The following is a 57,132-nucleotide window of genomic DNA, read 5'->3' as shown; positions in this document are numbered from 1 at the left end:
GGCCGGGAGACGATGGAGACGTAGTCGTCGATCGTCCCGGCGACGCACAGCTTGGTCTCGTCGGCGTTCATCGCCATGCCGTGGTGCGCGGAGTTCTGCGGGTAGTCGTCCGGCTTCATCCCGGCGGCCTTGTCGCTGAACGGCATGGTCACCGTCCGGGTGGTCCTCCCGGCCGCCAGGTCGTACTCGATGAAGCCGTTGAGGTAGGACAGCTGCGCGTACATCGTCTTGTTGTCGCGGGTGAACACGGCCGGGCGGATCCCGTACTCGAAGGTGTAGGTGCGCAGCGGCTTGAACGTCGCCGCGTCCACCGCCGTGACCGCCCGCGACCCCTTGAGACCGTTCAGCAGCTTCGGCAGCGAGGTGATGCCGATGCTGGAGTTGTAGAGGATCGTCCCGTCGGGCGAGTAGTCGTTGGCGTGCGGGTAGGTGCCGGTCGCGAAGCTCGTCACGAGCCCGCCGGTCGCCGTGTCGATGACCTCGGCCTTGCTCGCGGTGGTGGCCGAGACGATGAACTGCCGCCCGTCCGCCGACAGCGCGGCGTGGTCGGCCTTGAAGCCCTCGGTCTTGTGCCGCCACAGCATCTTCTTGGTGGCGATGTCGAACGCGACGGCGTCCGACAGCACGCCCCGCGAGATGTAGAGGGTCCGGCCGTCCGGGGAGACGGCCATGTCGTCGACGAGCTTGCGGTAGCCCTGCGCGGCGTTGACGGCCTCGTAGCCGACGCGCTCCACGATGGACATCGAGTCCAGGCGTTCCTGCAGATCGGGGACGACGTTGATGGAACCGAGGTTCCGGTACGTGGCGGTGTCGATGAAGCTGACGGTGCCGCCCTGCCCGTTGCCGACGGCCATCACGTCGCGCAGCCCGGCGGCCTCGGCCGGCTGGGCGCTCGCGGGCAGTGCGCCGGACATCGCGGTCGCCGCCAGGACGGCGCAGCCGAGCAGCGCGGTTCGTCTTCGGAGACGTGGGGAAGGCATGGCGTCCTCCAGTGCGGGGTGGGTCTCCAGTTTGAAAACGGCCGTGGTCGAACTTGGCTACTGGACAGTAATCCAGGGTGGGGTGCGGCACAAGACCCGGATGCTGGAAAATGTCGTCCGGGCCGTGGGGAGGAACCAGTGGCGGGCAGGCGCGCGAGACCGACCGGCAGGTACGGGGGCAGGTCCGCGGACGAGCGGCGGGCCGAGCGGCGCCGCCGGTTCCTGGACGCGGGCCTGGAGATGTTCGGCCGCGGCCCCGGCTACCGGGGCACCACCGTCGCCGCGCTCAGCGAGGCCGCCGGCCTGTCCACCCGCCAGTTCTACGAGGAGTTCACCACCCTGGAGGACCTCCTCGCCGAACTGCACCTGGAGGTCAACGACATCGCCGAGCGCGAGGTCGTCGCCGCGCTCCCGTCCGTCGAAGGGCTCGGCCTCGCCGAGCGCACCGCCCGCCTCTTCCGCGCCTACGCCGCCGCCGTCACCGGCGACCGGGCCCGCATCCGCATCGCGTTCGTCGAGATCATCGGCGTCAGCCCCCGGATGGACCGCCAGCGCCTCACCCGCCGCGCCCGCTGGGTCGAGTTCCTCTGCGCCGAGGCGGCCGCCGCCGCCGAGCGCGGCGAGATCCCGGACCGGGACTACCGGATCGCCGCGACCGCCTTCATCGGCAGCATCAACGGCCTCCTGCACGACTGGAGCGCCGGCTGGGTCGACGCCACCCTCGACGAGGTCATCGACGAACTCGTCCTGATGCTCCTCGGCCGCCTCACCGCCCCCGACCGGGACCTCCCCGCCCGCTGACCCGCCGCCGGCCCGCGCGTCAGTGCCGTCTTGCCTTGACTGCCGCGCAGAAGTTCAGTTAGAAGCGAACGGGGACCTTTGCCACCACCGCGGCTCGGGGACGGAGGGCTGTCTTGACAAGGATCGTGTCCACGTCAGACGGTCGGGAAATCGGGGTCGAGGAGTGGGGCGTCCCCACCGGGTTCCCGGTCTTCCTCCTGCACGGCACTCCCGGCAGCAGGCTCGGGCCCGTCCCCCGCCAGATGGTGCTGTACCAGCACGGGATCCGGCTCATCACCTTCGACCGCCCGGGGTACGGCCGCTCCGACCGGATGACCGGGCGCGTCGTCGCCGACGTCGCCGACGACGTGCGGTTACTGGCCGACGAGCTGGAGCTGGAGGAGTTCTCCGTGCTCGGCCGCTCCGGCGGCGGCCCGCACGCGCTCGCCTGCGCGGCGCTGCTGCCCCGCCGCGCCACCCGCGTCGCCGCGCTGGTCGGGCTCGCGCCCGCGGAGGCGGAGGGCCTGGACTGGTTCGAGGGGATGGCGCCCGGCAACACCCGCGAGTACCTGGCCGTCCGCCGGCAGGGGCCGCTCGTGTCGGCGCGGCTGCGGTCCATCGCCGACCGGATCCGGGAGAACCCGGCGCAGCATGTCGCGAACCTGTACGCGGAGCTGACGCAGTCCGACCGCCGGGTCGTGCTGCGCGCGGGCATGCGCCGGATGCTGCTGGAGACGTTCCGGGAGGCGTTCCGGACGTCCGCCGACGGCTGGATCGACGACCTGCTCGCCTTCTGCGCGCCGTGGGGCTTCGACCTCGGCGACATCGTCGTCCCGACGATGCTGTGGCACGGCGCGAACGACACCTTCTCCCCCGCCGGGCACTCCCGCTGGCTCGCCGGCCGGATCCCGAACTCGACCGTCGTCGTCCAGTCGGGCTCGGCGCACTTCGGCGCGTTCGACGTGCTGCCCGACATGCTGGCGTGGCTCGCCCGGCCCGCCGTCCGGCCGTCAGATCGGCTGTAGTTCGAGGTCGCGGTCGACGCGGACGCCCTCCCGCACGTCCTGCAGCAGCGGATGCGGATGCTGCTCGGCGAGGACGCGCAGCCCCGCGGCGGCCTGCTCGCGCAGCTCCCGCGCCTCCGAGACGCGGCCCATGCCGTCCAGCGTGATCGCGAGGTCGGACCGGCAGACATGGGTGTCGGGGTGCTCGCCGCCGAGCACCCGCGCGAGCCGTGCCAGCGCGTCCCGCCCGAGCTCCTCCGCCTCGCCGAACCGTCCGGCGTCGCCGAGGGCGTTGGCGTGGTTGACGGCGGCGAGCGGGACGAACGGATGCTCCGCGCCCAGCATCGACTCCAGCCGGGCGGCGGCGCGGGCGGTGAGCGAGCACGCCTCCTCCAGCTCCCCGGTGCCGCGCAGATGGCAGCCGAGGTTGTTCTCGATCATCACGGTGAAGGGGTGCTCGGCGCCCATCTGCTCGCGGTGCCGGGCCAGCGCGGCGCGGGTGCGGTCGCGGGCCCCGACGACGTCCCCCTGCTCGCCCATGCAGGCCGCGACCTCCAGGTCGGCGGGCAGCGTGTCCGGCGAGTCGGGGAAGTGCCGCTGGTAGCGGGCGTAGATCTCCTCCGCCAGGGCGAGGGCCTCGTCCCGGAGCCCGGCCCTGCGCAGCGACACCGCGAGGCTCTTGCCGGTGCGCAGCGTGTCCAGGATCTGGTCGCCGAGGACCTCCAGGTAGCGCCGGTACACGTCGCGCAGCATGCGGACGGACTCGTCGAAGCGCCCGGCCTCCCGCAGGTCGCGGGCCAGGTTCGCCTCGGAGAACAGCGTGTAGGGATGGTCGTCGCCGAGCTGGACGCGGCGCTGCTCCAGCGTGTCCTTGTCGTAGCGGTAGGCGCTCTCCCAGTCGCCCGTCAGCCGGTAGTCGATCGCGAGGTTGTGCGCCACCATCAGCGTGCGCGGGTGGTCCTCGCCCCAGGGCACGGCCGACTGCTCGTAGGTGTGCAGGTCGAGCGCGAGGGCCTCCCGGTACTCCCCCATCGCCCGCATGTCGGCCGCGAAGTTGCCCGCCGTGATGAGCGTGTGCGGGTGCGTCGGGCCGATCGTCGGCGCGTTGCGCTGCCGCTCCAGCACGTCCCGGTCCAGGTCGTAGGCCTCCCGGAAGTCGCCCTGCGAGCGCAGCACGTTCGCGATCTGCGACTGGAGGAACAGCCACTGCCAGTGGTCCTGGCCGAGCTTGCCGCTCCACTCGGCGACCAGCTCGCGGCCGGCGGCCATCGCGCTGTCGAAGACGCCGCGCTTCCACTGGTACCGGACGAGGTCGGTGAGCATCTGCCGGACGTCCTCGTCGTCGCACTCGGCGGCGGCGGACGGCCGCACGTGCGGGAGGATCTCCTCCAGGTTCGGCCAGTTCGCCGGGTCGTCGGTGTCGCCGTGCTTGGGGCGGGCCCCGAGCAGGATCTTGTGCACGTCGTGGCAGGTCGTCCGCGTCAGCTCCGGGTCCAGCCCGTGCCGGATGACGGCCTGCACCAGCGGGTGCACCTGGATGGAGTTGTTGCCCTGGTCGACCTTGGCCAGCGCGAACCGGCTGATCTCGCGGACGTGCTTGCCCAGCACCAGCTTGTCGCGGAGCGTCTCGTCGTAGGGGGCGAGGATCCCGGCCGTCTCGTCGCTGTAGATCAGGTCGAGCGAGATCGGCTCGGAGGAGAAGAAGGCGAGCAGCTCCAGCAGCCGGGCCGCGGCCGGGGACGCCTCCCGCAGTTGGCGGAACGTGACCCGCCAGGTCATCGCCACCGACTGCGGGAAGCTCTGCGCGCTGCGCTCCAAGGTGGAGGCGGTCTCGTGCTCCAGCGCGTCCAGGTACTCGGCGGCCGGCATGAACGTGGAGGCCAGCCAGGCGGCGGCCTGCTCGATCGCGAGCGGCAGGTTGCCGAGCGCCTTGCCGATCTTGAAGGCGTTCTCCTCGGAGATCTCCGGGACGCGGCGCCGCAGGTGCTCGGCGGCCTCCTGCCGGGTGAAGACCTCCACGGGGAGCGGGTTGGCGAACTGGGTCCAGGCGGGGTCGCGGGAGGTGATGAGGACGTGCCCGTCGCCGCCCGGCAGGAAGGGCCCGAGCTCCACCGGGCTGTCGGCGTTGTCGAAGACCAGCAGCCAGCGTGAGGTGGGCTCGCCACGGCGCAGCGCCTCCAGCGCGGCCGCGGCGGCGTCGGCCTTGTTGTCGCCGACGCGCAGCCCCATCTGCTCGGCCAGGTTCGCCAGCCCGGCCCGGATCGAGTCAGGAGATTGGGCGCTAATCCACCATACGAGTGAATAGTCCGCTTTAAACCGGTGGACGTACTCCAGCGCGACCTGGGTCTTGCCGACGCCGCCGAGACCGTGCAGCGCCTGCGGCATGACGATCCGCTGCGTCGTGCCGAGCAGCTCGTCCCGCAGCCGCTCCAGGAGCCGCCCCCGGCCGGTGAACATCGCGTTGCGGCGGTCGGCGTTCCAGATCTCCGGCGCGGTCCGGGCGGCGCCGGGGAAGCGCGGCCCGACCCGCGAATGCTCGGCCGGCTGGTCGAAGGTGTACCCCGGACGGCCGAGGGCGCGGACGAGGGCCTCGGCGCCCGCGTGCTCGCCGAGCCCGGTCAGGTCCAGCGGCAGCAGGCCGCCGAACGCCGTCCGCAGGGAGGCGTCCTGGATCCGGACCGCGGTCAGCCGCCGGTGCGGCGCCGCGGTGCGGCTGGCCAGCGACTCCCAGGTCCCGAGCACCTCTGGCGAGCCGACCGAGTCGGGGGACAGCAGCACGATCGCGTGCCCGCCGGGCTCGCCCGGCTCCTCCTCGGGCTCCTCCGCCGGCGCGGCGTCCACGCTGCGGGCGACGACGCGGAAGCCCGCCCGGCCGAGGATCAGCGCCATCCAGTCGACCCAGGGCCGGTCCGCCGACACGTAGCTGATGACGACGTCGGAGATCTCGGTCGGCCCGCGCCGGGTGAACCGCTCGAGCGTCGCGAGCCGCACCTCCTCCTCGACGGCGACGTAGCCGCCGACGTCCCCGTCGGTGATCACCTTGGTGAGCCGCTCGAAGGCCGCGAGCATCGAGTTGGGCGAGCCGGGCGCGTCACCGAACGTCGCCAGCGTCTCCTCGAACGCGTAGTACGGCCGGTACGGGATCTCGACCGACAGCCAGTAGCCGCTCGCCTCCTGCCGGGACATCCCGCGCGGGAAGCGGTCGAAGCGCGCGCGGGCGTACGCCCGGCCCGCCTCCACCTTCGCGTTCTCGCCGAGGTCGATGCGCATCGGGACCGGCAGGATGCGGATCGGCCGCACGTGGTGGCGCCCGTCGATGTTCCCGGCGATGTCGGCGGCGCCGTCGATGCTCTGGTAGCTGAGCGTGAAGCAGTCGACCAGGACGTCCGGGAAGTGCAGGGTGCAGATGTCGGCGATGTCGCTGTAGCCGGTGCGGCTGTCGATCAGGACGTAGTCGTAGTTCGACCTCATGTCGTCGCGGAGCGCGTCGAAGAACTGCCCGCCGCCGAGCCGCCCGTAGAAGTGGTCGAAGTCCAGGGCCCGGGTGAGCGAGGAGTAGTTCCGGTTCTGCCGCCCGGCGGAGACGAAGTCGAGCGTCCCCTCGCCGGGGAACTCGTACTCCAGGGTCACCGCGTGCCGCAGGACCCGCGCGTACTCGCGGTGCCAGTCGTCCTCGTCGTCCGGGTGCTTGTTCGTCGTCGCCCACGAGTACTCGTCGAGCATGTCGATGACGCCGGGGGTCGAGGTCAGGATGTTCTGGTCCAGGAAGGGGTGGAAGTACTTGTGCAGCCCGGGCGACTCCAGGTCCCAGTCGATGGCGAGCACCTTCCGCCCGGCCGCTGCCATGATCCAGGCGACGTTGGCGAGCGCGCTCGTGCGCCCGGTGCCGCCCTTGTAGCTGTAGAAGGTGACGATGGTTCCGGGGTTCGCCATGGTTCCTCCTCGCCTCAGGCGTCCGGGTCCCGGAGCGTGGGCCGGTGGGTCGTGGACGGCGGCGTCCGCGGCGGATGCACGCTGGTCGTCCGCAGGTAGCGGCCGAACGCCTCGTTGACGGCCCTCGGCAGCGCGTCGCGGAACGCCCGCGGCGACGCGATGCCCACGGCCGAGCCGCGCAGCGCGGTCCCCTCCGGCAGGACCTCCACCAGGTCCTCGGTGAGGCCGGCGGCGGCCTCGGCGGTCTGCCGGTCGTCGGTGTTGAGCGGGGCCAGGACGTGGACGGGCTCCCGGTCGATCTGCCTGAGCCGCTTGCCGATGGCCTGGTCCCTGGCCGCCCACGGGTCGACCACCAGCACGCCGGGGCCGTCCACGGGATCGTCCAGGGGATCGTCCGCGGTGTCGACGATGGACCGGTGGCCGAGTTCGGTGAGCACGTGCTCGGCGAAGGCGCCGATCGGCAGCATGTGGTCCTCGCCGCGGAACGGCGTCCACTCGCGGGCCGTCCGGCCGTAGTAGTAGGCGTCCCGGTCGGGCGGCAGCTGGTCGAGCGCCTGCGCGGCGAGCGTGAGCCGGACGGCCGGGCGCCCGCCGCCCGGCTCGGCGCCCGCGAACGTGCTGCGCACCCGCGCGAGGTCGGGGACGGGCGCGTACGCGAGGTCGCACTCGGCGGCCCGCTGCCTGATGACCGAGGCCAGCCGCAGGACCGTCTCCTTGTAGTGCTCGCGGAACCGGCCCAGCTTCATGATCCCGTAGAGGCCCTCGGCGCGGTAGGCGCGGGGCAGCTCGGGGTGGGTGTTCTGCATGCCGTGCAGCGACTCCGGGATCTCGCTGAGGTGCATGGGCGTCCACATCGCCGGAATGATCGCCGGCGGCCGCTTCAGCTCGCCGACCAGATCGTGGTAGCGGGTCAGGAAGGCGGCCAGTTCCTTGCCGCAGTACTCGCTGGTGAAGTAGGCCGGGGAGAACAGCGCGACGAACACCCGGCAGTTGGCGAGCGCGTCCGCGAGCTGCTCCGACCAGTCGCTGCCGGGGGGAATCTGCCTGTCCATAAAACCGGGAATGCGCGCGCCCGTAGTCTGGCTTATGTCGTGGCAGAGATCATTGAAGAACTTGCCCACCCAGCGGTCGGAATCCTCGGGCCGGTAGTGTGACCTGGCATAACTTAAGAAGAAGTGCGGACGCTCTTCCTCCGTCTGCCTTCTGCCCGCCATGCCGCTCCCCCTCGGTCCCATCAATGTATAGCGGCCGGGACGAAGGGATTACAGCCCGTCAAATGTGTAGTTTTACCGATTCGGCGGAGGGGGCGGAACGTCCCAGGACTCCAGCGTCCGGCGCATCGAGGCGACGAACTGCTCGCCGAGCCCGGTGAGGGAGCCCGACTCCTGGAGCGTCCGGGTGGCGGTCAGGGTCTTCGGATACCAGTCGCCGAAGTGCCGCGCGGCCTCGGCCGCGGCGTCCGGCTCCGGGGACCGGGTGCGCCGGAGCCAGAAGTCGGCGACGGCGATGTGCGCGTACGTCCCTTGCAGGAGGCCCTCCAGGGGACGGGGGTCCTGCCGCCACGGGGCGTGGTAGAGGCGGTCGTCGCGCGTGTCGTAGAGATCGGCGAAATCGAGGATCGCGCCGAGCTTCACGTGCTGGAACTCGTGCAGGATCAGCAGGCACAGCATCGCGGGGCTGTCGGGAAGCGCGATCCCGACCGAGCCGTAGGCGTCCCGCGCCGCCGAGCTGACGCTCGCGCCGGAGGCGGGCGGGTCGAGCGGGACGATGGTCGTCAGCGCTTCGGCGATCGCCGGCGCGTACTCGGCGTACTCCTTCTCCAGCAGCGTCCACGCCTCGTCGAAGAAGCCCTGCCACCGCGCGAACCGCCGGGCGTCGAGGCGCCCCGCCGCCGGCCAGTCGTGGCAGTCGCGGAACGGGTCGAGATCGTCGAGCGCGACGGTGAAGGTGCCGGCGGTCAGCCGCCGCACCGGCTCCAGCGGCCCGGCGCCCGCCACATCCAGGCCGCCCGCGGACACCCGGACGGCGGTGTCGCGGCGTCCGGGAACGGGGTAGCGCCCGATGCCGGGGAAGTGGACGGCACCGCCGCGCACCGGCACGTCCAGGGTGAGGTCTTCGACCGCCTGCGCGGCGGTCAGGCACGCGACGGTCGCCAGGAGGCCGTCGTCCGACACCGCGCCGCCGCGCGGGCGGGGGGCGCGGAGGCGCTCGACCGCCCATGCGCGCACGTACGGGTGTGCCAGGGCCCGGTCGTAGGCGTCGGGATGCGCGGCGCCGAGGTGCTTGACCGCCTCCCAGGCCGCCGACGGGGCGCAGGCCGCACCGACCGCCGCGACCAGGGACCGGCGCCCGATCGCCTGCGCGGTGCCGACCCGCGCGATGGCGGCGCGGTCGCCGTGCCCGGTCGCCACCGACCGCACCACGGCCGGGGGCAGGTGCTGCGGGCTGCGGGCGATCCGCCGCTGGACGTGGTCGATCAGCGCGAAAAGGTCATCGCAATAGGCGCTCGGGTTGGCGAAGCCGGAGCCGTCACCGCGGTACCGGTGGGCGAACAGCCCGCCGCCGCAGGTGGCGACGACCGGGCACTCCCGGCAGGTGTCGCACAGCGCCGCGAGGCCGCCCTGCCTGGCTCCGATGCCCGCGTGCCGCGCGACCTCGTCGATCGAGTGGCGGAACACGTCCAGGCCCGTCTCGGGGGCCCCGTCGAACGCCGTTTTCAGGGAGTCGGCCTGCTCGTACTCGCCGTCGGTCTCCACGACCAGGAGGTCGCTCGCCTCCAGCCCGAGGGACTCGGTGAAGCTCGGGCCGCCGCGCGAGGTGCTGAGGATGGAGTCGAACATCCGCACCGGGACGGGGCGGCCGCCGTCGAGCCAGCGGTCCGCGATCGTCCGCAGCCAGTCGGCGTAGGCCGTGGGCGACGGCCTGGACGGCGGGCGGTCCCAGGTGTGGTGGGGCCAGAGGAAGTCGATCGCGGGCGGCTCGTGCGCGACGAGCGCCTCGTAGACGGCGATCGGGTCGTTCGCGATGTCGATGGTGCACAGGAGCCCGGAGTAGAGGTCCGGGTAGCCGGTGCGGAGCAGGTCGATCGCCCGGACGACCTTGTCGTAGCTGCTGCGGCCGTCGCGGTAGCGGCGGTGCCGGTCGTTCGCCGCGCGGTCGCCGTCCAGCGAGATCCCGACCTTGACGCCGTGCTCGCGGAAGAGGTCGCAGAACCGCCGGTCGAGCAGGACGCCGTTGGTGTGGATCCGCAGATCGGTGTCGCAGACGCCGCGCAGCGGCTCCCGTAACGCCGTCAGCAGGACGCCGAGGTGATCGGGACCGGCGAGCAGCGGCTCGCCGCCGTGCAGGACCAGGCAGACCTCCGCGAGGCCGTGCTCGCGCGCGTGCTCGGCGATGCGCCGCGCCGCGCGCTCCATCGTGCCCGCGGTCATCCGCGCGGTCCGCCCCCGCCAGCTCTGGTCGGCGTGCTCGTAGACATAGCAGTGGTCGCAGGCGAGATCGCATCTGCTGTGCACTTTGAGCACGAACTGCCGGAACAGAGTTGACGGAGGCATGACTTCGTTATGTGATGTCAGATGGATCAGATGAAGGAGTTGAACGCCGCGACGCGGACGGCCTCGGAACCGTCCCCGCTCACCTCGTCGGCCCGCACCAGCCTGGCAACGATGCCCGCCTTCTCGGCCTCCGGCGCCAGCTGCTCGGGAGTGAGATCCCGCAGGTCGGCGAGTTCCAGCGCGCCCGTCTCCATGAGAACAGTCATGTTCGTCCATCCCGGCGATTGTTACAGTGTGTAGCGACAGTATGCCCGCACGTGAGTTCGGAAGCGTGCAGATCGCTTTTCGGGGCGCGCCGTGACCGACTTTTTAGGCGGTCCCTGAAGCGTGTACAGGACGTTCCCACAACCTCTGGTCGTCCGCAATGCGTTCGGCGAACAAAGCATTGCAGTCCGATAGCCGTCCGACGTCCTATGAGATCGTCTCGTTCGCCTCAAACTTGGCCACATTTGGACAAAGTCGAAAAGTGCGCATTTCTGCACATAACACTTGACGGACGATCCGGCTCAGTTTGCACTCGAAGTGTGCAGGCGCTTGCCGAAACACACTATCCGGCACTGTTCCGGGCGGCGGACATGAACGCCGTCAGCGGGCAGCACCGGCTGCTCGTCGCCACCGGGCTGCGGCTGGTCGCACTGCTCGCGGCGGCCGTGTGCGGCACCTTCACCGTCCGGATGGGGCGGGTGGACGCGGCGGCGCTGCTGGCGGCGGCCGGGCTCGGGGCGGGGCTGGTCGTCGAGGTGTGGCTGCTCACCGAGCGTCCCGACCGGCAGTGGTACGAGTCGCGGGCGGCGGCGGAGTCGGCGAAGACGCTGGCATGGCGGTTCGCGGTGGGCGGGCAGCCGTTCGGCGCCGAGGACGTCGACGACCGCACCGCCGAGGCGCTGCTGCTGCACCGGTTCGCGGTGATCCGCGGCAACCTGCACGCGCTCGTCGTCGACGGCGAGAGCGGCGGGCTGCAGGTGACCGAGGGGATGCGCGAGCTGCGGGCGCGCAGCCTCACCGAGCGCAGGGACGCCTACCGGGCCGAGCGGATCGAGGACCAGCGGCAGTGGTACGCGCGGCGGTCGGCGGCGCACGGGCGCGGCGTCGTGCGCTGGTCGGTGCTGCTGGCCGCGCTGGAGGCGCTCGGCCTGGTCGCCGCCGTGCTGAACGCGGTGAGCCTGCTGAGCCTGGACCTGCCGGGCATCGCGGGGGCCGTCGCGGCGGGCGGGCTCGCCTGGGTGCAGACCCGCCAGCACCAGCAGCTCGCGACCGCCTACGGCATCGCGGCGCAGGAGCTCGCCGAGATCGCCTGCCGGATCGAGTGGCCCGAGACCGAGCCCGAGTGGGCGCACTTCGTCGACGAGGTCGAGGAGGCCATCTCGCGGGAACACACCCTCTGGTGGGCGTCCCATGTGTGAGCGGGGCGCCGGTGGGTGAGCACGCCGTGCGGAGGGCGCCGATGCGGGTGGCCGTGACCGGGCACCGGGACCTGGACGAGGAGACGAGCGCGCTGGTGGACGCCCGCATCCGCGAGATCCTCGCCGCCGGCGGGCGGGACATCGTGGGCGTGTCCTGCCTGGCCGCGGGCGCGGACCAGATCTTCGCGCGGGCCGTGCTGGCGCGCGGCGGGCGGCTGGAGGTCATCGTCCCCGCCGCCGGCTACGCGGCCGTGCTCGGCGCGCGGGCGCGGCGCGGGTTCGACGAGCTGACGGCGCGCGCGTCCCGGGTGCTGCCGCTGACCCACGCCGTCCCCGGCCCGGGACCGTACCTGGACGCGGGGCTGGCGATGCTGGAGCGCGCCGACCACCTCATCGCCGTGTGGGACGGCGCGCCGGCCCGCGGCCGCGGCGGCACCGCGGAGATCGTCGCGCGGGCCCGGCGGCTCGGCCGAATCGTGCACGTCGTCTGGCCGCACGGCGCCCGCCGCACCGGCGGGTAGCTCAGGGCCGGGCGCGGACGGCGGCGCGGTCGGGGGTCGCCGGGGTGAGCAGGGCGAGGCGGGCGCCGGCCGGGTCGGTGATGATGGAGAAGCGGCCCGGCTTGATGTCGGTCGGCGGGACGTGGATCCGGGCGCCCAGCTCGGCGGCCCGCGCGGCGGACTCGTCACAGTCCGCCACCCAGTAGTACGGGATCCAGTGGGCCGGGTAGCCGGGCGGCCAGTGCTCGTCCATCGACACCATGCCCGCCACGGACCAGTTGCCGACCTTCCAGTTGGTGTAGACGGAGCCGTAGTAGTCGCGGTCCACGGCCTTCCAGCCGAACACCGCGCCGTAGAAGCCGCGGGCGGCGCCGATGTCGCGGCAGGCCAGCTCCACCCAGCACAGCGTCGCAGGCTCGTCCATGACGCCCGCGCCCTGCAGGTGGTACGGGTACCAGAAGGCGAAGTCGGCGCCCTCCAGGTCGCTGCACAGCGACATCTGCCCGAGGTCGGCGACGTCGGTCGGCTCCACCAGGACCATGCCGCCCGCCGCGCGCACGGCGTCGACGGAGGCCGCCATGTCGGCCGTGCGGAAGTAGCACGTCCAGGACGAGTGCAGGGAGTCGTCGGCGAGGAACTGCATCCCGCCGATCTCCGGCCCCTGGACGCCGCCGAGGGTGAAGACCTCGTACTCGCCGATGTCGGAGGTCAGCGTGTAGGAGTACCAGCCGAACAGGTCGCAGTAGAACTCCCGCGACCGCTCCGGGTCCGGGCTGGCAAGCTCGGCCCAGGTCGGGTGGCCGGGCTCATAGGAGGTCACCTCGGGCATCGCCGGTCCCTGACAGCTCGCATGCCGTCCACGCTAGGGAGCCGTGCGCAATCCGACGTGACCGGAATGGCCAAGATCGCTCAAACGTTGGCGATTCCGGCGCTCTCGGCCGGCGGGCGGGTCAGCGGCGCGGACCGAACCTCTCGCGTGCCCCGGCGTCCGGCGTGTAGACGGCGAAGCGGGCGCCGGTCGGGTCCGTCAGGATCGCGAGGCGCCCCGCCTCCACGTCGCTCGGCGGGACGCGCACCTTGGCGCCGAGCTCCGCCGCCCGGGCGGCGGAGGCGTCGCAGTCGGGCATCTTGAAGTAGGGGATCCAGTGGGCCGGGTAGTCCGGCGGCCACCGCTCGTCCATCGGCACCATGCCCGCCGCCGCCCAGTCGCCCACCTTCCAGGTCGTGTAGACCGACCCCCGGTAGCGGCGGTCGACGGCCGTCCAGCCGAACACCTCGCCGTAGAAGCGGCGGCTCTCCCGGACGTCCCGGGAGGCCAGCTCCACCCAGCACATCGTCGCCGGCTCGTCGGCGACGGGGACCCGGCCCGGGTCGCGCGGCTCCCAGAGCGCGAACCCGGCGCCCTGGGTGTCGGCGCACAGCACCGCGCGGCCCAGGTCGGCGACGGTGGCCGGCTCCATCAGCTCCAGTCCGCCGGCGGCGCGGACGGCGCCGAGCGTGGCGTCCATGTCGTCCGTGTAGAAGTAGCACGTCCAGGAGGGCGGCTGGGTGTCGTCGGCCAGCGGCTGCATGCCGCCGACCTCCGGGCCCTGGACGTCGCCGAGGGTGAACACCGCGTAGTCGCCGTACTCCCCGATGGCCAGCGTGTAGCAGTACCAGCCGAACAGCTCGCCGTAGAAGCCGCGCGACGCCGCGACGTCGGGGGTGGCGATCTCCACCCAGAAGGGCGTCCCCAGGACGTGTCCTGTCATCTCGCGTCCCGCCGGCTGCTCGCTGCGTCCATGGGGGTCACCGTAGGGGCGGGCGCGCAATCTCCGTGATGTCGGCGGCAAGTGCGCGTGCCAAGGTGCGTCCATGGTTCGGCAAGTCCGGCCGCGCCCGCGTGCGGGCACGTGCTCACACGCTCGCGACCGTCTGCAGGAGGCCCCAGACGAAGTGGGCGACGTAGGTCTCACCGTCGGGCATGGTGATCGTCGCGTGCCAGCGGCTCGGCGCGTCCCCGTCCTGGTGGGCGACCGCGCCGAACCGCGCGTCGACGTCGCCGACCGTGCACGACCACGGGACGAGGTCGTCGGCGCACGCCAGCTCCGGGACGGGCACGCCGTCGTCGCGGACGAGCCACTCCTGCACGACCGAGCCGTCCGGCGCCATCATGATCTCGAAGCGCAGGCCCGGCCACAGCGGCAGCGGCCCCCACCACGCTGTCGCGCAGACGACGTCGCCGATCCGCCGGTCCGCGGCGCCGGCGGGCGGGCCGAGGACGGCCTCGTAGCGGCGCCGCCCGCGCGGGAACGTCCGGGACCGCAGGACGTGCTGCCAGCGGGCGTTCGCCTCCCGCATCTCGGTGCGGGACGCGCCGAGCGCGCGCATCGCGTCCTCCACGAGGCCCGGCTGGTAGTCGGCCATGCGGCGGAGCAGCACGAGCTGGAACTCGCGCCGCGCGAAACCCTTCATCGCGGGCCACGCTACCCCGCGCGGCCCGTGCCGAAGTCGCCGGTGGCGGGTTCCTCCAGGTCCCGTTCGGAGGGGCGCGGCGGCTCGGGGCCGTCCGGGCCGCAGCGCACCGTGTACTCGGCGCGGACCACCCGGAAGCGGCGGCCGAGCACCTCGACCTCGGCGCGGCGCACGCCGTCCCGCAGCAGGTCCGCGGCGTGCCGGTAGGCGGCCAGGTCGCGGGGCGACGGGCCGTGCGCCAGCGGCACGACGAGGTCGAAGTAGGCGGCCAGGTGGTCGCGGACGGCGGCGGGGCTGTGCAGGAACGGGCCGTGCACCGGCCACCGCCCGCCGTCGTCCTCGGCGACCGCGAACCGGGTCGGCAGCCGCGCGACCAGCGGATGCGTGGCGAGCGCGCGGCGGGCGTCGGCGGCCATCGCGGGCGGGACGGCGGGCCCGGCGGGGGCGTCCTCCCACCGCTCCCCCGGCGGCGCCGCGGCGCCCGGGATCCGCGCGGCCGGGAGCAGGCCGTGGTCGAACCGGCGGGCGTCGCGCCGGGTGCGGGGCTCGGGCAGGTCGTCGGGGTCGGCGGCGCGGGGCGGCTCGGGGCCGTCCGGGCCGGACCGGCAGAACCGGTCGGCGCGCACCACGCGGAACAGCCGGCCGGCGACGGACAGCTCGTCCGGCCGGTCGCGGTCGAGCCGCTCGGCGCCGCGCACGTACTCGGCGCGGACCGCCGCGGAGACGCCCCGGTCGCGGGCCCGGCTCCGCAGCCACCAGCCGAGGGAGTCGCGGGCGTCCTGCGGGGTCGTCCGCTCCATCCCGGACATCATCCAGCCGCCGGGGACCCGTTCCATCACGCCGTACGTCGCGCCGCACCAGCGCACCTCGGGATGCGTCAGCCGTGCACGCGCCTCACCGAGCCTCGGCGGCCCGGACGCCGGCGGCGGGAACGGGAGATCGCCGGCGAGGGCCGCACCATCACTACCCCTCATGCCCCCATGGTCACAGGGGACGCCCGCTCACCGCTCGTGTTTCACCGATTCCACCCGGTCAGGGCCCGCGGTCAGGACCTGGCCACCTGTTGGGACTTGCCGGCCTGCTGGGACTCGCCCCGGCCCGTTGGACTCGTCCGGCCCGTTGGGACCTCCCCGCCCGTCGAGCCTTACCGACCCGTTGGGCCTGCGGCAGGGCAGGGCTTGCGGACGGTCAGGACTTGCGGGCGCCGATGGACTTGGCGATGGCCGGCCAGCTGAGGGCCAGCTCCCGCTTCCAGTAGCTCCAGTTGTGCATGCCCGGCCCGTAGAGGTGCGCGGTGATCGGGACGCCCGCCCGCTTCGCGGCGGCGACGAAGTTCTCGTTCATCGTGCCGGCGAGCTGCTCGCCGACCCGGCCCCCGTGCGTCGGAGGGGTGGTCGGGTCGTCATAGGGGCCGGGCTGGCCGTTGCCGCACGAGACGTAGACGCCGATGCCCTTCAGCTTCGCCACGTTCACGGTCGCGTCATGCGCGCGCCAGTTGGAGCGGGCCAGGATGGGGTCGCCCCAGATGGCGGTGCCGGCTCCGCGGTTCATCGACGTCAGGATGACGGGCATGCCGGGGGCGGTGATGTTGAGGGGGCCGCTGTAGGACGCGGCGTACTTGAACATGCCCTGGTGCCGTTCGGCGTAGGTGATGGCGCCCTGCCCGCCGGACGACAGGCCGATCGCGGCCCGCGTCGTTCCGGCGCGGAAGTTGCGCTCCATCAGCTGGACGACCTCTTCGGTGTGGAAGGTCTCCCACTCGGGGATGCCGCCCTTACCGCCGTTGTACCAGTTCGAGTACGAGCCGTTGAAGCCGCCGTCGGGCATCACGACCATCGCGTTGTAGGGACCGATGATCTTAGCGACGTCGCCCTTCGCCGACCAGGACGTCCAGTAGTCGTTGCCGCCGTGGTAGGCGTACACGACCGGCCACGTCTTGGTGCTCTTGGTCGTCCAGCCCTTCGGGACCATCACCCGGGTCTTCACGGCCGCGCCGAGCGCCGGCGAGGCGATCGTGACGTCGAACATCCGCGAGTTGACCTTCTTCAACTCGGTGATCGCGGCGCCGTCCTTGGCCGGGAGGTACTTGCCGGACCCGGCGCCGGCCGGCAGGTGCGGTTTCTTGCCGCGGTTGCCGCGGTTCGCGTCGGGGTTGTTCGCGTTCGGCGAGCCGTTGCCCGATGTGAACGGGTTGGTTCCGAGCGGGACGCTCGGCAGCTTCGTGTTCTTCGGGGAGGCGCTCGCGGACGCCGACGCCTGCGGCGACGGCTGCGTCGCCGGGCCGAACGAGGGGATCGGCTGGGAGTTGCCGGACGCCTCCGACTTGCCGGTCGGCACGCCGATGCCGGCCTGCGCGAGGCCGACCATGACGGTGGGCAGCAGTACGGCCGCCGCCGCGGTGCCCGCGATGGCGATCTTCCTGTCGGTACGCTTCTTCATGGACTCCCCAGCCGCTCAGGCCGCCCCGGGCCCGACGCTCTGCTCGTCCGAAGAAACTACTGTCCCGGCAGTCACAGCCGCAAGTATTGGCAAAGAATGCAATAAACGCGAGACAAGACGGGCGGCCGCGCCATGTGACCGGGGCCACTCCCCGTCTCGCGGCCCGTCTCGCCGCGCGTCTCTTCTCTCAGGGGCGGATCGACTGGGCGTGGCGGAACACGCCGCACGGGTCCCAGTGGCGCTTGACCTCCTGGAGTTTCGGGTAGGCGTCCTTGTAGTAGAGCGTCTCCCACGACTGGCCCGACCCGTTCCACTCGGGATCGGCCAGATCGCCGTCCGGATACCCGATGTAACAGCCGTCCGTGGTCTCGCCGTCCGCCACGGGCACGCCCCCGGTCTCCGCGAACGTCGCCTTGTAGGCGTCGCGTATCCACGCGATGTGGGCGTCCTCGGCGGGATCGTTCTTCGTCCAGTAGGACTGGTATTGCACTTTCAGAATGGAGTCGCGCTGCCGCACCGCGGTCTGGTGCAGCGGCATGTTGACCGCGCTGCCGTACGAATCGACCTGAATGAGCGCCTGCCGGTTGGTGTAATCGGTGTACTGCTCGTTGCCGAGATAAGCCCACATCGCGTCGATCTGCCGATCGGTGAACGGCTTCCGAAGATACGCGGACTTGTATTTCCCGCAGCGGTTCTGGCAGCCGGAGTCCAGCATCTGGGTCGCCGTCAGCCACGGCATCGCCCGCGGAACGTCCAGGTGGACGAAGTGCTCCCCCATCACCGACCGCATCCGCGTCGCCTTCGGCCCGATCGGCCCGTCGAGCGCCGCGATGAAATCGGTCATCGCCCGCTCCCCGTCCGGATCGTCGACGTCCACCTGGGCCAGCAGCCCGATCTGACCGTTGCTCCTATGGTTGAGCTTCAGCATCGCGAACAGCTTCCCGGCCGCCGTCGACGGATTCTGCTGGTCGCGGAAGTACTCTCCGAACGCGGTCACCAGTGCGGCGAAGTCGTCCTTGGCGACGTCCTCCCAGTCCCATGCGAGCGCCGTCAGCAGCACCTGCCTCGGCGGCTGCGGAAGCCCCCGGAACCAGAACCGGGTGGCCACTCCGAAGTTCCCGCCGCCACCGCCGGTGTGCGCCCACCACAACTCGCACAGCCTGGAATCCCCGTCGTCGCGCCTGGCCACGACGAGCCTGACGTTCTTGTCCTCGTCCACCACGGCCACCTCCACCGCGTAGAGGTAGTCGACGGTGAGGCCGTGCTGCCGCGACAGCAGCCCGAAACCGCCCGCCGGGATGTGCCCGCCCAGCCCCACCGAGAAGCACGACCCGCCCGGCAGCACCTTCCCGCTGACCGGGTAGAGGCGGCCGTACACATGCCCGTTCGTCGCCCCGGCCTCGACGCAGTACGCCTTCATCGAACTGTCGTAGGACACTCCGCACATCGGGCTGACGTCCAGGATCACCCGGACGTCCTCGCCGCAGACGAAGTCCTCGTAGCAGTGCCCGCCGGCCCGCACCGCGATCCGCGCCCGCGCCGGGTCCGCCGGCTCCTCGGCGACCGCCTCGGCGAGCGCAGCCCGCGCCTCCTCGGGCGTCCGCACCAGCCGCACGTACTCCGGCGCGGCGATCCACCGCTGGTTGAACCCCCGGCTGAGCGCCGGATACCGCCTGTCCCCGGGCCGGACGACCGTACTCGGCAGCGTCGACAGCTCGCTCATGACCCCGCGCCCCCACACCCTCGAAGAAAGGACGCGGAGAACCCTTCCCCACCCACCTCCCGCGTAGTCGATCAGTGACACATGGTTAACGCTCCGGAGAGGTCCCCGAGCAGCACCTCGGCGACCCTCTCCTCCAGGACGGCGGCCCCGTGCTCTCTCATGTGCCGCGCCAGTTCGGCGTCCCATGGGGCCTCGCTGACCCGGCCGGGCGCTCGGAAGGCCGTGTGCGCCCCGTCCAGGGCGGCGAGGTAGTCGAGCGACGACATGCGCCACGGCCCGGCCCCCGTCTTGGCCATGACGTGCGCGGCGATCCGCAGTCCGTCGCCGTCGAAGTCGCCGTGGTAGTGCAGCGCGGCCCCGGACCCACCGAGCGCGCGCAGCAGCCGGAGGACGGCACTATTCGGCCAGCCGGACGAGCAGACCAGCGGCGGGCACCGGTCCCCGAACCGCTGGACGGCCAGCGCGAGGATGGTCGGGTTCTCCGTCACCCAGACATCGGACGCCTCCACGCGGAGATCGGACGCATCGCGCAACTGCTCCAGGGTGACCGCGGCGGCGTGGCCGGCGTCCGCCCACATCCGGAGCGTCCGGGCGAGGACGCCACCGCCCGCCGGCCGCAGCCCCGCGACGAGTACGGTCGTGGACAGCGCGTCGCATTCCACGCCCGAGCGCTCCCACAGGGCCCGGCGCTCCGGCGCGTCCCCCGGCGGCTCGATGCCGTACCGAAGTGCCTGAGCACGCAGGACGAGCCGGGACAGTCGCCCGCCGTCGTCCAACGCGTGCGAGTCGCCGAACAGATCGGTCGCGAAGGACTGCAGGGGCCGGCCGTCGGACGGCAGCGCCGTGAGCACCGTCAACGCCCGTTCCAGGAGAGCGCGCGTGTCCGGCACGGAGCCCATGACGATTCCTTGGCGGCGGACGTCCTCGACCCAGTCGGCCAGCGCGGGCTCGCACCTGACCAGGGGGTGCGCCGCGAACCATTCCCAGAGGGCGTCGCGTTCCCGCTGCTTTTCCCTCCGGTCGCGGGCCCGGTCACCGATCGGCCCGCGGATCACCTCGGTGACCGTCCTCGTGTCGGCACCGGCGAGTTCGAGAAGTATCCCGTCCAGGCGCGCCACGTTGATGGTCAAGGTGGACGCCGGATAACGGTCCATGCCGAGCAGGTCGGCGAGCGCTGCGCGTTGGTCGCCGTCGAGATTCTTCAGCGTGACCCTGCTGACGGCGGCCCCCGTCGAGAAGCGCTTGTGCAGTTCCGTCCACAGCGGCCGGAGGTCGGCGTCCCGCAACCGGTTGGGGATGCTCATTCCGCGACGCTCTCCTCGACGGCCTCGGTGCGGTGGCCGTCCCAGATGAACCGCGCCGTCGTGACGGCATTGTCGCCGTCGCCGTCGGCGCCGGTGATGAGCTGGTGGATGGCGATACCGTCCAGCTCCCGGTAGTCGCACCACTCGTGGTCGGAGGTGAGCACCATGTCGAGTTCCAGGTTCACCAGCAGGTCGAAGACCTGGCCGCGGTTGGCGGTGTCCACGCCGACGAACACCTCGTCCAGCAGGATGAAGCGCGGGCAGTGCGGGTCGGTCTGGTAGTGCGCGGCGACGGCGGCGAACAGCGGCAGGTGCAGCGCGATCGCCTTCTCGCCGCCGGACAGCGCGCCGTGCAGCTTCCGGGTGAGGTCCTGCCAGCCCTTCCCGTCCTCGCGTTCGAGACGGACGGTGAACCGGTGCCAGGCGGTGTAGTCGAGCACCTCCATGAGCTGCTCCTCCCAGCTCGCCGCCGTGTTCGCGGCCCGCGCCTCCTCCACGCGGTCGCGGAAGAACCGGTAGAGCGCCTCCCGGTCGGCGCCGCTCAGCCGCGCGGGGTCGCGGAGCAGCAGGTCGCGGGTCGCCCGTATGCCGGCGCTCTGCTGCGGATCGACCTGCCACACCAACCGGACGGCCACCCGGGAGGCCGTCCGGACCCGTTCCAGGCGGCGGTTCATGCCGTCCACGAGCTCGGTGGCCTGCCGGATGCGGTCCGCCAGGTGCCTGCGCGTGTCACCGGCGAGCGTCCGGTCGAACAGGTCGCGTTCCTTGTCGGTGATGTCCTGGCGCCGCTGGTCGCGTTCCGCGCGAAGCGCGGTGCTCAGCTCCGCCGCGCCGACCCGCACTCCGTTCATCGTGGCCGTGAGGATCTGCACGTCCTCGTCCTGGACGAGTTCCAGATCGGCCTGCTCGGCCAAGACGTCTCGCGCGTGGTGAACCGCCTCGGAGAGTGAGCCCTCCGCGTCCCGGACGTTCTTCGGCTCGTGCGGCGTCCGCGTCCGGTCCAGGGACGCGGCGACCGTGCGGGCGTTCTCCAGGGTCGCCTGCACGCCTCCGTCCGGCGTGAGCGTCGTATCGAGCCCGGCGTCGGCGGTCAGGTGGCCCGTGACGAGATGCCGGAACCGGTCCGCCGCACGGTCGCGCACTCCGACGGCGTCGTCGCGTGCCCGCTCGGCAGCGGCAACGTTCGCCTTCAGCGTTCCCAGCCGTCCCTGCAAATCGAGCAGTTCGTTGCCGAGCTTCTGGCGCCGCGTGCGGGACTGTTCGGATTCGGTCTTGGCCTGCTGCAGGTCTTCCAGCACCTGCCGGTGTTCGGCACCGATCACCGCGTCGATCGTCCGCAGCTTCTCCGCGAGTTCGGCGGCCGTGCTCGCCGCTTCGCTCGCGCGTTCACCGGCGTCGGTCGCGGTGCGCTCGTAGTCGGCGGCCGTCGCCTCCTCGCTGAGCGCACGCGTCTCGGCCGCGAGCAGCTTGGTGCAGTGGTCGAGCCAGACGATGCCGGTGTCGTGCATGTCCCCGACCGCTTCCGCCAGCCTTGCGAGGGCGGGCTCGCTGACGGGCAGGCCGTGCTCGGCGCCCAGCGCGGTGAGGGCGCGCAGTTCGGCGGTCACGGCCTTCTCGCACCCGGCCACCCGCGTCTCGGCACGCGCGGCTTCATCGGCACGCGCGGCGACGTCCCGTTCCGCATCGTGAACGGCGCGCGCCGCCGAGATGACGGGAGCGTGCGGCGGACGGTCGGCGAGTTCGGCGGCCAGCGCGGCCCGGTCCGCCGCCAGGGCCTCCAGATCGCGGTCGCAAGCGGCCAGGTCGCCCGCCAGTTCCTCGATCTCCGCGTCGAGTTCGGCGATGCGGCGCAGGCGGGCGCGTTCCCGGGCGGTCGCGCCGATGAACGCCGGTTCCGGTTTCGTCCAGGCACCGGTCGCGACGCCGAGTCGCCAGGACCCGTCCGCCCCCACCGAGGCGGGATGGTCGGTGTCGAGCGCGTTCCCACCGAACGCCACGCCGCCGAGGACGGCCCGCACCACGTCCGGCGGCACCCCACCCCCGGGCTCGGGAACGAGGACGTCGGCGAGGCTGGCCCCGGCGGACGGCGGGCGGGCGAAGAGCGCGGGCGCGAACGCGTCATGCGCTTCGCGGAGGAGGCTGCCGTCCGGCAGGACCCACACGTCCAGCAGGCCGGCGGCTTCGAGCGCGGCCTCGATACCCGCCTGGACGCCGAGGGCCACGCCGTCCGCGAACGCGACGAGCCGCCAAAGTGGCGCACCCGGACGCTGCGCACGGTCGGCGGGCCGCGTGTGCGGGCGTTCCGGCTCGATCACCTTCTGCCGGGCCAGTTCCGCGCGCCGCACCTTGGCCTCTTCCAGGCTCTCCGCGACGGCAGAGCGGCGGCCGTCCAGCTCGGACCGGGCCGTCGCGAGACGTGCGGTCGCCTCGACTCGCGCGTCGGCCACGAGAGCATCGCATTCACGCTCGTCCTCGACGGCCTGGGCGAGCGCCTCCGGGTCAAGAAACGTCAGGTGCGCGCAGCGCCGTGCCCAGCGGGCCAGATCGCCGGCAAGGGTCTCGCGGGCTTCGGCGAACGCCCTCAGAGCTTCGTCGCGCTTCCCGGTCGCCTCGTCCAGGCGGGTACGGGCCGCGTCGCGGTCCTCCTCCGCATCGGTCCGGCGCTTGACCGCCGCCGCATGCCGCCCGATCGCGGCCCGCAGGTCGGCGATCTGCCGTTCGCGGCTGCGCAGCGCGGCCCGCAGCAGCTCACGCGCACGCCCGATGCCACTCTCCGCAGGCGTCCCGCCGGTCTCTGCGGCTTCCTCGCTCGGGACGGCGGTGCGGGCGGCCTCCTCGTGGACGGCGGCCAGCCCCGCGCGGTGGGCGGCGCGCGCGGCCTCCTGCCGGGCGTGGCGGGTGAGGTCTCGTCGCATGGACGCGTCGGCGCGCGCCTGTTCGGCGTCCGCCCGCTTGCGCGCCGCCTCGTCGGCGTGGCGTTCGGCTTCCCGGCGAGCCTGGGCGGCGGCGGTCTCGGCCTTGCGGGTGTCGTCTCTCAGCTTGTCGAGTTCCCGTCCCTGCCGGTAGGCGTCGCTCTCCTTGAGGGCCTCGATGCGTGCGCCGAGCAGTTCTCCCCGATGCTCCTCCCCCGCCAGGGCTTCGGCTGTCCTGTCGCGTTCGGCGTTCGCCTGCTCGTGGTCTTCCCGGCCCTTGCGGGCCTCGGCGGTCAACCTGTCCATGGTGCTCTTGGCTGAGATGAGGCGAGCGGCGGCGGCACGGAGGACGCGCTGGGCGTAGGTGCGCTGGCGGGCGGCGAGGCGGTCGGCTTCCTGGACGTGTTCGTCCAGCCTGCGCAGTTCCTCGCGCTGCCGGTCGAGCCTCTCGAACCCCTCGGCGATCTCATGGATCTCGCCCTCGCCGAGCGGTGGCAGCGCGCTGGACAGCAGGTCGGAGAGCAGGCCGGGGTCGAGCCGTTCCGACAGCTTCGGCGTGCGGAGCTGCCGGAGCGCGGTGAGCAGCGAGTCGTAGCGCTGCTCGGTCAGCCCGCCGTAGAGGGTCCGCCGGACGGTGGTGCGGTAGGCGTCCGCCGAGTCGTGGACGTGGCCGTGCTCCCCGATGGCCTCGGCGAGGTGCGCGCGGGTGAGCGGCTGGCCGCCCTCGCCGGTCAGGCTCAGCCCGCCGGCGACGCCGACGCGCTGCGCGGTCGTGAAGTAGGCGACCGTGACGTTCTTGGTGTTGGACGTGGCCTGGAGGCGGGCGCCGCAGGTGAACCAGCGGGGCCCATCCGCGAATTCGAGCCACACGTACCCGACGCGGGTCTTGCCGGTGTGGCCGTCCCCCATCAGGTTCCAGTGCATGGTGCGTTCGCTGCCGCCGAACGTCGACAGGCGGCTCGGCTTGAGGCTGGCGTCCAGCAGATAGGGCAGCAGCAGTTCCAGGACCTTGCTCTTGCCGCTGCCGTTGGGGCCGCGCAGCAGGAGCCGTCCCTTATGGAACTCGAACACCTCGTCGTAGTACCGCCAGATGTTGAGGATGCCCGCGCGGGTCGGCCGCCAGCGCGGTGCTGTCTCCTCTTGCGTCCCCGCCGGGACGAGTTCGGTGACGGTCACGGCGACTCCTCCTCGCGGACGCTGTATCGGTGGGCGGCGGGCATCGCACGCACGAGGCCGTCCCGCGTTCTCGCGAGCCCGAACCCGTGCAGGACGGTGAGGGCGTCAGCGGCCAGACGCCCCGCACCCCCTTCGGACTGGTAGGCCATCGCCCAGCGCGGACGGCGTGCCAGGAGCCGCGCGGCCTCGTCCTCAAGCGCCGCCTCCGACGACTCCCCGTCCTTGACCAGGCGGTCGAGGAGCAGGAGGGCCGCCACCTTCGCGTGGCTGCCGTCGTCGGGGAACTTGGAGTCGGTGGCGAGGGCTTCGGTGTCCACCAGCAGGTAGCCCTCGGCGCGTTCCTCGAGTTCCAGCCCGGCCTCCTCCGCGGCACGCCGGAGGATCTGCCGTCCGGTGAGGGAGCCCGCGTAGGCGGTCTCGGCCTGCGACAGGTCCGCCCGGTAGACGACCGGGTCGTCGAGCAGTTTCCGCAGCAGCGAGTGCCTGGCCCACAGGTTCCGCTGCGTCTCCGTCGGTTCGTCGGCCCCGTATCTGCGCTCGACGGTCAGCTCGGCCAGGTCGGGCCAGTCGGTCTCCGGCAGCCGCGAAGGCGCGACCGGCGCGGACAGCAGCCGCATGACGCGGGTCGTGTCCACCCGGTAGAGAACCTTGGCCTCGGCACTGTCCAAGTACGCGTCGGTCGCCCCGTCGACGGCGGTCACGGCGCCGTGGTGCTCCAGCAGTTTCAGCGCGTCCACGAACGCCGCACGCTCGTCCCCTCGTACGGGGTCGAAGGCGGGGATCTGGTCGTCGGCGCCGGCGGCCTGCACGACCCTCTGCGCGAGCATCCCGATCGTCGTGACCGGCGCCGCGAGCGCTTCGGCCGCGACCAGGCACAGCAGCGTGTACCTGCGCCGGTCGAACGGCGCCTTCGTCGACCGCCTCCGCCTGGCGGGCCGCGACGGATCGGCGTCCGCGCGGACCTTGACCAGCCGGGCGTAGCCCTGGCGCGGCTCCATGAACAGCCGCCAGCCGCAGTAGTAGTCGAACCACCGGGCGAGCGTGGAGTGGCGCCGCCGGACGAGGTCAAAGCCGTCGGGGTCGGTGTGCAGCGAGATCAGCGGCCGTCCGAGCAGCAGCCGGATCGCGCGCGCCAGTTCCTCCTTCTCCGCCTGGACGAGCTGGTTCGCGAGCCTGCTCACGCGCCGGACGCCTTCCGCGCCGGCCCGGCGGCCGTGAAGCGGATGTCGACCAGGTAGTCGGGGCCGCGGAACCGTCCGCGCGGGGTGCGCAGCTCGGCCGTGCGGCCGTCCGGCGGCGGCCACAGCCGCACCTCGATCCGGCCGTCGGTCGTCCCGGCCCGCCGCAGCCCGTCCGTGCCGGGACGAACGGCGAGGGCCCGGCCGATCAGGTCGAGGAGCCGCCGCAGCGTGTCGTGCTCGACGCGCCCGAACGCCGACAGCCGAACCGGGCCGTCGGTCGCGAGCCACTGCCAGGCCGCCTCCAGCTCCGCCCGCTCCCGCCGCGCGCGTTCCCGCCGCTCCGCGCGCAGTTGTTGGACGTCCCGCACCTTGGCCGTGCGTCCCATCCGCTCGGTACGCCCGCTGGTGCGCAGCAGGGCGGACACCTCCACCGGTCTGGTCTCGTCCCAGCCGGCCGCCGTGGGGATGGGCTCCGCGTCCGCGTGCGCGAGGTGCGCATGCCGCGCCGACGCCAGCCCGAACGCCGTTCCCCACAACCGGTGCGCGTCGTCCTCACTCGGCGCGTTGGCGAACCACCGTGCGAGCGTCCGGAAGTCGGCCGCCGCGCTCGACGAGCGCCGCCGCGACTCGGTGATCCGGTCGAGCACCTGCAGCAGCGACACGATCGCCCTGCGCGCCACATCATGCAGTTGCCGGACGCGCGGCGTCCCCTCCTCGGGACGGAACCAGGACCTCAGCCCGTCCCACTTCGCGCGCCGCGCGGCAAGCCAGGCGATCCCCGGGTCGGCGCCCTGCAGCGGTGGCAGTTCCGCACCGTCCAACGCCCTGCTGTGCAGAACGCTGACGCCCCTCTCCTCCACCTCGCCGAGAGCGGCGTGAACGGCGTCGGCCCGCACGTCCAGATTGGTGACGAACTCCTGGAGGTAGGCGACGGTCGCGCTCTTGACGTCGCTGAACGTCGCCAGGTCGGCGCCCTCTGCCCGCATCAGCCGCTGCAACTCGCCATTGAACGACTTGGTGTTGTTGCGCAGCGCGTCCAGATGCCCTTCCAGCTCCTGCAGCGTGGTGAAGATGCGCCGGTTCACAGCCGGATCATCGTCCTTGAGCAGCTCGCCCAGTTCCCCCAGCCGATCGGCGATCGCGTCCAGCACGGCCGTCTGCAACGCACCGGACGAACTCAGCATGGCCAGCGCATGCTGCACGCCCGCGAACGCCGCCTCTCCCCTGCGCGTCAGCGAATACTGGAGGTTCTTTCGCTCGTACTCCTCGGCCGTCGCGTAACTGCCCGCGTGATTCTGCACAACGTCGAGCAGCTTCCACCGGACGAGCTGATCCAGCGTGCGCGTCACCGCGGCGTCGTCCACGGGCGCGTAGAACCCGACGTCCCGCAGCCGCTCCCGCACCTGATCGAACGTCAGCGACGTCTCCAGCCGCTCGTTCGCCTCCCCGAACGCGTACATGACCGCCGTGTGCAGGTCGGCGCGCTCGGTGGCGGTGAACGAGAACATCCCCTCCGGAACCCGCGCCAGCGCCATCCCCGTAACCCCTCCCAACGGCAACGGGGTCGAGCCTACGCAGCCCCCTGCGATCTCACCCGCTCGTCCCGCTCATCGACGCCGGAATATCCCCAGGAGACGTCGCCGAGGGAAGGTGCCGTCCGTCGCGGTGATGAAGGCGCCGTTTCCGCGGACGGCCATCCAGACCGGTCGCCTTCGGATCCGCGATGATGCCGAACTCGGGGAACTCCCGCCTCAACGCCGCGAGATACGCGACCGGGTCATAGATGGCGTCGTTCACCCCGGGGCTCCCAGGTAGCTCTTGATCATCACGAGGGCGTCGGTGATGCGGTCGGCCTCGGCGATCGGCTGACGCCACGACGTCAGGAACCAATAGTGCCCTCCGTCCTCGGTGTAGGGCGGCAGATGATCGTGTCGCCGGGCAACCTGCTCAGAGAGCCGGAGAACACCAACAGCTTGCTGACGCGCTCGGTTGCACGCCTCAATGGATCAGCACCGTGGAGAGTGGGCGCAAGGTCTCGAGCAGAGTGCGCTGGACCTCGACACCCTTCGAGTTGATGTTCTCATCGGCTTGCTAACCCATAGTGACCATGCCGGACGGGGCGGCTACACGCTGAAGATGGCCTGCGCGATTACCGGCATCGTCCAGCTCCGCGCCTCGTGTGCGGTGGTCGATGCCGCGTGCGAATTCGGTCTGCAAGCGGCCCGCCGACTCGGCGATCGCGACGGTGAAGGGCGGCTACTGGTCGAGCTTTCGGCGAGCCCGATCGGACGAGACTCCGCGAACAAGGCGACGGCGATCGACACATTGGCCCGAGCGGTAGCGGAACGAGAGCTCCTGGAGACCTGTCGCGTGCTCTGGTTCTGCTCAGCGAAAAAGAAGCAGGAAGGCCTCGTCCTTCTCCTCCCGGCCGCCTCAAAGTTGGAGACGTTGTCGTCGGTCTTGGCGGCGCCTGCCGCAGTACCGGGGCAGCGCGCGACAGACCCGGCTCTCCTACGGAGATCCCGACGACCTGCTCACACGCTTCAGTGGAGGCAAGGTCAGCGGCGATTACAGGGGTGACCGTCGAATGCCGCGATGAGCGCCGGGCGTGGAAGAAGGCCGCGGAGGAGTCGTTTCCGACCACGGTCCACACGGGCGGCAGCCTGGCCGAGCCCGCCGAAGACCTCAAGCGGCGACGGATGGAACGTCGCCTGATCTGCCACGGGACGTCAAGCCGGGAATCCAGTTCATCGAGATCCGCTTCCGCGGGACGGACGGGACAGCAAGGAAAGATCACCGTTCCCGTCGTCGTGGAATTCGACGAACTCGGCGCAGCGAAGCCCGTCCCGGTGAACGACCAGAGCGGCGGCGACGCGAGGGGATGGTCGCGGTGGGGCCGGCCGGTGGCATGGGCGCTCGGCGGGTTCGTCCTACCGTTGATCGCCGTCTTGCGTCTCCGGCGGCGGTAGCGCTGAAGCGACCGCGAAGGAAAGGTGACAACGCATGGTCCACGGCCGCAGGCATCCGGCCGGCCGAGGTGAGAGCGCCCCATCCTCCGCAGCGGAACTCCGGGGGCCGACTCTCGAAAGTCCTCGCGGTTGCTGTCGGCATCAGGCTCACGATCGCGGTGGCGTAGGCCACCGGCACGTCCAACAGGCTGCTCGGCCGGATCAGCGACCGCACGTCCGGCCCGGCCGTCGAGGTCCTGTCCGTCTCGTACGCGAACAAGGACAGCGGCAGTCATGTCTTCGCGAAGCCAGTGCACTCATCAAGGAAGACCTAGCGCAACTGTCGGATCCGCCCTGGGGAGAACCCGAGTACCGCGAGTGGGCCCGGAGACGCCGCACCTCGTGCTCGGCGAGACGAAGTGGTCGGCGTACGGACCTCGCGACAGTTCATTTCCGGACGGATTCACCACCGATTTCCGCGTATATCGGAACGGCGAGCTCGTCGCTCAGACTCCGCACCGCGCGAACGGCACGCTGACGACGACTCCGGACGACGCCGAATACCGCGTCGAATACGACTTCGCCGACAACGCTCCTTGGGCCAGGCTGTCGACGCGCACCACGACCTTCCTGGACGTTGCGTTCGGCGCACACCTCGACCGTCACCGCACAACCACTTCTCAGGTCGAATACAGTGCCCGATCTCGATGTGTGTAACAGAACACGTTCTAGAACACTGCTGCGCTGACGGCGGGCGCGTCCGCGCGCCGCGGCCCCGGCGGGGTGCGGGGTCGCGGCGCGGTGCGGTGCTCGGCCGGTGACGTCGGGCCGGCCGCGCACCGCCGGGTCAGGAGGCGGCGAAGTCGTACTTGGCCGACACGGTCGCCGGGTCGGGGCAGATCCAGCCGCTGGTCTTGCGGACGGTCTGGTTGGCGAACGTGGCGGTCACCGGCAGGTCGGAGCCGGTGAAGGTGCCCGACAGGTTGCCGCCGTAGGTGCAGCCGATGGCGCTCATCGCGAACCCGTTGATGGTCGCGACGCCACCGTCGAGCTTGCCGGTCCACGGCAGGTTCTGCGGCGTGACCGTCACGCCGCAGCCGCCGACCGAGGCGGAGGTGATGGACAGCGTGCCGTCGGAGGCGATCGTGCCGGACAGGGTCGAGCTGGTGCAGGTGGCGGAGACCCCTGCGTTGATGGTCATGTTCCCGTTGAGGGTGGCCGTGAAGTCGCCGGCCGTCCAGGCCAGCGCGGGGGTGGCGGTCATGGCGACGGCGACGGCGGCCGCGGCCGTGATCGAGGCGATCGCGGCCGGCTTCGTGATGCGGGACAAGGGAGTCCTCATTTCGAACGGTGGGCGTCGCGCCTGCACCCGGAGATACGGGGTGGGAGGCCCGCCGCCTCGCACGCGCGCCCGCCCTGGCCAAGGGGCGTGGCGGCGCCGAATCGGGGGGCCGGGAGCCGGGAGCCGTCTCGCTTCGTCGCGCGGCACCGGCGACTCCAAGTAGAACGCGTTCTATGCAAAAGATAAGGAAAATTCCCAGGCCGGTCAACGATCGGCCTCACATCTTCGTCTTTATCTTTCTTAGGGCGTCCGCAACACCGCGTAATGAGTGTCCGTTAGGAGGCTCCGCCCAGGTCGGCGGAAACGCGGAATCGGCTGCGGCGGCGCCGCGGAGACCCGCCGCCGTCCTTCGCCAACTGGCGGAACGGCGTCATGCGGCAAAGGAGAACTCGTTATATGCAGCAACCATCCGTCCGGCGGGACACCACCGGACGGATGCGATTCGGACGCCGAATCCCCCGTCTTCGGATGGCCGGGAACCACCCGGTGGCGCCCGCCGCGGCCACGGACGGGGCAGGTCAGCCGAAGCGCTCGCGGAGGACGGGGAGGAGGTCGGCCTCCGCCCAGGTGCGGAAGTCCTTCTGGCGGTCCGGCCCGGACTGGCAGAACGACACGTGGGTGAAGCCCGCGTCGGCCCACTGCTGGACGACCCGGACGTAGTCGTCGATGTCGTCGCCGCACGGCACCGACTCGGCGACGTCCTCGGGGCGGACGGTCTTCGTCGCGGCCTCGAAGTTCACCGGCCCGGGGAGCTCCGCCATCACCTTCCAGGCCGGCGCGGAGAACTTCCAGATGCGGTGGGCGCGCCGCTTGCACTCCTCATAGTCGTCGCCGAAGGCGACGGGGATCTGCCCGTAGGCGGGCTTGCCCGCGCCGCCCTCCCGGCGGAAGAGGTCCGCCACGGCGCCGACGGGCTGGTCGGAGACGAGCATGTCGGCGTGCCGGGCGGCCAGCCGCCCGGCCTGCGGCCCGAACGCGGCCATCCCGATCCGGACGGGCTGCGCGGGCACGTCGTAGAGCTTCGCCGAGTCCACCCGGTAGTGCCGGCCGCGGTAGTTGACGTAATCGCCGCCGAACAGGGCCCGGATGATCTCCACCGCCTCCTCGAACATCTCGTGCCGGACGTCCACCGGGGGCCAGTCCCGCCCGACGACGTGCTCGTTCAGGTTCTCGCCGGCGCCGATGCCGAGGATGAACCGGCCGTCCGACAGGACGCCCATCGTCGCGGCCTTCTGCGCCACCACGGCGGGGTGGTAGCGCATGGTCGGGCAGGTCACCAGCGTCATCAGCGGGACGCGGTGGGTCGCGTGGGCGAGCGCGCCGAGCACCGACCACGCGTAGGCCGAGTGCCCCTGCTCCTCCAGCCACGGGAAGTAGTGGTCGGAGATGGTGACGTAGTCGAAGCCGGCCTCCTCGGCCTCGATGCCGTCGGTGATGAGCTGCTTGGGCGGTGTCTGCTCGCAGAGCAGTGAGTATCCGAATTCCATGCCCGCTCGCATACCCGCCGGACGCCCGCGAATCGTCAAGCCCGCCTCATCGCCGCCCTGGGGACGCCCCCCAGACCCCCGGCGCGGTCATTGTCCGAGCAGGTCCATGAGGTCGTCGGCGTGCTCCTCCTCCTCGGCGAGGATGTCCTCCATGATGCGGCGCGTGGTGACGTCGCCGTCGCCGAGCCAGCGGATGATCTCCTGGTAGGACTCGATCACGATCCGCTCCGCGACGAGGTTCTCCTTGAGCATGCCCTTGAGGTCGCTGTCGTCGAACGTCGCGTAGGTGGTGTGCGAGCGCTCGGCGAGCGTCTTCGGGTCGAAGTCGGGGTCGCCGCCGAGCTGGCTGATGCGCTCGGCGGCGCGCATCGCGTGGTCGCGCTCCTCCTCGGCGTGCTCGTTGAACTCCGCGGCGACCTGCGCGCGGTCGATGCCGGTCGCGCTGATCGCGTGCTGCGCGTAGCGCATCCAGCAGACGATCTCGGTGGCGAGGACGTCGTTGAGGACGCCGATGACCTCCTCGGGGCTCCTGCCGTAGTTCTCGGTCACCGGGCCGTCGGCCATCTTCGCCCGGGCGCGCTCCCGGATCGCCGCCACGTCGATGCTGAAGCTGTTGTCGGCCATGCCGCCTCCTCCTCCTGATCATGCGCGGACGTAGGGCGTCCTACCCACGACGAAGGCCTCAAGCGCCGCTACGCGAAACGACGCGCGGAAGCGCCTGGACACGGCGTGTTTGGCCACGGACCGTGACACGTGCTATACGTAGAGCTACCTCGCTGCGACCGGTGGCGAGGAAGGGACATCCGGTATCCACCTTGAGATCCGGGCGTGACAAGGAAGAAAAGGAACCACATGAAGTCCTTCAGCTACACCGAGCTGGACAAGCTGGCCGGCGAGGTTCTGCCGGAGCGGGCCGTGCTGTCCACCCTTCTCGTCGGTGGCGGCGACGACGACAACCACAACTTCAACCTCAACGCCAACCACGGCCACGACGGCGGCGGCGACGGGCACACGGTGACCACCAGCGCCTGCTCCGCCAACAGCAACCAGCCGCAGATGGGCCTCCTCACCCTGTGGCAGACCTCGCCGGCGGCCAACTCGCAGATCTGCACGCCGGCCAACGCCGCGCTCAACGGCTGACCTCAGGTCTGACGTCCGCGGGTTTCGGCCCGCACTGGAAGGGCTGGCGTTCGCGCGCCAGCCCTTCCCCCTTTTCCTTCTACGCACATGCGGTCAACGGACTGATCCCGAAAGGGAGCCATGAACCCTCTGAAACTGTCGTACGACGACCTGGACCAGCTCTCCGGCGAGGTCCTCCCGCCCCGGCTCGCGCTCTCCGGCGGAGGCGACACGGTCGTCATGTACGCCTGCCAGGCGACGTACTCCGCGGGCACCACGGGCCTGCTCGGCACCGGGCTGCTCGCCCAGCCGGCCCACTCCACGCTGACCTGCGTCCCGGCCACCGTGGTCGAGCACCATTGATGGGCACCCCCGCGACTCCGGCCGTGGCCGGCGGCGAGCCGCCGGCGGCGCTCACCCTGCCCGCCCTCGTCGACGGCGCCGAACTGGTCGGCGAGTTCAAGAACTCCGGCTACCGGGAGCCGCCCCAGCTCGTCCGCCTGCCGGACGGGCAGCTCGTCCGGCTGCCGCCCCTGCTGTTCCTGGTCGCCAAGGCGCTGCACGAGCACCGCGACGAGCCGGGCGCGGACGTCGCGCAGGCGCTCGACCGGGTCGCCGCGGCCGTCAGCGAGGAGGCCGGCGCCCGGCTCACCGGCGAGCAGGTCGTCTACCTCGCCGACCGCAAGCTCGCCCCGCTGGGCGTCACCACCTACAGCGACGGCACGGCGCCGGCCCCGGTCAAGTCCGACCCGTGGCTGTCGCTGCGCTGGCGCGTCGCGGTCCTGCCCGAGTCGTTCACCTGGTTCGTCGGCGGGCTGTTCAGCTGGCTGTTCCGGCCCGTCGCGATCGCCGTCATGCTCGCCGCGTTCGCGGTCAGCGAGGGCTGGCTGCTCACCAGCCACTCGGTGGCCGGCGCCATCACCACGGCGATCATGAACCCGCTGAGCATCCTGCTGATCATCGGCCTCGGCATCGCGTCGTGCGCGTTCCACGAGGTCGGGCACGCCACCGCCTGCCGGTACGGGGGCGTCCGGCCGGGGGTCATGGGCTGCGGGATCTACCTGGTGTGGCCCGCGTTCTACACCGACATCACCGAGTCGTACCGGCTCGGGCGGGGCGGGCGGCTGCGCGCCGACCTCGCGGGGGTGTACTTCAACGCCATCTTCGTGGTGGGGCTGACGCTGGCGTACCTGCAGACGGGGTTCGAGCCGCTGCTCGTCGCCGTCCTCTACGTCAACCTGGAGATGATGCAGCAGCTCCTGCCGACGCTCCGGTTCGACGGCTACTACATCATGTCCGACCTGGTCGGCATCCCCGACCTGTTCAAGTACATCGGCCCGATCCTGCGCCGGACGCTGCTGCGCCGCCCCGCCGACGCCCGGCTGAGCGAGCTCAAGCGCTGGCCGCAGGTCTTCGTCACGCTGTGGGTGCTGACCGTCATCCCGGTGCTGGTGTTCCAGATCGGCCTCATCATCAGCCAGATCCCGGCGCTCGTCGCCAAGGACTGGATGATGATGCGGCGGCTCGCGGCCGAGGCCGCGCAGGGCGCCGGAGCGCTCCAGCTGCTCACCTCCGGGCTGCAGATCGTCATGCTGATCCTGCCGCTGGCCGGGGTGGCGCTGATCCTGTACGGGGTCGGCCGGCGGCTGGTGCGGTGGGCCGTCCGCTACATCCAGGGCCCCGCGCCGCAGCCGATGCCGGACGCCTGACCGCGCCGGACCGGACGCCGGATGCCCGCGCCGGGCATCCGGCGTTCGCGTACCCGGCCGCCCGGAAATGCATTTTATACAGTTTTTGCCTTCCGCTTCGGACGCGCGGCCGCGGGAACCTACTCCGAGTAGGGAGAGAAATGGCCGTACCCCGGCGCTCCCCCTTTCTCCAAGGCCGGCGCGACCCTCTGCCGGTGTTTCCGGAAGGCCCCGCATTGCTCCGTCGCATCACCCCCGCCGCATGGCTGGGGGCCTTCGTCCTGCTCCTCCCGTCCCCCATCGCGGACCGCTCCACCGCGGTCGCCGCGACCACGGTTGCCGCGACCACGGTCGCGGGCACCGGCGCGCGGGTCGTCGCCGAGACGTCCGTCGCGTCCCGCACCGTGGACCTGACCATCGACTCGCCGGCCATGGGCGGCGACCAGAAGGTCCGCCTCCTGCTCCCCCGCGGCTGGTCGAAGGACGCGCGCCGCACCTGGCCCGCCCTCTGGCTCCTGCACGGCGGCGTGGACGACTACACCGCCTGGACGCGCGACACCGACGTCGCGGACCTCACCGCCCGCAGCGGCGTCATCGTCGTCATGCCGAACGGCGGCCGCTGCGGCAATTACTCCGACTGGTGGAACTACGGGAACGGCGGCTCCCCGCGCTGGGAGACGTTCCACATGACCGAACTGCGGCGCATTCTCGAAAGCGGCTACCGCGCCGGGGACGACCGCGTCGTCGCGGGCAATTCCATGGGCGGGCTCGGCGCCATGCTGTACGCGGCGCGGTTCCCCGGCATGTTCAAGGCCGCCGCCTCGTTCAGCGGGTACGTCGACACGCTCTACGGCCACGAGCCGGGCGACGACTCCACCGGCTGGGGGCCGTCCTTCGCCTGCCCCGGCACCGACTGGCGGCGCGTCTGGGGCGACCCCGACGACCAGGCCGCGATCTGGCGCGCGCACAACCCGACCGACATCGCGGGACGGCTGCGCGGCGTCCGGCTGTGGGTGGCGAGCGGCAACGGCAGGGCCGGGTCGCTCGGCGGGCTGCCGTTCACCGACCCGGTGGAGGCCGCCGCCGACGACAACGCGCACGCGTTCGTGGACCGGCTGCGCGACCTCGGCATCCCGGTGACCGCCCGGTTCTTCGACGGGCAGCACGACTGGCCGTACTGGCAGCGCGACCTGCACCAGGCGTACCCGATGCTGATGGACGCCCTGGAGGCCGGGTGACCGGCCCGGACGGCGGCCGGAGGGGTCAGGTCTGCCGGAGCGCGTGCAGGGCGGGCTTCCCGCCGGTCCAGCCGTGCCATTCCAGCAGCAGGACGGTGGCGTCGTCGTCCAGCCGCCCCGCGTGGTGCGCGAGAATGCTGTGGACGAGGCGCCGCAGCGTCTCGGGGGCCGCCAGCCCGTCGGCCTCGCGCTTGATGATGAAGTCGACGAAGCGGTGCAGCCCGAACTCCCGCTTGTCGGGGTCGCGGGCCTCCACGATGCCGTCGGTGTAGAGCAGGACGCGGTCGCCGGGTTCGAGCTGCTCGGTGCACAGCGCGGGCTCGACGCCGAGGCCGGTCCCGAGCGGCGTGCCGGGACGGCATTCGAGCGTGGTCACCCAGCGCCCGCCGCGGATGACGACCGGCTCGGGATGGCCGTAGGAGGCATAGGACAGGACGCCCGTCCGCAGGTCGAGATCCGCGAGGACGGCCGTCACGAAGCGCCCGCTGGCGTCCTGCTCGGTCAGCACGTCCTCGATCCCCCGCCCGATCCCCGGGATGTCGGCGCCCTGGAGCCGGTACTTGCGGAAGGCGGCGACGGCGAGGCTGGAGGTCAGACCGGACGTGGTGTCGTGCCCCATGGCGTCGAACACCCCGAGGTGCACGGTCTCGCCCGCGAGCGCGTAGTCGAAGGTGTCGCCGCCCAGGTTGTAGGCGGGCTCCAGCGCCGCGCTGATCACCACCTGGTCGTTGGCGAAGGTCAGCGGCGGCAGCAGCCGCCACTGCATCTCCGCCGACACCGTCATGTCGCCCGTCCGCACCAGCCGGGAGTAGGAGTCGCTGTAGGGGCCCTTGCTGACGATGATCAGCGCGACCATCCCGGCCAGGTACTCGGCGTCGTCGCGGCACGCCGGGTCGTCGCGCCGGATGGTGGTCCTGATCACCCCGATCCGCTCGGCGCCGTCGAGGATCGGCACCCAGTACTGGCAGGTGCCGTCGTCGAACGCCTGCCCGACGACCGGTGTCACGGTCTGGTAGGCGCGGCCCGCGAGGGTGCCCTCGATCTTGATCTCCGGGCTCTCCCCGCCGGGTCCGCCGCCGGCGGCCGCGCCCTCGCCGGTCAGCAGCCGCAGGACGTTCTGCTGGAGGTCGGCGACGTAGATCACCACGTCGTGCAGGCCCACGCCGGCGGCGTGCCGGGCGGCCGCGCCCGGCAGCTGCTCCATGGACATCAGGTGGCTCGCCGCCACCAGTTCCCTCAGCATCGGCACACCGTCCTCAGCGCCTCCTCACCCCTGCGTCCGCGGATACCTACCCGCCTTCGCCGGTCCCATGAGGGGGCCGGTCGGACGCCGGCCACACGTACGGCAGGTCGTCCGGGACGCCGGGGAACACGTCCCGGTAGAAGTCCGGGTCCTTGCGGACGAGCGCGGAGCGGTGGCTGAGGTGGAACGCCCGGTCGCCCAGCCAGGGCGGCAGGTCCCCGGCGGCGGCGAGCGCCGCCTGGTCCCGCGGGTCCCGCACGCCCCGGGCCCCGGCCAGGTCGGCCGCCAGCGTCCCCGCGCAGGTGTCGGCGTGGCCGAGTCCGCACCACCGGTCGCACATCTCCAGGCCGTACCGGACGAGCGCCTCCTCGTACCCCGTCCACATCAGCGCCGCCGGATGGTGCCGCCAGCCGTACCCGGGCACCGTGAGCGCGCGCAGCACCTGGATCGTCTCGACGCGCTGCTTGCCGAGCCTGCGCCGGTCCAGGACCCGGGCCGTGGCGGCGAAATCCGCGTACGGCAGGAAGGTCTGCATGGCCGCCCCCTCTCGCTTCCCCCGTGCCTCCCTACCCGCTCGGCGGCCCGGCGGGCGGCGGGTGAGATGGACCACACCGGCGGCGCGGCGCGCTCCGGGCCGGGAACGTTCGAAGGCACAGGTCACGGGCCGGGCTTATCGTTTTCTGACAAACCGCACCGGAAAGGCGCGCCATGAATTCCCGGAAGGACTGTGCTAAAACCCGTCTGGGGTTCGGCGAAGCGGAGGGAACGCTATGGGCGCGGCGGAGGCTCTCGCACGGGTGGCCGACACGGAACGCTATCCGCTGGCCGAGCCGGACGGCGCCGGCTGGAACGCGACGGTCTCCCGGACACGGGACGAACTGGCGAAATCCGGGTGCTGCGTGCTGCCCGACTTCATTCGCCCCGCATTGCAGGACGCGCTGCGCACGGAATGCTCCGAGATCGCACCGTCCGCCCATTATGACGTCGAAACGGTCAACGCCTACAACATCGATGTCGATACGCCATTGCCGGACGGCCATCCGGGGCGCATCACCGTCGAGCGGGGCAACGCGTTCGTCGCCCGCGACCGCATCCCCGCGGGCACCATCATCCAGCGGCTCTATTCGAACGGGCTGTTCCAGCGGTTCGTGGCGAGCTGCTTCGGGCTGCCGCGCGTGCACGAGCTGGACGACCCGCTGTCGGGCCTCGTCCTCAACGTCGTCAAGCCCGGCATGGAGCACCCCTGGCACTTCGACACCAACGAGTTCACTGTCAGCCTGCTCACGCAGGAGCCGGACGGCGGCGGCGTCTTCGAGTACTGCCCGAACATCAGGTCGGCGGAGCGGGAGAACTTCGGCGACGTCCGGGACGTGCTGACCGGACGCGGCGGACACCTCGTCCGGCGGCTCACACTGCGGCCCGGCGACCTGCAGCTGTTCAAGGGGCGGTACTCGCTGCACAGGGTCGGCACGGTCCGGGGGGACACGGCGCGGCACACGGCGATCTTCGCCTACAGCGAGCGTCCGGGGGTCATCGGCAGCGTCGCGCGCACGAGGCAGCTCTTCGGCCGCGTCCTGCCCCAGCACCTGGCGGCGGAGGGGCGCGCCGTCCGGGTGGACCAGCTGCTCGACTAGGAGGCCCGTGTTGCGCGTCGACACGACAGGGAAGATCTCGCTCGACCACATCTACACGCGGCCCGACCCCCGCGCCTACTTCAGCACCCTCCGCGACCTCGACTACAACATCCCGGAACTGGCGAAACCGCACTTCCGGCGGCTCATCGCCGAATACCGGGAAACGGCCGGCGTCCCGGTCCCGACCGTGCTGGACATCGGCTGCTCGTACGGCATCAACGCGGCCCTCGTGAAACACGGCGCGACGATGGCCGAACTGTACGATCGCTACAGCGGCCGCGACGCCCGCCTGCAGACCCGCGACACGCTGCTGACCCGCGACCGGGAGCTGATCGATTCCGGTGAACCCGCGAACGGCGTCCGCTTCCTCGGCCTGGACGCCTCCGAAAGCGCCCTTTCCTATGCGCTCGACGCCGGATTCCTGGACGGCGCCGTCCACGCCGACCTGGAGAACGGTGAACCGACCCGGGAGCAGCGCGCGCAGCTCGCGGCGGCGGACCTCGTCATCTCCACCGGCTGCCTCGGCTATGTCACCGAACGCACCATTTCGCGGATCATCGGCGCGCAGGACGGGCGCCTGCCGTGGATGGCGCACTTCATCCTGCGCATGTTCCCGTTCGACCCCATCGCCGGCGTCCTGGACGCCGCCGGATACGAGACCGTCCGCCGCGACGGCCTGTTCCGGCAGCGGCGGTTCGCGACGCGCGAGGAGCAGGCGTCCGTCCTGGACGGCCTCCTGGACATCGGCGTCGACCCGTCCGGCCTGGAGGCCGGCGGCTGGTACTACGCGCAGCTCTACGTCTCCCGGCCGCGCGGCCGGCGCACCGGCGTCAACGCATCGGCACACGGTCAACGCACCGACGACACGAGGAACGAAGTGAACGCCAGCGAAGAACTCTCGTCCCGCACCTTCGGCAACGAGGCGGGCCTGCCGCGCGTGCCGCTGCCCACGCTCGACGCGACCTGCGAGCGGTTCATGGAGTGGTGCGGGCCGCTGCTGACCGACGCCGAGCGGGCCCGGACGGAGTCGGCGCTCGCCGCGTTCGTCCGCCCGGACGGCCCCGGCCGCCGGCTGCACGCGGCGCTCGAGCGCTACGACACGACCGAGGGCGTGCACAGCTGGCTCGACACGTTCTGGCCGTACCGGTACCTCGGCCGCCGCGACCGGATCGCGCTGAACGCGAACTTCTTCTTCCTGTTCAAGGAGTCGCCCGAGGGGCAGGTGGAGCGCGCCGCCGGGCTGATCGCCGGGGCGCTGGACTACAAGCTGCGGCTGGACGAGGAGCGGGTGCCGCCGGCGGTGCAGCGCGGCCGCCCGCTGTCGATGGTGCAGAACCGGTTCCTGTTCTCCACGACGCGCATCCCCGGCGCCGAGCAGGACACCGTCCGGGCGCCCTACACCGACGCGTGGCCGGGCCCGTCGCAGGCGCGGCACATCGTGGTGTTCTTCCGCGGCAACATGATCCGGATGGACGTGCTGGGCCCGGAGGGGCGCCCGCACAGCCTCGACGAGCTGCAGGCCGGCCTCGGCACGATCATGAAGGCGGAGGCCGCGGCGGAGCCGTCCACCGGGCACCTCACCACCAAGGCACGCGCGGAGTGGGCGGCGAGCCGCGAGGCGCTGCTGGCGCTCGGCAACGGCACGGCCCTCGACGACGTCGAGACCGCGCTGTTCTGCGTCTGCCTGGAGGACTTCACCCCGGCGAGCACCCTGGACGCCTGCGACCACCTGCTGCACGGCGACAGCGGCAACCGTTGGTTCGACAAGGCCGTGTCGTTCATCGTGTTCGGCGACGGCACGGCGGGGATCAACGTCGAGCACTGCGGCCTGGACGGCACCACGATCCTCAGCTTCGTGGACGCGCTGCTCGGCGCGTCCCCCGGGGAGCTGTCCCGGCGGTCGGGCGCCGCGTCGCAGGGGCTGCCCGTCATCGAGCCGATCGAGTTCGTCCTGGACGACGCGATGCGGCGCGACATCGACGACGCCGCGGCCTCCTTCGCGGGCTACGCCGCCGCGACCGCCACGACGACGGTCTCGTTCGACGACTTCGGCGCCGCCGAGGCCAAGCGCCTGAAGACGTCCCCGGACGCGTTCGTGCAGATGGCCTACCAGCTCGCGCACCGGCGCGCGAAGGGCCTCACCGGCACCACCTACGAGTCGATCGCCACCCGCCAGTACCGGCACGGGCGCACCGAGGCGATGCGCGTCATCACGCCGGAGGTGCTCCGCTTCGTCGAGGTGATGGACGACCCGGTGGCCGGCCCCGAGGCCCGCCGGAACGCCTTCCGCGCCGCCGCCGAGGCGCACGTCCGGCGGGCCAAGGAGTGCCAGGCCGGGCAGGCCCCCGAGCAGCACCTGTGGGAGCTGCAGCTGATCGCGAAGCGGCGCGGCGCCGAACTCGGCGTCACCGGGCCGCTGCCGCTCTTCGAGACGCCCGGCTGGCTGAAGATGCGCGACGACTACCTCAGCACCAGCTCGGCGCCGTCCGTCAACATCCGGTACTTCGGGTTCGGGTCCACCAGCGAGCAGTGCATCGGCGTCGCCTACGTCCTCCTCCCCGACCGCTTCAACGTCTACCTGAGCACCCCGCAGCCGGTCGCCGGGGCCATGTACACGTTCGCGGACCGGCTGCGCGAGGCCGTCCAGGAGCTGCGCGCCCTCCTCTCCTGAACGGCCCGCGCGCGCGATCGGCGCCCGCCGCCCCTCAGGTGGCGGCGAGCGCCTCGGTCGGGCTGAGGCGGGCCGCCCGGACCGCCGGGTACAGGCCCGCCGCCGCGCCGATCACCAGCGTCGCGGCGACGCCGCCGAGCACCGCCCAGGCCGGGAGCACCACCGGCCAGCCCTGGTAGAGGGCGTAGCCGGACGTCACCAGCGCGCCGATGACCGCGCCGCCCGCGCCGCCGAGCGCCGACAGCAGCAGCGACTCGGCGAGGAACTGCGTGCGGATCTGGCCGCGCGTCGCGCCGAGCGAGCGGCGCAGGCCGATCTCCGCGCGGCGCTCCAGCACCGAGATGACCATGGTGTTGGCCACCCCGACGCCGCCGACGAGCAGCGCGACCGCGCCGAGGCCGAGCAGCAGCCCGGTGAACGCCTCGCCCGCCGCCTGCTTCGCGGCGAGGGCGTCGGAGGGGCGCGACACCTCCACCTCGTTCGGCTCCTCCGGGTTCGCGGTGGCGCCGAGCACGGCCCGGACGTCCTCGACGCTCGCGTCCGCCGACCGGGTGTAGAGCGTCGTCGGATGCCCGTCGAAGCCGAGCCGGGCCCGCGCCGCCGGCCAGCCGACCAGCGCGGCCGTGTCCAGCTCGGGGGCCAGCGGCACCGGGTCGAGGATGCCGATCACGGTGAACGGCCGGCCGCCGACGAGCACCTGGACGTCGGGGGCGGCGTGGCCGATCCCGAGCCGTTCGGCGGCCGTCGCCCCGAGCACCACCGCCGGGAAGCTCCCGGTCGCGGTGTTCAGCCAGACGCCCCGGGCCGGCCTCGCGCCCGTCGCGTCGCGCAGGTCCGTGCGCGCGGCGTAGGCGGCGATCCCGTTGGTCTGCGTCTCGGGGATCTTGCCGGACCGGTAGACCTTCACGTCGTCCAGCAGCCCGGTCGCCGACACCTGCCGCACGGGGGCGATGCGGGCGACCATCGCCTCCGACTCCAGCGGGAGCTGCGCCCTCTCGCCGGTGAGCGTGCTGCCGGGCGACACCGTCAGCAGGTTGGTGCCGAGCGCGGCGAGGGCGCGGTCCAGGTCGGCGCGCGAGGACGAGGACACGCCGACGACGGCGACCATCGCGGCGATCCCGATCGCGATGCCGAGCGCGGACAGGAACGCCCGCATCGGACGCGTCCGCAGGCCGACCGCGCCGACCTTGAGCACGTCCCCCGGCCGCAGCCGCGCGGGCCGCAGCGCCCCCGGCACAGGCACAGGCGCGGGCACGGGCGCCGCCCCCGGCGCGGGCACGGGCGCCGTCACGTCCCCGCCCCCGCGAGCGCGGAGTCGGCGACGACGCGGCCGTCGCGCATCCGGACGCGGCGCGGCAGCGCGGCGGCGATCTCCCGGTCGTGCGTGATGATCACGACGGTGGTGCCGGCGGCGTGCAGCTCGCGGAGCAGTGCCATCACCCCGTCGCCGGACGCCGAGTCGAGCGCGCCGGTCGGCTCGTCCGCGAGCAGCAGCGCGGGCTCCCCGGCGACCGCCCGCGCGATCGCGACCCGCTGCCGCTCCCCGCCGGACAGCTCGTGCGGCTCGTGGTCGAGCCGGTGGCCGAGCCCCACCCGCTCCAGCGCCGCGGCGGCCCGCCGGCGCCGCGCCGCCGCGCGCAGACCCGTGTAGAGGAGCCCGTCCGCGACGTTGTCGAGCGCCCGCGTCCCGGCGGCCAGGTGGAAGTGCTGGAAGACGAACCCGATGCGGGTCGCGCGCAGCGCCGACAGCTTCGCGTCCGGCAGCCGCCCCGCGTCGTGCCCGTCGATGCGCACACCGCCGGACGTCGGGCGGTCCAGCGTGCCGAGGACGTTCAGCATGGTCGACTTCCCCGAGCCGGACGGCCCGGCGATCGCGACCAGTTCGCCCGCGCCGATGCGCAGCGACACCCCGTCGAGGGCGCGGACGCCGCCGGGGTACACCTTCGTCACGTCCCGCAGCTCGATCATTTCGGGACTCCCACGACCGTGCCCTCGGTGATCCCCGCGCCGGAGACCTCCACCTTCCCGTCCGCGAACAGGCCCGTCTCGACCGGGACGTAGGAGGACATCGCGCCCTTCACGACCTCCACCCCGAAACCGCCCTCGCTGAGCGCGACGAGCGCCGTGACCGGGACGGTCAGCACGCCCTTGCGCTCGCCCGCCGTGAACGTGACGTCGACGGAGGCGAGCGCGTACCGGGCGGCGGCCTTGCGCGCCTTCGCCGAGCGGAGCCAGATCGTCACCTCGACCTTGGTCGTCGGGTCCTGGCCCTGCTCCCCCGGCTCGATCACCGTCGTGACCCGGTCGATCTTCGCGGTGACGGTCTCGTTCTCCGGCAGCGTCACGGTGACCGCGGCGCCCTTCTTCGCCATGCGCTGGTCGGCGGTGTCCAGCTCGACCGTGACGGCCTGGCCGGTGCCGGTGCCGGCGAGCACCTTCTTGCCGGGCGCGGCCGGTTCGCCGGCACTGGCCTGGACGCTGTCGATCCGGACGGGCCCGTCCGCGAACGCGACCCGTCCGAGGTCGACGATCCCCGTCTCCGCGACGCCGATGTCGTCCTGCCATTCCCGGACGGCGTCGGCGGTGTCCGACGTGTACTCGTCGTCCACGGTGAAACCGCCGTAGCCGAGCGCGCTGAGGTTCTTCTCGAACCGCTTCACGTCCGAGCCCTCCGTGCCGACCCGCAGCGGCCGGTAGGACGGCTTCGACCCGTACATCAGGACGACCGGGGCGCCGTCCACCTCGTACAGCTCGTGGCCGCGGGTGATCTCGTCCCCGCTCTCCGGGAGCCGGGTCAGCGTGCCTCTGAGCTGGCTCGTCACCGCGGACGTCGGGCCGTAGCCCAGCCGGCCGCCCTCGGTCTGCCGGTCGTTGAGCGTCTGCCTCACCACCGTCGCGGTGCCGGGCGGCAGCGCCGGGGCCGCCCCGCCGCCGGAGCCGCCACCGCCGAGCGCCGCCACCGTGGCGGTCCCGCCGGCCGCGACCAGCGCGCCGACCGCCAGCGCGACGACCAGGCGCGACCTCATCACTTCCCGCCCTGGAGGATCTTCTGGCACTTCTCCTGGGCGGCCTGGAAGTCGGGGTCCTCGCCGACCTTCTGGTCGATGCGGATGCCGCGCTGGCCCGGCTTCGGGTCCGGGAACTCCTCGACCCCGTTCTCGCGCATGCACGCGGCGTGCTCGCGGGCCCGCTCCTGCATCCTCGGGTCGGGGGCGCCGGTCGCGGACTCCATCGGGTTGTACTGGCGGCACGCCTCCATGGCCTTGTCGATGTCCTCCTTCTTGCCCTTGGTCTTGATCTGGATGCCCTGGCCCGGCTTGGGGTCGTCCATCTGCACGCCGTGCTCGCGCATGCACTGGGCGAACTTGACGCCCATGTCGCCCCGGTCCGGCTTCTGGCCGCCGGCCGCGCCGGTCTGCTTCGCGCCGCCCGCCGAGGCCACCCCGGGGCCGTCGCCGCCGTCCGAACCGCAGCCGGCCAGCGTCAGGGCCAGCGCGAGAGGCAGTACCGCAAGGATCCGCAGTCGCATGTGTCTTCTCCTCGTCCCCGGCCGGAGCCGTTCCGGCCGGACGGGGAGCGATGCAACCGGGCCGGACGTTTCCCCTCCGTTTCCGCGTCCGCGACGCCGCGTCCTAACGGAAACGAAACACGGCGTCGGCCATCATCACCGGTCATGAGAGTGCTGGTGGTGGAGGACGAGCGGCTGCTCGCGGACGCGATCGCCGAATGGCTGCGGGACGGCGCGCACGCCGTCGACCTCGCCTACGACGGCGCGGCGGCGCTGGAGCGCGTCGGCGTCAACGACTACGACGTGATCGTCCTGGACCGCGACCTGCCGCTCGTCCACGGCGACGACGTGTGCCGGGAGATCGTCCGGGACGGGACGGCGGCGCGGGTCCTGATGCTGACCGCCGCCGCCGAGGTCACCGACCGGGTCGACGGCCTCGGCATCGGCGCGGACGACTACCTGACCAAGCCGTTCGCGTTCCCCGAACTGGCCGCGCGCGTGCACGCGCTCGGCCGCCGCTGCCGCCCGGCCGCGCCGCCCGTCCTGCACCGCGCGGGCATCACGCTGGACCCGGCGCGCCGCGAGGTGTTCCGGGACGGGCGCTACGTGCCGCTCGCGAGGAAGGAGTTCGCCGTCCTCGCCGAGCTGCTGCGCGCGGACGGCGCCGCGGTGTCCGCGGAGCGGCTCCTGGAGAAGGTCTGGGACGAGAACGCCGACCCGTTCACCGGCGCCGTCCGGCTCACCGTCCTCAAGCTGCGCCGCAAGCTCGCCGACCCGCCCGTCGTCGAGACCGTCAAGGGAGCGGGGTACCGGATCCCATGAGGCTGTCGCTCCGCGCCCGGCTCACCCTCACCTACGGCGGCCTGTTCCTGGTCGCGGGGGTCGTGCTGCTCGGCGCCACGTACGCCCTGTTCGACCAGCAGCTGTCGCGGTCGGGCACGAAGGTCCTCGCGACCCGGCTGGCCCCCGGCACCACGGCGCAGCCGCCGCGGAGCGTCCCGGACGACCCGGCGATCACCGAGGCCGAGCGCTGGATGACGAGGCAGCGCGCGGAACTGCACGACGCCGCCGTCACCTCGCTCATCACCCAGGGCTCCATCGCACTGCTCGTCGTCGGCGGGTCCGCGGCGGCGTTCGGCTGGCTCATCGCCGGCCGGGTCCTCGCGCCGCTGCACCGCGTCACCGACACGGCCCGCCGCATCGCCGGATCGCCCGCCGCCGACCGGGGCCTGCACGAGCGCATCGCGCTGCGCGGCCCGCGCGACGAGGTCAAGGAGCTCGCCGACACCTTCGACACGATGGTCGAGCGCCTCGACCGGTCCTTCGACGGGCAGCGCCGCTTCGTCGCCAACGCCTCCCACGAGCTGCGCACCCCGCTCACCCTCGGCCGCGCGCTGGTGGAGGTCGCGATGCACCGCGACTCGGCGTCCCCGGACGTCCGGCAGCTCGGCGAGACCCTGCTGCAGATCAACGCGCGGCACGAGCGGCTCATCACCGGGCTGCTGCTGCTCGCCCGGTCCGGGAACGAGATCACCGCCCGCGCCCCCGTCGATCTGGCGGACGTCGTCGCCCACGTCGCGTCCCAGACCGCCGTCGAGGCCAAGGACGCGGGGATCACCGTCGAGACCGACACGGCCGAGGCCATGACGGCGGGTGACGCCCTCCTCCTCGAACGCGTCGTGCAGAACCTGCTGGAGAACGGGCTGCGCCACAACACCGAAGGCGGCCGGGTCAGCGTCGCCTGCCGCACCGATGCGGGCCGTGCCGTGCTGGAGGTCGCCAACTCGGGGCCGGCCGTCCCGCCCTATGAGGTGCCGGCGCTGTTCGAGCCGTTCCGCCGCCTGGACGCCGACCGGATCGTCACCGCCAAGGGCGCGGGGCTGGGGCTGTCGATCGTCCAGTCGATCGTCCGGGCGCACGACGGCACCGTCACCGCCGTCCCGCGCGAGGAGGGCGGCCTGACGGTCACCGTCACGCTGCCGGGCGGCTAACCGGGCGGGAAGAGCGCGTCCACGAAGGGGTTGCCGAACTTTCCGGCGGGGTCCATCTCGCGGGCCAGCCGGGCGAAGTCGGGTGCGCGCTCGTAGCGGGCGATGACGTCCGCGGCCGGCGCGGTGCCGACCTTGCCCCAGTGCGGCCGGGCGCCCAGCGGGAGGAGCCGCTCCTCCAGCCGGCCCACCACGGGCGGCACGCCGGCGGGGTCGTCGCGCCAGGTGAAGTGGAGGGTCACCGAGTCGCGCCCGTAGGCCGGGCTCAGCCAGAGATCGTCGCCGCGGACGGTCCGGATCTCGGAGATGTGCAGGACGGGCGCGACCACCCCGGCGAGCGCCCGGACCTCCGCGATGGCCTCGGCCGCCGCCTCCCGGGGCAGGAACCACTCGGACTGGAGCTCCCGCCCGGCGCTCGGCGTCAGCTCCGGCCGGAAGTGCGGCAGGCGCTCGTGCCACGGGCCGGGCGTCCCGAGCTGGACGGTGCAGGCGGCCGGGTCCATGCCGGGCACGGGATGCACCGGGCCCGGCGCGGCACGCCCGCCGTCCCACACGGGCGCGGGCCCGTCGCTGCGGCACTTGAGCCACACGGCGGCCTCACCGCTGCGCCAGTCGGTGAACGCGCTGACGCTGTAGGCGGCACCGAAGATTTCGTCGAACCCGGCCGCGACATCGTCGAGCGCGACCCCGGTCCGGACGCTCTGCGCCACCTCGAACGCGGGCTCCACGTCCAGCGTCAGCCGGGTGACGACACCCAGCGCGCCGAGCGCGACGACCGCACCGGGGAAGTCCGCGTCGGCGCCCCGCCGGAGTACGGCCAGGTCGCCGTCCGGGCCGACGAGTTCCAGCGCGGCGACGGACGCGGACAGGCACCGCAGCCCGTCCCCCGACCCGTGCGTGCCGGTCGCGCACGACCCGGCGACCGAGATGTGCGGCAGGGAGGCCATGTTCGGCAGGGCGAGCCCGTTCCGGTGCAGCTCCGCGGCGACGTCCGCGTACCGCATCCCGCCCGCGACCGTCACCGCCCGCCGCTCCGCGCCGACCTCCAGGAGCGGCGGCAGCCCGTCCAGCCGGACGAGATCGCCGGCGGTGTCGGCGACGAGGCTGAACGAGTGCCCGCTGCCGAGCGCCCGCACCCGCTCGCAGTCCGCGACGACGCGCCGCAGCTCGTCCACCGACTCCGGCCGATGCGTCCGGACGGCCCCGAAGGCCACGTTCCCGGCCCAGTTGGTGAGACGCGCACGTTGATCCACACCGGCACCGTACTCGCCCCCGGCGCCCCGGGCCGTAGCGCCGCCACTTGTGTATTTGTCCATACTTTTCTGATAAGTCAGGCGTTACCGTGGGGTCAGGTCAGTCCATCCGCGGAGGCCCGGGCATGACGACCTATCTCAGCGGGGCGAGCATCGGGGGCGACTCCGTCTCCGGAGACAAGATCGTTCACATGTCCGCGGCGGCGGAGACCGATACTCCTCCCCGCCAGCTGCCCCCGGACGTTCCGGGGTTCGCGGGCCGCCAGGAGCTGCTCGACCGGCTCGGCTCCCTCGTCGACGCGGGCGGCCCGGCTCCGGTGATCATCGCGCTGACGGGCATGCCCGGCATCGGCAAGACGGCACTGGCCGTGCACTGGGCTCACCTGGTGTCGGACCGGTTCCCCGACGGGCAGATCTTCATAGACCTGCGCGGCTATTCCCAACGGGGGGCGCTCTCCCCCCGGGAGGCGCTCGGCCAGGCGCTGCGCACCATGCGCGTCCCGGCCAGCCGCCTTCCGGTAGACGAAGACGAACTCGCGGCGCTGTACCGTTCGCGCCTCGCCAACAAGCGCATGCTGATCGTCCTGGACGATGCCGAGGACCCGCGGCAGGTCTATCCGCTGCTGCCCGGCACGTCCTCATGCGTCGTCATCGTGACCGCGCGCCTCAAGTTCACGGCCCTGGTGGCGAGGTACGGGGCACGCGCGATGGCACTGGACCTGCTGTCGGAGGCGGAGGGGCTCGAACTCGTCGGCGAGGTCGCCGGCCGCGAGCGGACCCGGCAGGAACCGGACGCCACGGCGGCGCTCGTCCGGGTGTGCGCCCGGCTCCCGCTCGCGCTCCGGGTGGCCGCCGCGAACATCGCCACCCGTCCCCAGCAGTCGGTGGCCGACATCGTGCACGCCCTCGCCGAGGGAGACCGGCTCTCGAAGCTCGCCCTGGGCGAGGATCCCGGCGAGGCCGTCGGGGCGGCGTTCGACCTGTCCTACCGGGGACTCGTCCCGGAGACGCGCCGCGCATTCCGGCTCCTCGGCCTCGTCGAGGGCCCGCACGTCGCACCGGAGGCGGTCGGCGCGCTCCTCGGGGCGACGCCGGAGGCGGCACGGCGGCTCCTCTACCTCCTGGAGACGGCGGGGCTCGTCCAGGCCATCGGCGGTGGCCGCTACCACCTGCACGAACTTCTGCGCGAGTACGCGCAGGGCCGTGCCGCCGAGGAGGACCCTCCGATCGTCCAGTCGGCGGCGGTCCAGCGGCTCGCGATGTGGTACCTCACCACCGCGCAGCAGGCGGGTCGCTTCCTCGACAGGTACCGGCGGACCATCCGCCAGGAGCTGACCGCGCCGCCGGTGGACCCGAACCCCGCCGAGAGGGCCGGCCATCTCGACTGGTTCGCCGCCGAGCAGCCGAACCTCACCGCGCTCGTCCGGCAGGTCGCCCGGCTGGGCTGGGACCAGCTCACCTGGGAACTCGCCGACGCCGTCTACGACTTCTTCGAACTGCGCCGCCACTGCCACGAGAACCTGGAGGTCCACCGGCTCGGCCTGGCGGCGGCCGAGCGCGGCTCGAACCCGGTCGCCTCCTTCTTCATGCACCACCACATCTCGGTCAGCCACCGCGAACTCGGGCAGACGGAGGAGGCACTCCTGGCGGCCGACGCGGCGCACCGGCTCAGCATCCGACTCGAGGACCGCTACGGCGAAGCCGCCGTCCTGGACAACATGGCGAGGACGCACCTCCAGCTCAGCGAGTACCGAACGGCCCTGGAACTGGGCAAGCAGGCCCTGGAGATCCGCCGCGACATCAGCGACCGGCACGCGGAGGCCACCACCCTCGACACGCTGGCCCGCGGCTATCAGGGGCTCAGCAAGTACGCCCGCGCCTACGAGTGCGCCGACGACGCGCTCACGATCCGCAAGGAGATCGGGGACCTCAGAGGGGAGGCGGAGACGCTCGACAACCTGGCCTGGATCTACTACGGGACGGGACGGATCAAGGCGTCGCTCGAGACCACGGAGAAGGCGCTGAAGATCCGCGAGGACATCGGCGACCGCCACGGCCAGGGCGAGACGCTCGCCTTCCTCGCCTACCTCCACATGAGGATCGGACGCCACGAGCAGGCCTGCGAGCACATCGAGCACGCCCTCGCCATCCGGCGCGGGATCGCGGATCCGCAGGGAGAGGGGCAGTCGCTCGTCCACCTCTCCACGATCCGGCGACGGCTCGGCCAGTACGAGCAGGCCCTGGCCTCCGGCCTGGAGGCGCTCGACATCCTCCAGCAGCTGCGCGACCGCCACGGGGAGGCGGAGGCCCTGGACAACCTGAGCCGCTGCTACCGGCGCCTCGGCCTGTACGACAGGGCGCGCGAGGACGTGAACCGCGCGCTCGCCATCCGCCGGTCGATCGGCGACCGCCTGGGCGAGGCCAACACGCTGAACGCGCTCGGCCTCGTGGAACTCCACGCCGGACGGCTCGGCCGGGCGCGGCGGGCGGCGAAGCTGTCGCTGCGGCTCTGCCACGTGATCGACGACAAGCGCGGCATCGCGGGGTCCCTGGACCTGCTCGCCAAGGTCTACCTGGACATGGCCCTGTACGAGAAGGCGCGGCGCACGGCCGAACTGGCCCTCAACGTGGCCGGGGACATCGGGCAGCGGTACGGGCAGATCATCACGCTGAGCGCGCTGGGGGAGATCCTCCGGCGGCTGGGACACCCCGACGAGGCTCTGGCCCACGTCCGGGCCGCGCGAGAACTCGCCGGGCAGGCGGGCGACCTGCACGAGGAGATCAACATTCTTCGCCTGCAGGCGAAGATCCACAAAGACCTGGGACAAACAGACGAATCCCGGACTATCTCGGCACAAGTCGTGAACATGACGCGCGATCTTCGACAGCGCCCGTAGAATGCCTGTAGTGCGTGAGTTAGTGTGAGTTTGGGACGACCACTTCCCGGGTCTCCAGCAAGGCCCGACCCCGTTATCGAGGACGTGCTTTGCGCGAACCGGACGACCGATTTCTCACTTGCCGCGAAGTTCTCCGGTGGCATTACGATCACCGGAATCCGCTGTTCCTCGGCCCGCCGCGACGACACTACAGCCTGCACTACACCTATCTGCACGCCGGCCGGTGGTACGTGGCATCAAAGGTGCGGAAAGAGCCCGGCCGGGTGCCTTTCAACCAGCAGTTCGCGATCATCCGGGCACTGGAGAGGAGTCCGGCGGGAGGCATCGTGCGGTCCCCCATCGCAACCCGGTGGCCGGGCCGGCACTGGGTCACCGGAACTCGCAACCGATGGTTCGTCCGTCCTTACACCGACCACGACTGCGCTCCGGATTGGCGGTCGCCTCACCTGGTCGCGGACGCCGCCCGGAAACTGGCACTGATACACCGGACGTCGAACGCCATCGGCCCGGGCATCCTGCTTCCCTCCGCACGGCGCCTGCGCATTTACGACTGGGCGATGTTCGACGTGCTCCAGTATCCCGATGCGATCGTCATGGACATGCGCGCCCGGAGCCGGCCTCCCGGGCAGATCATGGCCGTCCACGCGGGGCTCACCCGGCTGCGCGCCGCCGGACGGCGGCTGGATCTCGGCCCGAGGGGGCTCACCCACCACGATCTGCGCACCGCGAACCTTCTCGTCAGAGAGAACGAGGTCGTCGAGATCGTCGACTGGGACCGCGCGCATTGGGATGTGCAGTGGTACGACGTCACACTGGCCGCGCTGCACATCGCGCATTGCCGGACGGCCGTCCTGCGATGGGACCTGGCCGAGACGTTCGTCGGTGCCTACCAGGCCGAATCCGGGTACGAGATCCCGCCGGACGCGCTGGGGTGGTTGTTTCGGTTCACGGCGGTCCGGAATCTGGCGGTGTCGCGGTCGCCGGAGAAGTGGGCGCGGCTGGTGCGGGGGGTCGAGGAGCGGTGGGGCGGGGTCGGGTCAGTCGTTGTAGGTGATCTTGTTGCCGAGGACGAGGTCGCCGCGGATCTGGACGTCGCCGCCGAAGACGGTGGTCCCCTGGGGGCCGTGGGGGTCGGGTGAGCGGCGGGCGGGCGGCGCCGCGGTGCCGGTCAGGTACATCCAGGCCTCGGTGGTCGTCTCCTTGACCTTGAGGGTCACGCGTTCGAAGGCGGCCGGGTCCAGTGCGCCGTGCAGGTGGGCCACGTAGGCGTCGTAGACGAACGGCGAGACGATGAAGCCCAGGTCGGCGCCCCTGTCGGCGAGGGCGGCCTTGAGGACGGGGGCCTCCAGGAGGCGGGCCGCCTGGATGATGGCCTGGCCGTTCAGGCCCTCGGCGTCCGGGGTGACGGGGCCGACGTGCAGGGCGACGCGGAGCTGGACGCGGACGGCGGCGCTCGCGCGGTGGTTGTGCCGGCGGAGCGCGACGGCCAGGTGCCCGGCGAGCGGGTCGACGAGGGACGCCGTGGGCACCGCCGGCGAGACGATCACCAGGGCGCCGTCGCCGCGGTCCTCGCGGTAGGTGTCGGCGAGCGGGACGTCCGACGCCTCCAGGGCCGCCAGCAGGATGCCGTAGGTGACGTCCCGGACGACCCGGCGGTCCTCGTCGTCGCGGGACGGGTCCCCGAAGCCGGCGACGTCGCAGAAGAGGACGGAGCAGTTCAGCCCCGACCAGCGCGTCGGGGCGCCGGCGGGCGTGCGGTCGAGTGGGGCGTCCACGGTACGAGTGAACGCCTCCGGCGACGGGTTGTCCATGTCACCGGGCACAAACAGCGGGGTATGCCGGGGGGTTATGCCCTGCTGGCATTTCCCGGGGTCTGGTGGGCGATGCGACTTTTGTGGCGTTCCTTGGGTCCCTCGCGCGGGGATTTCCGGCCGGAATCCCCCCGGCACCGGCCATCGGAGTCGCGCGGAGGGCGTCGCACGGCGCCGGGAGAAATGGCGGAGGCATGAGAACGCGTACCCGACCCGCCCGGGCACGCCGGCGGCTCGCGGCCGGAGTCGCGGGGGTGGCGGCGGCCACCCTCGCGGCGCCGACCGGGGTCGCCTCGGCGCAGGACCTGCCGATCACGCAGCAGGTGCAGCAGCAGAACCAGTGGTGCTGGGTCGCCAGCGGGCTGACGATCGCCACGTTCTTCGGCAAGGGGAACGTCAGCCAGAACGACTTCTGCAACCTCGGGCGCGGCTACCCGCGCGGAAGCTACTGCCCGAACCAGGCCGGCTATCTGGAGTACGACCAGCGGGCGTTCCAGGCGCTCGGGCTGTCGCCGGGCCAGGTGTCCGGCCCGCTGTCGTTCGCGTCGGTGCAGGGCGAGATCAACGGGCGGCGGCCCATCCTGACCGGCATCTACTGGACGGCCGGCGGCGGCCACGCCCAGGTCATCTACGGCTACTCGGGCCAGACGGTCTCCTACGGCGACCCGTGGCCGTCGAGCCCCCGGTACGGGGAGATGGCGTACAGCAGCTACGTCAGCAACTACCAGTTCCGCTGGGGGCAGGCCCTGTCCCGGATCGGGGGTTGAGATGCGCACGATCATCATCGCGGGCGCCGTCCTCGGCGGGACGGTGCTGATGGGCGGGACCGCGGCGACGGCCGCCGGCCCGTCCGGTGACGAGGCCGCCGCGGCGAAGGCCGCCCGGTCCGCGGCGGCGCAGCAGCGGCTCGGGGAATTCTTCGTCCACCTCGACCAGCACGGCAAGGGGCAGCTGACGAGTCCGACCGTCCCCAAGGCGGCGGTCCAGGCCAAGGCGCCCCGGCTGGAGACGCCGGTCCGGCGGGTGTACTCGCTGAACCCGGCGTTCGTGAAGGGCGAGAGCGCCCCCGTCGCGACGTTCGCCTACATGGCGGTCGGCGCGGCGTCGGCGAGCGGGCAGCACGCGACGATGTGGCTGACCGGGTCCGGTGGGAGCTGGAAGGTCATGAACATCATCTCCGGGTCGGACGAGGCCGCCTACCCGGCGCGGGCGGACGGCGGCACGGTGTTCACCGAGCCGCAGATCCACGCCTGGTACCGGCTGAAGGACGGCCGGGTCACCGCCCTCAACGACACGGGCCGGACGTCGGTCGGCGAGTCCGGCGCGACGGTGGCGGCGTACCAGCGGCTCGTCCGCGCCCGGTACGCCGACAAGCTCCCGGGGACGGCCTACCAGCGGTCCGGGAGGCTCGGCGGCTACTCGCCCGCGACCGGCGTCGGCGAGCCGGCGCCGGATCGGGGCCCGGCACCCGCTCTGCTGGTGCTCGGCGCGGGCGGGGCGGTGACGGCCGCCGGCATCGCCGCGGCCAGGCGCCGCAAGGGCGGCTACTAGCCGCCCGTGCGCGGGTCCCGGGCTTTCGGGACCCGCGCTCAGCCGGCGGTGGCGGGCAGTTCCGGGTGCGCCTCGGGATGGTCGTCCCACCATTCGCCGTACACGCGCTGGCCCCGGACGAGGTCGAGGTAGACGCCGGTGAAGACGCCGCGCAGCCGTCCCGCCGCCCGCTCGGCCTCGGGGCGCCACATGAGCACGACGCGCTGCCCGAGCGGGTCGCCGGTGATGCGGCGGAACGCGATCCCGTCGCGCGGGCCGGCGGTCGGCTGGTAGATGCCGACGGCCCGGCCGGACCGGACGAGCGACGACGAGATCTGCCAGTCGGTCGACCAGAACCGCACCCGCGGCTGGAACCCCGCCCCCGCGCACACGCCGCGGAAGTAGGCGGGCCACGGGCCGTCGTCGAGCGGGTCGTCCAGCCAGTCCTGGTCGGCGAGGTCGCCGAGGTCGACGGTGGGGCGGGCGGCGAGCGGGCTGGCCGACGACATCCCGACCAGCGCGGGCTCGCACGCCACGAGGACGAGCCGCCGCAGCCCGTCGCGGGGCCGCGGGTCGCGGTCGACCGGCTCCTGGAACAGGCCGATGTCGAGCGCGCCGGACGCGAGCAGCGCGGGGATGCGGCCGCCGCCCGGGTCGACCCGCAGGTGCAGCCGCGACTCCGGGCACAGGTCGCCGAGATGGTCGCCGAGCCGGGTCAGCGCCGGGCACGCCTGGATCCCGATCCGCAGCAGCGGCATCGCCGCGCGGTGCCGCTGCGCGAGGGCGGCGTTCAGGTCGTCGATCCCGGCGAGCGCGGCGCGGGCGCGGGTCGCGACCTCGGCTCCGACGGGCGTCGGGACGACGCCGTCCGGGGAGCGGACGAACAGCTGCACGCCGAGGTGGCCCTCGACGCGGCGGAGCATCGTGCTGACGGCGGGCTGGGTGAGGCCGAGCCGCGCGGCGGCCTTGCTGATGCTGCCGGCGGCCGCGATCGCCTCGATCATCCGGAGGTGGTGGGGGCCGAGGTCCACGGGCGCTCCTGACCTGTGCGTGCCCCGTCCGGTCGTTCTCAGCGGCATGGTAACCCCGGACCGGCCGGCGCGGGTTGGCTATGCGTGCCGGGACGGTCAGGGGCGGGCGGTGCGGCGGCGCAGTTCGCGGGGGCTGACGCCGAAGCGCTGCCGGAACGCGTGGCTGAGGGCGCTGGCGGAGGAGAAGCCGGTCGCGTGGGCGAGGTCGGTGATGGTGACGCCCCGGAAGAGCGGGTCGCGCAGCCGGTCCCGGACGAGCCGGAGCCGCTCCTCGCGGACGAGTGCCCGGGGCGTGGTCCCGGCCCGCTGCAGGGCGAGCTGGATCTGCCGCAGCGACCAGCCGAGGTCCTGCGCCATCGCCGCGCCGGTGAGGCCGGGGTCGGTGGCGTGCTCGCGGACGTACCGGCGCACGACCGCCTCGACCTCGGCGAGGTGGCCGGTCGCGGGCGGCCGGCCGGTGCCCGCGAGGATGAGGCACAGCAGTTCGGTGATCCGGTCGCAGGCGGCGTCGAACTGCGGTTCGGAGAGGGTGTCGCGCTCCTCGCCGACGGCCCGCACCATGTCGGCGACGACGCGGCCGAGGCCCGCGGTCAGGTCGAGGCCGGTCACCGGCCGGGCCGGGAGGTTCAGCCGCTCGTGCGCCGGGATCGTCATGACGAACGCGCGGGCGGGGCCGCGCTGGACGACGCGCAGCGGCGCGGCCGGCGGGACGAGGCCGCCCGTCCCCGGGCTCAGCCGCGACTCCCGGCCGTCCTGGAGCATGAGCAGCTCGCCGTGCAGCGGCAGGAGGAACCGGTAGGCGCCGCCCGCGCCGACGTGCGCGGCGGCGCCGGGCACGACGGGGACGACGGGAGCCGTCTGCGCGGCGGCGGGGTGCCCGGCGCGGTCGGTCCCGTACAGGACGAGCCGGTAGGCGCCGTCCGGCCCGCCGAGGTCGTCCACCGCAGGCCCTTCCGCCGGTCCGTGCCCTGCCCGGCACGATGATCGCTTGCGGGCCCGAGCGTAGTACGATCACCGCCGCCAAATCAGGTGAATCCAGCGGAAAGTAACGCGATTCAGACTGTCGGTGATCTTGCGATGCGCTCGGCCGCAAGTTCCTTGCGCGCGAGCACAAGCACGCCCCCGCGAACCGCCCTACGGTGCCGGTTCTGTGGCCTGTTCAGCGCCACTCCCCCACCGCCCGGCCGTAGCGGCCGGTCCACCCCGCCCGAACCCCCTCTGCACCGAGGATCTGATGGAGCAATTCCTCTTGGCGGCGGCGTTCGCCATCGTGGCGGGCGCCGGCATCGCCGCCGGCGTCCTGCTGGCACGCCAGCGGCAGGCGACGGCCGGCCTCCGCGACCAGAACGCCGCGCTCGCCCGCGGCCTCGAGCTGCGCGAGAAGGAGCTGCGGCACCTTGCGGACGTCCGGCTGCCCGAGCTGATGGAGTCCCTCGCGAACCCGGGCGTGCGCGTCACCGGCCCGCTGCACGACCTGGACCGCGAGGCCCCCGCCTACGGCCAGGCGATCCAGACCGTGGTCGACCTGTTCGCCGGGTCCGCCGCGCGCGTCCAGGAGCGCGCCGACCGGTCCGCGAAGTCGACGCTGCGCGCCATGATGCGCGCCGTGCAGAGCCTCGCGAACGAGCAGCAGCTCGCCATCTCGCACATGCAGGAGCGCCACGACGACCCGGACGTGCTGGAGGGCCTGCTCCGCATCGACCACATGAACGCCCAGCTCGGACGGCGCGCGCAGGCGACCGCCGTGCTGTGCGGGTCGTGGCCGGGGCAGCAGCGCTCGGCGTCCTCGCTGACCGACGTGGTGCGCGGCGCCACCTCCCGCATCCGCGACTACCTGCGCGTCAACCTGGAGGGGACGCTGAACAGCGCGGTGACGAGCCGGGCCGTGGAGCCGGTCGTGCTGACGCTCGCCGAACTCCTCGACAACGCCGCGCGGCACTCCCGCCCCGACACCGCCGTCGAGGTCAACTTCCGCTCCGCGCACAACGGCGTCGCGATCACGATCGACGACGCGGGCGTCGCGATGGACGCCGACGAACTGCAGCGCGCCGGCGACCTGCTGTCCGGGGACGCGTCGGTGGACATCCACCGGCTCGGCGACCCGCCCCGCGTCGGGTTCGCGGTCGCGGGCGTGCTCGCCGCCCGGTACGGGTTCCGGGTGTCGGTCGACAGCCAGTCCCCCTACGGCGGCGTGCGCGCCGTGGTGTTCGTGCCGAGCGCGCTGCTGACCGACATTCCGGACGGCCGCGCGCCCGAGCCGGCGGCCGCGTCCCGCGCGGCGGAGGCCGCCGCGGCCGAGTCGACGCCCGGCGGGCTGCCCAAGCGCAGCCGCGTCGCCGTCGCCGAACGTCCGGCCGAGCCCGCCGCGCCGGTGGCGGCCGCCGAGCCCGCCGCGGCCGCC

At 72.5% G+C, this 57,132-nt stretch carries 48 protein-coding genes (1 of these 48 only partly in view); 19 read left to right on the top strand and 29 right to left on the bottom strand.

Annotated features, from left to right (window positions below; genetic code table 11):
• On the bottom strand, nucleotides 1–980 hold the 5' portion of the coding sequence (locus ABFX46_RS32300; protein WP_346047707.1) for a YncE family protein. It extends 241 nt beyond the left edge of the window; the window shows 980 of its 1,221 coding nt (coding positions 1–980); the start codon lies at nucleotides 978–980; the stop codon falls past the left edge of the window.
• Nucleotides 981–1,118: 138 nt separating this feature from the next.
• On the opposite strand from ABFX46_RS32300, the gene ABFX46_RS32295 reads away from it, so the two are divergent.
• Nucleotides 1,119–1,781, top strand: coding sequence for a TetR/AcrR family transcriptional regulator (locus tag ABFX46_RS32295; RefSeq protein ID WP_346047706.1), 663 nt, complete (start codon nucleotides 1,119–1,121; stop codon nucleotides 1,779–1,781).
• Between the two features lie 125 nt (nucleotides 1,782–1,906).
• Complete coding sequence (locus tag ABFX46_RS32290) at nucleotides 1,907–2,785, top strand: alpha/beta fold hydrolase (RefSeq protein WP_346047705.1); 879 nt, start codon at nucleotides 1,907–1,909, stop codon at nucleotides 2,783–2,785.
• On the opposite strand, the gene fxsT is transcribed toward ABFX46_RS32290, so the two are convergent.
• The 4 genes from fxsT to ABFX46_RS32270 all read right to left on the bottom strand — a co-directional run bounded on the left by fxsT (nucleotide 2,771) and on the right by ABFX46_RS32270 (nucleotide 10,457).
• Nucleotides 2,771–6,697, bottom strand: a complete 3,927-nt coding sequence (gene fxsT / locus ABFX46_RS32285) for an FxSxx-COOH system tetratricopeptide repeat protein (protein ID WP_346047704.1) — start codon at nucleotides 6,695–6,697, stop codon at nucleotides 2,771–2,773. The genes ABFX46_RS32290 and fxsT overlap by 15 nt on opposite strands.
• A 14-nt stretch (nucleotides 6,698–6,711) precedes the next feature.
• Entirely contained in the window at nucleotides 6,712–7,911 is a 1,200-nt protein-coding gene (locus tag ABFX46_RS32280; protein ID WP_346047703.1) for a TIR-like protein FxsC, read from the bottom strand.
• 72 nt (nucleotides 7,912–7,983) lie between these two features.
• A complete protein-coding gene (locus ABFX46_RS32275) occupies nucleotides 7,984–10,251 on the bottom strand; it encodes an FxsB family cyclophane-forming radical SAM/SPASM peptide maturase (RefSeq protein WP_346047702.1) in 2,268 nt (755 codons plus the stop codon).
• Nucleotides 10,252–10,277: 26 nt separating this feature from the next.
• The gene (locus ABFX46_RS32270) at nucleotides 10,278–10,457 is read right to left on the bottom strand and encodes a hypothetical protein (RefSeq protein ID WP_346047701.1); all 180 of its coding nucleotides are present in this window, start codon (nucleotides 10,455–10,457) and stop codon (nucleotides 10,278–10,280) included.
• A 207-nt stretch (nucleotides 10,458–10,664) separates the two neighbouring features.
• On the opposite strand from ABFX46_RS32270, the gene ABFX46_RS32265 reads away from it, so the two are divergent.
• Nucleotides 10,665–11,654 (top strand): DUF4231 domain-containing protein, encoded by a 990-nt coding sequence (locus ABFX46_RS32265; protein ID WP_346047700.1) that lies wholly within the window; start codon nucleotides 10,665–10,667, stop codon nucleotides 11,652–11,654.
• A gap of 41 nt (nucleotides 11,655–11,695) precedes the next feature.
• The gene (locus ABFX46_RS32260; RefSeq protein WP_346047699.1) at nucleotides 11,696–12,175 is read left to right on the top strand and encodes a hypothetical protein; all 480 of its coding nucleotides are present in this window, start codon (nucleotides 11,696–11,698) and stop codon (nucleotides 12,173–12,175) included.
• A 1-nt stretch (nucleotide 12,176) separates the two neighbouring features.
• Here ABFX46_RS32260 and ABFX46_RS32255 read toward each other — a convergent pair whose 3' ends face one another.
• From ABFX46_RS32255 to ABFX46_RS32205, 11 genes are all read right to left on the bottom strand, one after another.
• Nucleotides 12,177–12,983 (bottom strand): VOC family protein, encoded by an 807-nt coding sequence (locus tag ABFX46_RS32255; RefSeq protein ID WP_346047698.1) that lies wholly within the window; start codon nucleotides 12,981–12,983, stop codon nucleotides 12,177–12,179.
• 121 nt (nucleotides 12,984–13,104) lie between these two features.
• Nucleotides 13,105–13,905 (bottom strand): VOC family protein, encoded by an 801-nt coding sequence (locus tag ABFX46_RS32250; protein ID WP_346047697.1) that lies wholly within the window; start codon nucleotides 13,903–13,905, stop codon nucleotides 13,105–13,107.
• Between the two features lie 145 nt (nucleotides 13,906–14,050).
• Entirely contained in the window at nucleotides 14,051–14,608 is a 558-nt protein-coding gene (locus tag ABFX46_RS32245) for a hypothetical protein (RefSeq protein ID WP_346047696.1), read from the bottom strand.
• 11 nt (nucleotides 14,609–14,619) lie between these two features.
• A complete protein-coding gene (locus tag ABFX46_RS32240) occupies nucleotides 14,620–15,582 on the bottom strand; it encodes a DUF5954 family protein (RefSeq protein WP_346047695.1) in 963 nt (320 codons plus the stop codon).
• 214 nt (nucleotides 15,583–15,796) lie between these two features.
• Nucleotides 15,797–17,047, bottom strand: coding sequence for an alpha/beta hydrolase (locus ABFX46_RS32235; protein WP_346047694.1), 1,251 nt, complete (start codon nucleotides 17,045–17,047; stop codon nucleotides 15,797–15,799).
• 187 nt (nucleotides 17,048–17,234) lie between these two features.
• Nucleotides 17,235–18,770 (bottom strand): FAD-binding oxidoreductase, encoded by a 1,536-nt coding sequence (locus ABFX46_RS32230; RefSeq protein ID WP_346047693.1) that lies wholly within the window; start codon nucleotides 18,768–18,770, stop codon nucleotides 17,235–17,237.
• A 71-nt stretch (nucleotides 18,771–18,841) separates the two neighbouring features.
• A complete protein-coding gene (locus tag ABFX46_RS32225) occupies nucleotides 18,842–20,074 on the bottom strand; it encodes a TIGR02679 family protein (RefSeq protein WP_346047692.1) in 1,233 nt (410 codons plus the stop codon).
• Nucleotides 20,071–24,162, bottom strand: a complete 4,092-nt coding sequence (locus tag ABFX46_RS32220) for a TIGR02680 family protein (RefSeq protein ID WP_346047691.1) — start codon at nucleotides 24,160–24,162, stop codon at nucleotides 20,071–20,073. Before ABFX46_RS32220 ends, ABFX46_RS32225 begins: the two co-directional genes overlap by 4 nt.
• On the bottom strand, nucleotides 24,159–25,343 hold the full coding sequence (locus ABFX46_RS32215; RefSeq protein WP_346047690.1) for a TIGR02678 family protein: 1,185 nt from the start codon (nucleotides 25,341–25,343) through the stop codon (nucleotides 24,159–24,161). The genes ABFX46_RS32220 and ABFX46_RS32215 overlap by 4 nt, the downstream gene beginning before the upstream one ends.
• Nucleotides 25,340–26,878, bottom strand: coding sequence for a TIGR02677 family protein (locus ABFX46_RS32210; RefSeq protein ID WP_346047689.1), 1,539 nt, complete (start codon nucleotides 26,876–26,878; stop codon nucleotides 25,340–25,342). The genes ABFX46_RS32215 and ABFX46_RS32210 overlap by 4 nt, the downstream gene beginning before the upstream one ends.
• A 55-nt stretch (nucleotides 26,879–26,933) precedes the next feature.
• Nucleotides 26,934–27,140 carry a hypothetical protein gene (locus ABFX46_RS32205; protein WP_346047688.1) on the bottom strand — a complete coding sequence of 69 codons (207 nt, stop codon included), beginning with the start codon at nucleotides 27,138–27,140 and terminating at the stop codon, nucleotides 26,934–26,936.
• Nucleotides 27,141–27,919: 779 nt separating this feature from the next.
• Here ABFX46_RS32205 and ABFX46_RS32200 point away from each other — a divergent pair.
• Both ABFX46_RS32200 and ABFX46_RS32195 read left to right on the top strand, forming a co-directional pair.
• Complete coding sequence (locus tag ABFX46_RS32200) at nucleotides 27,920–28,312, top strand: hypothetical protein (RefSeq protein ID WP_346047687.1); 393 nt, start codon at nucleotides 27,920–27,922, stop codon at nucleotides 28,310–28,312.
• Nucleotides 28,313–28,669: 357 nt separating this feature from the next.
• On the top strand, nucleotides 28,670–29,008 hold the full coding sequence (locus tag ABFX46_RS32195; protein WP_346047686.1) for a hypothetical protein: 339 nt from the start codon (nucleotides 28,670–28,672) through the stop codon (nucleotides 29,006–29,008).
• Nucleotides 29,009–29,138: 130 nt separating this feature from the next.
• Here ABFX46_RS32195 and ABFX46_RS32190 read toward each other — a convergent pair whose 3' ends face one another.
• The 3 genes from ABFX46_RS32190 to ABFX46_RS32180 form a co-directional block, all read right to left on the bottom strand.
• Nucleotides 29,139–29,621, bottom strand: a complete 483-nt coding sequence (locus tag ABFX46_RS32190; RefSeq protein ID WP_163053152.1) for a hypothetical protein — start codon at nucleotides 29,619–29,621, stop codon at nucleotides 29,139–29,141.
• A gap of 530 nt (nucleotides 29,622–30,151) precedes the next feature.
• Nucleotides 30,152–31,120: a TIGR03557 family F420-dependent LLM class oxidoreductase gene (locus tag ABFX46_RS32185; RefSeq protein WP_346047685.1), complete on the bottom strand. Its 969-nt coding sequence runs from the start codon at nucleotides 31,118–31,120 to the stop codon at nucleotides 30,152–30,154.
• A gap of 87 nt (nucleotides 31,121–31,207) precedes the next feature.
• On the bottom strand, nucleotides 31,208–31,744 hold the full coding sequence (locus ABFX46_RS32180; protein ID WP_346047684.1) for a ferritin-like domain-containing protein: 537 nt from the start codon (nucleotides 31,742–31,744) through the stop codon (nucleotides 31,208–31,210).
• A gap of 228 nt (nucleotides 31,745–31,972) precedes the next feature.
• Between ABFX46_RS32180 and ABFX46_RS32175 the strand changes: the two genes are divergently transcribed.
• The 4 genes from ABFX46_RS32175 (at nucleotide 31,973) to ABFX46_RS32160 (ending at nucleotide 35,165) form a co-directional block, all read left to right on the top strand.
• Nucleotides 31,973–32,260 carry a hypothetical protein gene (locus ABFX46_RS32175; protein ID WP_163053155.1) on the top strand — a complete coding sequence of 96 codons (288 nt, stop codon included), beginning with the start codon at nucleotides 31,973–31,975 and terminating at the stop codon, nucleotides 32,258–32,260.
• A 120-nt stretch (nucleotides 32,261–32,380) separates the two neighbouring features.
• The gene (locus ABFX46_RS32170; RefSeq protein ID WP_131937061.1) at nucleotides 32,381–32,602 is read left to right on the top strand and encodes a hypothetical protein; all 222 of its coding nucleotides are present in this window, start codon (nucleotides 32,381–32,383) and stop codon (nucleotides 32,600–32,602) included.
• The gene (locus ABFX46_RS32165; protein WP_346047683.1) at nucleotides 32,602–33,948 is read left to right on the top strand and encodes a hypothetical protein; all 1,347 of its coding nucleotides are present in this window, start codon (nucleotides 32,602–32,604) and stop codon (nucleotides 33,946–33,948) included. Before ABFX46_RS32170 ends, ABFX46_RS32165 begins: the two co-directional genes overlap by 1 nt.
• A gap of 215 nt (nucleotides 33,949–34,163) precedes the next feature.
• Nucleotides 34,164–35,165: an alpha/beta hydrolase gene (locus ABFX46_RS32160; protein ID WP_346047682.1), complete on the top strand. Its 1,002-nt coding sequence runs from the start codon at nucleotides 34,164–34,166 to the stop codon at nucleotides 35,163–35,165.
• A gap of 25 nt (nucleotides 35,166–35,190) precedes the next feature.
• Here the strand turns inward: ABFX46_RS32160 and ABFX46_RS32155 are convergent, their stop codons facing one another.
• A complete protein-coding gene (locus ABFX46_RS32155) occupies nucleotides 35,191–36,408 on the bottom strand; it encodes a PP2C family protein-serine/threonine phosphatase (RefSeq protein WP_346047681.1) in 1,218 nt (405 codons plus the stop codon).
• A gap of 46 nt (nucleotides 36,409–36,454) precedes the next feature.
• Nucleotides 36,455–36,943, bottom strand: coding sequence for an MSMEG_6728 family protein (locus ABFX46_RS32150; RefSeq protein ID WP_346047680.1), 489 nt, complete (start codon nucleotides 36,941–36,943; stop codon nucleotides 36,455–36,457).
• Between the two features lie 262 nt (nucleotides 36,944–37,205).
• On the opposite strand from ABFX46_RS32150, the gene ABFX46_RS32145 reads away from it, so the two are divergent.
• On the top strand, nucleotides 37,206–38,042 hold the full coding sequence (locus ABFX46_RS32145; RefSeq protein ID WP_346047679.1) for a HalD/BesD family halogenase: 837 nt from the start codon (nucleotides 37,206–37,208) through the stop codon (nucleotides 38,040–38,042).
• Nucleotides 38,043–38,052: 10 nt separating this feature from the next.
• Nucleotides 38,053–40,713 (top strand): choline/carnitine O-acyltransferase, encoded by a 2,661-nt coding sequence (locus tag ABFX46_RS32140; RefSeq protein WP_346047678.1) that lies wholly within the window; start codon nucleotides 38,053–38,055, stop codon nucleotides 40,711–40,713.
• A 34-nt stretch (nucleotides 40,714–40,747) separates the two neighbouring features.
• On the opposite strand, the gene ABFX46_RS32135 is transcribed toward ABFX46_RS32140, so the two are convergent.
• The 4 genes from ABFX46_RS32135 to ABFX46_RS32120 are packed head-to-tail and all read right to left on the bottom strand — an operon-like array spanning nucleotide 40,748 to nucleotide 44,242.
• Nucleotides 40,748–41,968, bottom strand: coding sequence for an ABC transporter permease (locus tag ABFX46_RS32135; RefSeq protein WP_346047677.1), 1,221 nt, complete (start codon nucleotides 41,966–41,968; stop codon nucleotides 40,748–40,750).
• A gap of 32 nt (nucleotides 41,969–42,000) precedes the next feature.
• Entirely contained in the window at nucleotides 42,001–42,681 is a 681-nt protein-coding gene (locus ABFX46_RS32130; RefSeq protein ID WP_346047676.1) for an ABC transporter ATP-binding protein, read from the bottom strand.
• The gene (locus ABFX46_RS32125; RefSeq protein ID WP_346047675.1) at nucleotides 42,678–43,739 is read right to left on the bottom strand and encodes a peptidoglycan-binding protein; all 1,062 of its coding nucleotides are present in this window, start codon (nucleotides 43,737–43,739) and stop codon (nucleotides 42,678–42,680) included. Before ABFX46_RS32125 ends, ABFX46_RS32130 begins: the two co-directional genes overlap by 4 nt.
• Complete coding sequence (locus ABFX46_RS32120) at nucleotides 43,739–44,242, bottom strand: hypothetical protein (protein WP_346047674.1); 504 nt, start codon at nucleotides 44,240–44,242, stop codon at nucleotides 43,739–43,741. The genes ABFX46_RS32125 and ABFX46_RS32120 overlap by 1 nt, the downstream gene beginning before the upstream one ends.
• 144 nt (nucleotides 44,243–44,386) lie before the next feature.
• On the opposite strand from ABFX46_RS32120, the gene ABFX46_RS32115 reads away from it, so the two are divergent.
• Nucleotides 44,387–45,043, top strand: a complete 657-nt coding sequence (locus ABFX46_RS32115) for a response regulator transcription factor (protein ID WP_346047673.1) — start codon at nucleotides 44,387–44,389, stop codon at nucleotides 45,041–45,043.
• Nucleotides 45,040–46,212 carry a sensor histidine kinase gene (locus ABFX46_RS32110; protein ID WP_346047672.1) on the top strand — a complete coding sequence of 391 codons (1,173 nt, stop codon included), beginning with the start codon at nucleotides 45,040–45,042 and terminating at the stop codon, nucleotides 46,210–46,212. Before ABFX46_RS32115 ends, ABFX46_RS32110 begins: the two co-directional genes overlap by 4 nt.
• On the opposite strand, the gene ABFX46_RS32105 is transcribed toward ABFX46_RS32110, so the two are convergent.
• Complete coding sequence (locus tag ABFX46_RS32105) at nucleotides 46,209–47,462, bottom strand: FAD-binding protein (RefSeq protein WP_346047671.1); 1,254 nt, start codon at nucleotides 47,460–47,462, stop codon at nucleotides 46,209–46,211. The two genes, ABFX46_RS32110 and ABFX46_RS32105, sit on opposite strands and share 4 nt — an antisense overlap.
• A 125-nt stretch (nucleotides 47,463–47,587) precedes the next feature.
• On the opposite strand from ABFX46_RS32105, the gene ABFX46_RS32100 reads away from it, so the two are divergent.
• The gene (locus ABFX46_RS32100) at nucleotides 47,588–50,359 is read left to right on the top strand and encodes a tetratricopeptide repeat protein (protein WP_346047670.1); all 2,772 of its coding nucleotides are present in this window, start codon (nucleotides 47,588–47,590) and stop codon (nucleotides 50,357–50,359) included.
• An 89-nt stretch (nucleotides 50,360–50,448) separates the two neighbouring features.
• Nucleotides 50,449–51,498 (top strand): phosphotransferase, encoded by a 1,050-nt coding sequence (locus ABFX46_RS32095; protein ID WP_346047669.1) that lies wholly within the window; start codon nucleotides 50,449–50,451, stop codon nucleotides 51,496–51,498.
• Here the strand turns inward: ABFX46_RS32095 and ABFX46_RS32090 are convergent.
• On the bottom strand, nucleotides 51,397–52,182 hold the full coding sequence (locus ABFX46_RS32090; protein ID WP_346047668.1) for a nucleotidyl cyclase domain-containing protein: 786 nt from the start codon (nucleotides 52,180–52,182) through the stop codon (nucleotides 51,397–51,399). The genes ABFX46_RS32095 and ABFX46_RS32090 overlap by 102 nt on opposite strands.
• A 182-nt stretch (nucleotides 52,183–52,364) precedes the next feature.
• Here ABFX46_RS32090 and ABFX46_RS32085 point away from each other — a divergent pair, with 182 nt between their 5' ends.
• Nucleotides 52,365–52,937 carry a papain-like cysteine protease family protein gene (locus ABFX46_RS32085; protein WP_346047667.1) on the top strand — a complete coding sequence of 191 codons (573 nt, stop codon included), beginning with the start codon at nucleotides 52,365–52,367 and terminating at the stop codon, nucleotides 52,935–52,937.
• 1 nt (nucleotide 52,938) lies between these two features.
• A complete protein-coding gene (locus ABFX46_RS32080; RefSeq protein WP_346047666.1) occupies nucleotides 52,939–53,721 on the top strand; it encodes a hypothetical protein in 783 nt (260 codons plus the stop codon).
• Nucleotides 53,722–53,759: 38 nt separating this feature from the next.
• On the opposite strand, the gene ABFX46_RS32075 is transcribed toward ABFX46_RS32080, so the two are convergent.
• Together ABFX46_RS32075 and ABFX46_RS32070 are read right to left on the bottom strand one after the other, a co-directional pair.
• The gene (locus tag ABFX46_RS32075; protein ID WP_346047665.1) at nucleotides 53,760–54,731 is read right to left on the bottom strand and encodes a LysR family transcriptional regulator; all 972 of its coding nucleotides are present in this window, start codon (nucleotides 54,729–54,731) and stop codon (nucleotides 53,760–53,762) included.
• A gap of 96 nt (nucleotides 54,732–54,827) precedes the next feature.
• Nucleotides 54,828–55,673: a helix-turn-helix domain-containing protein gene (locus ABFX46_RS32070; protein ID WP_346047664.1), complete on the bottom strand. Its 846-nt coding sequence runs from the start codon at nucleotides 55,671–55,673 to the stop codon at nucleotides 54,828–54,830.
• A 292-nt stretch (nucleotides 55,674–55,965) separates the two neighbouring features.
• On the opposite strand from ABFX46_RS32070, the gene ABFX46_RS32065 reads away from it, so the two are divergent.
• Nucleotides 55,966–57,132: ATP-binding protein (locus tag ABFX46_RS32065; protein WP_346047663.1), on the top strand; the 1,167-nt coding region annotated here is incomplete at its 3' end.

The organism is Actinomadura chokoriensis (assembly GCF_039529475.1).
GTDB lineage: Bacteria > Actinomycetota > Actinomycetes > Streptosporangiales > Streptosporangiaceae > Spirillospora > Spirillospora bangladeshensis.
This window is presented reverse-complemented; position numbering and strand designations above follow the sequence as displayed.

What these genes read in the sequence shown, in the direction of transcription:
- ABFX46_RS32230 (WP_346047693.1), bottom strand. Translation starts at nt 18,770, where the DNA reads ATGAGCGAGCTGTCGACGCTGCCGAGTACGGTCGTCCGGCCCGGGGAC.
- ABFX46_RS32120 (WP_346047674.1), bottom strand. Translation starts at nt 44,242, where the DNA reads ATGCGACTGCGGATCCTTGCGGTACTGCCTCTCGCGCTGGCCCTGACG.
- ABFX46_RS32150 (WP_346047680.1), bottom strand. Translation starts at nt 36,943, where the DNA reads ATGCAGACCTTCCTGCCGTACGCGGATTTCGCCGCCACGGCCCGGGTC.
- ABFX46_RS32165 (WP_346047683.1), top strand. Translation starts at nt 32,602, where the DNA reads ATGGGCACCCCCGCGACTCCGGCCGTGGCCGGCGGCGAGCCGCCGGCG.
- ABFX46_RS32260 (WP_346047699.1), top strand. Translation starts at nt 11,696, where the DNA reads ATGCGGGTGGCCGTGACCGGGCACCGGGACCTGGACGAGGAGACGAGC.
- ABFX46_RS32180 (WP_346047684.1), bottom strand. Translation starts at nt 31,744, where the DNA reads ATGGCCGACAACAGCTTCAGCATCGACGTGGCGGCGATCCGGGAGCGC.
- fxsT (WP_346047704.1), bottom strand. Translation starts at nt 6,697, where the DNA reads ATGGCGAACCCCGGAACCATCGTCACCTTCTACAGCTACAAGGGCGGC.
- ABFX46_RS32130 (WP_346047676.1), bottom strand. Translation starts at nt 42,681, where the DNA reads ATGATCGAGCTGCGGGACGTGACGAAGGTGTACCCCGGCGGCGTCCGC.
- ABFX46_RS32265 (WP_346047700.1), top strand. Translation starts at nt 10,665, where the DNA reads ATGAGATCGTCTCGTTCGCCTCAAACTTGGCCACATTTGGACAAAGTC.
- ABFX46_RS32115 (WP_346047673.1), top strand. Translation starts at nt 44,387, where the DNA reads ATGAGAGTGCTGGTGGTGGAGGACGAGCGGCTGCTCGCGGACGCGATC.
- ABFX46_RS32280 (WP_346047703.1), bottom strand. Translation starts at nt 7,911, where the DNA reads ATGGCGGGCAGAAGGCAGACGGAGGAAGAGCGTCCGCACTTCTTCTTA.
- ABFX46_RS32235 (WP_346047694.1), bottom strand. Translation starts at nt 17,047, where the DNA reads ATGAAGAAGCGTACCGACAGGAAGATCGCCATCGCGGGCACCGCGGCG.
- ABFX46_RS32240 (WP_346047695.1), bottom strand. Translation starts at nt 15,582, where the DNA reads ATGAGGGGTAGTGATGGTGCGGCCCTCGCCGGCGATCTCCCGTTCCCG.
- ABFX46_RS32245 (WP_346047696.1), bottom strand. Translation starts at nt 14,608, where the DNA reads ATGAAGGGTTTCGCGCGGCGCGAGTTCCAGCTCGTGCTGCTCCGCCGC.
- ABFX46_RS32080 (WP_346047666.1), top strand. Translation starts at nt 52,939, where the DNA reads ATGCGCACGATCATCATCGCGGGCGCCGTCCTCGGCGGGACGGTGCTG.
- ABFX46_RS32225 (WP_346047692.1), bottom strand. Translation starts at nt 20,074, where the DNA reads ATGAGCATCCCCAACCGGTTGCGGGACGCCGACCTCCGGCCGCTGTGG.
- ABFX46_RS32255 (WP_346047698.1), bottom strand. Translation starts at nt 12,983, where the DNA reads ATGCCCGAGGTGACCTCCTATGAGCCCGGCCACCCGACCTGGGCCGAG.
- ABFX46_RS32085 (WP_346047667.1), top strand. Translation starts at nt 52,365, where the DNA reads ATGAGAACGCGTACCCGACCCGCCCGGGCACGCCGGCGGCTCGCGGCC.
- ABFX46_RS32270 (WP_346047701.1), bottom strand. Translation starts at nt 10,457, where the DNA reads ATGACTGTTCTCATGGAGACGGGCGCGCTGGAACTCGCCGACCTGCGG.
- ABFX46_RS32275 (WP_346047702.1), bottom strand. Translation starts at nt 10,251, where the DNA reads ATGCCTCCGTCAACTCTGTTCCGGCAGTTCGTGCTCAAAGTGCACAGC.
- ABFX46_RS32250 (WP_346047697.1), bottom strand. Translation starts at nt 13,905, where the DNA reads ATGACAGGACACGTCCTGGGGACGCCCTTCTGGGTGGAGATCGCCACC.
- ABFX46_RS32125 (WP_346047675.1), bottom strand. Translation starts at nt 43,739, where the DNA reads ATGAGGTCGCGCCTGGTCGTCGCGCTGGCGGTCGGCGCGCTGGTCGCG.
- ABFX46_RS32155 (WP_346047681.1), bottom strand. Translation starts at nt 36,408, where the DNA reads ATGCTGAGGGAACTGGTGGCGGCGAGCCACCTGATGTCCATGGAGCAG.
- ABFX46_RS32185 (WP_346047685.1), bottom strand. Translation starts at nt 31,120, where the DNA reads ATGGAATTCGGATACTCACTGCTCTGCGAGCAGACACCGCCCAAGCAG.
- ABFX46_RS32110 (WP_346047672.1), top strand. Translation starts at nt 45,040, where the DNA reads ATGAGGCTGTCGCTCCGCGCCCGGCTCACCCTCACCTACGGCGGCCTG.
- ABFX46_RS32170 (WP_131937061.1), top strand. Translation starts at nt 32,381, where the DNA reads ATGAACCCTCTGAAACTGTCGTACGACGACCTGGACCAGCTCTCCGGC.
- ABFX46_RS32100 (WP_346047670.1), top strand. Translation starts at nt 47,588, where the DNA reads ATGACGACCTATCTCAGCGGGGCGAGCATCGGGGGCGACTCCGTCTCC.
- ABFX46_RS32210 (WP_346047689.1), bottom strand. Translation starts at nt 26,878, where the DNA reads ATGGCGCTGGCGCGGGTTCCGGAGGGGATGTTCTCGTTCACCGCCACC.
- ABFX46_RS32175 (WP_163053155.1), top strand. Translation starts at nt 31,973, where the DNA reads ATGAAGTCCTTCAGCTACACCGAGCTGGACAAGCTGGCCGGCGAGGTT.